This window comes from Psychromonas sp. MB-3u-54 (genome assembly GCF_002836415.1).
Lineage (GTDB): Bacteria > Pseudomonadota > Gammaproteobacteria > Enterobacterales > Psychromonadaceae > Psychromonas.
The window spans coordinates 1-57,671 of sequence record NZ_PJBP01000084.1; the positions used below are offsets into that span (position 1 = coordinate 1).

Annotated in this window: 51 protein-coding genes and 3 pseudogenes (1 of these 54 running past the window's edge); 19 read left to right on the forward strand and 35 right to left on the reverse strand. The window is 39.6% G+C overall.

Annotated elements, in window-relative coordinates:
• Positions 1-67 precede the first annotated feature (67 nt).
• The 3 genes from CXF72_RS00645 to CXF72_RS00655 form a co-directional block, all read right to left on the reverse strand.
• A complete protein-coding gene (locus CXF72_RS00645) occupies positions 68-976 on the reverse strand; it encodes a sulfotransferase domain-containing protein (protein ID WP_101036071.1) in 909 nt (302 codons plus the stop codon).
• A 329-nt stretch (positions 977-1,305) separates the two neighbouring features.
• On the reverse strand, positions 1,306-1,827 hold the full coding sequence (locus CXF72_RS00650; protein ID WP_101036072.1) for a hypothetical protein: 522 nt from the start codon (positions 1,825-1,827) through the stop codon (positions 1,306-1,308).
• Between the two features lie 17 nt (positions 1,828-1,844).
• On the reverse strand, positions 1,845-2,327 hold the full coding sequence (locus tag CXF72_RS00655) for a hypothetical protein (protein WP_101036073.1): 483 nt from the start codon (positions 2,325-2,327) through the stop codon (positions 1,845-1,847).
• Positions 2,328-3,081: 754 nt separating this feature from the next.
• On the opposite strand from CXF72_RS00655, the gene CXF72_RS00660 reads away from it, so the two are divergent.
• The gene (locus tag CXF72_RS00660) at positions 3,082-3,831 is read left to right on the forward strand and encodes a hypothetical protein (RefSeq protein ID WP_101036074.1); all 750 of its coding nucleotides are present in this window, start codon (positions 3,082-3,084) and stop codon (positions 3,829-3,831) included.
• Between the two features lie 166 nt (positions 3,832-3,997).
• Here CXF72_RS00660 and CXF72_RS00665 read toward each other — a convergent pair whose 3' ends face one another.
• The 4 genes from CXF72_RS00665 to CXF72_RS00680 all read right to left on the reverse strand — a co-directional run bounded on the left by CXF72_RS00665 (position 3,998) and on the right by CXF72_RS00680 (position 7,667).
• Complete coding sequence (locus CXF72_RS00665; protein WP_101036075.1) at positions 3,998-5,326, reverse strand: YihY/virulence factor BrkB family protein; 1,329 nt, start codon at positions 5,324-5,326, stop codon at positions 3,998-4,000.
• 484 nt (positions 5,327-5,810) lie between these two features.
• Positions 5,811-6,539, reverse strand: coding sequence for a hypothetical protein (locus tag CXF72_RS00670; RefSeq protein WP_101036076.1), 729 nt, complete (start codon positions 6,537-6,539; stop codon positions 5,811-5,813).
• 172 nt (positions 6,540-6,711) lie between these two features.
• Positions 6,712-7,059 carry a pYEATS domain-containing protein gene (locus tag CXF72_RS00675; RefSeq protein WP_101036077.1) on the reverse strand — a complete coding sequence of 116 codons (348 nt, stop codon included), beginning with the start codon at positions 7,057-7,059 and terminating at the stop codon, positions 6,712-6,714.
• Positions 7,059-7,667 carry a hypothetical protein gene (locus CXF72_RS00680; RefSeq protein ID WP_101036078.1) on the reverse strand — a complete coding sequence of 203 codons (609 nt, stop codon included), beginning with the start codon at positions 7,665-7,667 and terminating at the stop codon, positions 7,059-7,061. Before CXF72_RS00680 ends, CXF72_RS00675 begins: the two co-directional genes overlap by 1 nt.
• Positions 7,668-8,800: 1,133 nt before the next feature.
• Here CXF72_RS00680 and CXF72_RS00685 point away from each other — a divergent pair.
• Positions 8,801-9,742, forward strand: coding sequence for a metallophosphoesterase (locus CXF72_RS00685; protein WP_101036079.1), 942 nt, complete (start codon positions 8,801-8,803; stop codon positions 9,740-9,742).
• A 131-nt stretch (positions 9,743-9,873) separates the two neighbouring features.
• On the opposite strand, the gene CXF72_RS00690 is transcribed toward CXF72_RS00685, so the two are convergent.
• Together CXF72_RS00690 and CXF72_RS00695 are read right to left on the reverse strand one after the other, a co-directional pair.
• Positions 9,874-10,221 (reverse strand): VOC family protein, encoded by a 348-nt coding sequence (locus CXF72_RS00690; protein ID WP_101036080.1) that lies wholly within the window; start codon positions 10,219-10,221, stop codon positions 9,874-9,876.
• 334 nt (positions 10,222-10,555) lie between these two features.
• Positions 10,556-11,356, reverse strand: coding sequence for a potassium channel family protein (locus CXF72_RS00695; RefSeq protein ID WP_101036081.1), 801 nt, complete (start codon positions 11,354-11,356; stop codon positions 10,556-10,558).
• Positions 11,357-11,691: 335 nt separating this feature from the next.
• Between CXF72_RS00695 and CXF72_RS00700 the strand changes: the two genes are divergently transcribed.
• On the forward strand, positions 11,692-12,354 hold the full coding sequence (locus CXF72_RS00700; protein WP_101036082.1) for a DUF2913 family protein: 663 nt from the start codon (positions 11,692-11,694) through the stop codon (positions 12,352-12,354).
• Between the two features lie 22 nt (positions 12,355-12,376).
• On the opposite strand, the gene CXF72_RS00705 is transcribed toward CXF72_RS00700, so the two are convergent.
• The 3 genes from CXF72_RS00705 to CXF72_RS00715 all read right to left on the reverse strand — a co-directional run bounded on the left by CXF72_RS00705 (position 12,377) and on the right by CXF72_RS00715 (position 16,060).
• Positions 12,377-12,919 carry an NUDIX hydrolase gene (locus CXF72_RS00705; protein WP_101036083.1) on the reverse strand — a complete coding sequence of 181 codons (543 nt, stop codon included), beginning with the start codon at positions 12,917-12,919 and terminating at the stop codon, positions 12,377-12,379.
• Between the two features lie 238 nt (positions 12,920-13,157).
• The gene (locus CXF72_RS00710; protein WP_101036084.1) at positions 13,158-13,865 is read right to left on the reverse strand and encodes a tRNA (adenine(22)-N(1))-methyltransferase; all 708 of its coding nucleotides are present in this window, start codon (positions 13,863-13,865) and stop codon (positions 13,158-13,160) included.
• Positions 13,866-13,873: 8 nt separating this feature from the next.
• The gene (locus tag CXF72_RS00715) at positions 13,874-16,060 is read right to left on the reverse strand and encodes a Tex family protein (protein ID WP_101036085.1); all 2,187 of its coding nucleotides are present in this window, start codon (positions 16,058-16,060) and stop codon (positions 13,874-13,876) included.
• A gap of 95 nt (positions 16,061-16,155) precedes the next feature.
• On the opposite strand from CXF72_RS00715, the gene CXF72_RS00720 reads away from it, so the two are divergent.
• Positions 16,156-17,127 carry a Gfo/Idh/MocA family protein gene (locus CXF72_RS00720; RefSeq protein ID WP_101036086.1) on the forward strand — a complete coding sequence of 324 codons (972 nt, stop codon included), beginning with the start codon at positions 16,156-16,158 and terminating at the stop codon, positions 17,125-17,127.
• Between the two features lie 291 nt (positions 17,128-17,418).
• Here the strand turns inward: CXF72_RS00720 and CXF72_RS00725 are convergent, their stop codons facing one another.
• The 5 genes from CXF72_RS00725 to CXF72_RS00750 form a co-directional block, all read right to left on the reverse strand.
• Entirely contained in the window at positions 17,419-18,918 is a 1,500-nt protein-coding gene (locus CXF72_RS00725; RefSeq protein ID WP_101036087.1) for a carbon starvation CstA family protein, read from the reverse strand.
• Between the two features lie 312 nt (positions 18,919-19,230).
• A complete protein-coding gene (gene btsR / locus CXF72_RS00730) occupies positions 19,231-19,959 on the reverse strand; it encodes a two-component system response regulator BtsR (protein ID WP_101036088.1) in 729 nt (242 codons plus the stop codon).
• Positions 19,959-21,662, reverse strand: a complete 1,704-nt coding sequence (locus CXF72_RS00735; protein ID WP_101036089.1) for a sensor histidine kinase — start codon at positions 21,660-21,662, stop codon at positions 19,959-19,961. The genes btsR and CXF72_RS00735 overlap by 1 nt, the downstream gene beginning before the upstream one ends.
• Positions 21,663-21,880: 218 nt before the next feature.
• Positions 21,881-22,330 carry a methyltransferase family protein gene (locus CXF72_RS00740; protein ID WP_157823160.1) on the reverse strand — a complete coding sequence of 150 codons (450 nt, stop codon included), beginning with the start codon at positions 22,328-22,330 and terminating at the stop codon, positions 21,881-21,883.
• Between the two features lie 319 nt (positions 22,331-22,649).
• Entirely contained in the window at positions 22,650-23,225 is a 576-nt protein-coding gene (locus tag CXF72_RS00750; RefSeq protein WP_101036092.1) for a nucleoside deaminase, read from the reverse strand.
• A 241-nt stretch (positions 23,226-23,466) separates the two neighbouring features.
• Between CXF72_RS00750 and CXF72_RS00755 the strand changes: the two genes are divergently transcribed.
• Positions 23,467-24,768, forward strand: coding sequence for a DEAD/DEAH box helicase (locus CXF72_RS00755; protein WP_101036093.1), 1,302 nt, complete (start codon positions 23,467-23,469; stop codon positions 24,766-24,768).
• A 314-nt stretch (positions 24,769-25,082) separates the two neighbouring features.
• On the forward strand, positions 25,083-25,502 hold the full coding sequence (locus tag CXF72_RS00760) for an Hsp20/alpha crystallin family protein (protein WP_101036094.1): 420 nt from the start codon (positions 25,083-25,085) through the stop codon (positions 25,500-25,502).
• Positions 25,503-25,618: 116 nt separating this feature from the next.
• Here CXF72_RS00760 and CXF72_RS00765 read toward each other — a convergent pair whose 3' ends face one another.
• The 3 genes from CXF72_RS00765 to CXF72_RS00775 form a co-directional block, all read right to left on the reverse strand.
• A complete protein-coding gene (locus CXF72_RS00765; RefSeq protein WP_101036095.1) occupies positions 25,619-26,356 on the reverse strand; it encodes a dienelactone hydrolase family protein in 738 nt (245 codons plus the stop codon).
• Between the two features lie 291 nt (positions 26,357-26,647).
• A complete protein-coding gene (locus CXF72_RS00770; RefSeq protein ID WP_101036096.1) occupies positions 26,648-27,376 on the reverse strand; it encodes a sulfite exporter TauE/SafE family protein in 729 nt (242 codons plus the stop codon).
• A 478-nt stretch (positions 27,377-27,854) separates the two neighbouring features.
• Positions 27,855-29,996: an MFS transporter gene (locus tag CXF72_RS00775; RefSeq protein ID WP_101036097.1), complete on the reverse strand. Its 2,142-nt coding sequence runs from the start codon at positions 29,994-29,996 to the stop codon at positions 27,855-27,857.
• A 478-nt stretch (positions 29,997-30,474) separates the two neighbouring features.
• On the opposite strand from CXF72_RS00775, the gene CXF72_RS00780 reads away from it, so the two are divergent.
• The gene (locus tag CXF72_RS00780; protein ID WP_101036098.1) at positions 30,475-31,089 is read left to right on the forward strand and encodes a YccT family protein; all 615 of its coding nucleotides are present in this window, start codon (positions 30,475-30,477) and stop codon (positions 31,087-31,089) included.
• Positions 31,090-31,164: 75 nt separating this feature from the next.
• Here the strand turns inward: CXF72_RS00780 and CXF72_RS00785 are convergent, their stop codons facing one another.
• Positions 31,165-31,956, reverse strand: coding sequence for a M48 family metallopeptidase (locus CXF72_RS00785; RefSeq protein ID WP_101036099.1), 792 nt, complete (start codon positions 31,954-31,956; stop codon positions 31,165-31,167).
• 567 nt (positions 31,957-32,523) lie between these two features.
• On the opposite strand from CXF72_RS00785, the gene CXF72_RS00790 reads away from it, so the two are divergent.
• Positions 32,524-32,982 carry a DUF1499 domain-containing protein gene (locus CXF72_RS00790; RefSeq protein ID WP_101036100.1) on the forward strand — a complete coding sequence of 153 codons (459 nt, stop codon included), beginning with the start codon at positions 32,524-32,526 and terminating at the stop codon, positions 32,980-32,982.
• 9 nt (positions 32,983-32,991) lie between these two features.
• Here CXF72_RS00790 and CXF72_RS00795 read toward each other — a convergent pair whose 3' ends face one another.
• From CXF72_RS00795 to CXF72_RS00805, 3 genes are all read right to left on the reverse strand, one after another.
• Complete coding sequence (locus CXF72_RS00795; RefSeq protein WP_332870215.1) at positions 32,992-33,270, reverse strand: hypothetical protein; 279 nt, start codon at positions 33,268-33,270, stop codon at positions 32,992-32,994.
• Positions 33,270-34,556 carry a Bcr/CflA family multidrug efflux MFS transporter gene (locus CXF72_RS00800; protein WP_232784837.1) on the reverse strand — a complete coding sequence of 429 codons (1,287 nt, stop codon included), beginning with the start codon at positions 34,554-34,556 and terminating at the stop codon, positions 33,270-33,272. The genes CXF72_RS00795 and CXF72_RS00800 overlap by 1 nt, the downstream gene beginning before the upstream one ends.
• Positions 34,557-34,706: 150 nt before the next feature.
• Entirely contained in the window at positions 34,707-35,117 is a 411-nt protein-coding gene (locus CXF72_RS00805) for a tellurite resistance TerB family protein (RefSeq protein ID WP_101036101.1), read from the reverse strand.
• A gap of 145 nt (positions 35,118-35,262) precedes the next feature.
• Between CXF72_RS00805 and CXF72_RS00810 the strand changes: the two genes are divergently transcribed.
• On the forward strand, positions 35,263-35,739 hold the full coding sequence (locus tag CXF72_RS00810) for an LEA type 2 family protein (protein WP_101036102.1): 477 nt from the start codon (positions 35,263-35,265) through the stop codon (positions 35,737-35,739).
• Between the two features lie 22 nt (positions 35,740-35,761).
• Here the strand turns inward: CXF72_RS00810 and CXF72_RS00815 are convergent, their stop codons facing one another.
• The 3 genes from CXF72_RS00815 to epd all read right to left on the reverse strand — a co-directional run bounded on the left by CXF72_RS00815 (position 35,762) and on the right by epd (position 38,911).
• Complete coding sequence (locus CXF72_RS00815; RefSeq protein WP_101036103.1) at positions 35,762-36,145, reverse strand: septal ring lytic transglycosylase RlpA family protein; 384 nt, start codon at positions 36,143-36,145, stop codon at positions 35,762-35,764.
• A 101-nt stretch (positions 36,146-36,246) separates the two neighbouring features.
• Complete coding sequence (locus tag CXF72_RS00820) at positions 36,247-37,683, reverse strand: DUF2867 domain-containing protein (protein ID WP_101036104.1); 1,437 nt, start codon at positions 37,681-37,683, stop codon at positions 36,247-36,249.
• Positions 37,684-37,816: 133 nt separating this feature from the next.
• Positions 37,817-38,911, reverse strand: a complete 1,095-nt coding sequence (gene epd / locus CXF72_RS00825; RefSeq protein WP_101036105.1) for an erythrose-4-phosphate dehydrogenase — start codon at positions 38,909-38,911, stop codon at positions 37,817-37,819.
• A gap of 404 nt (positions 38,912-39,315) precedes the next feature.
• On the opposite strand from epd, the gene CXF72_RS00830 reads away from it, so the two are divergent.
• Genes CXF72_RS00830 through CXF72_RS00840 form a run of 3 tightly spaced genes read left to right on the forward strand, consistent with a single transcriptional unit; the run spans position 39,316 to position 42,398 of the window.
• Positions 39,316-40,170 (forward strand): putative selenate ABC transporter substrate-binding protein, encoded by an 855-nt coding sequence (locus tag CXF72_RS00830; RefSeq protein WP_101036106.1) that lies wholly within the window; start codon positions 39,316-39,318, stop codon positions 40,168-40,170.
• Positions 40,170-40,847, forward strand: coding sequence for an ATP-binding cassette domain-containing protein (locus CXF72_RS00835; protein ID WP_101036107.1), 678 nt, complete (start codon positions 40,170-40,172; stop codon positions 40,845-40,847). The genes CXF72_RS00830 and CXF72_RS00835 overlap by 1 nt, the downstream gene beginning before the upstream one ends.
• A gap of 60 nt (positions 40,848-40,907) precedes the next feature.
• Positions 40,908-42,398, forward strand: a complete 1,491-nt coding sequence (locus CXF72_RS00840; protein ID WP_101036108.1) for a PhnE/PtxC family ABC transporter permease — start codon at positions 40,908-40,910, stop codon at positions 42,396-42,398.
• 194 nt (positions 42,399-42,592) lie between these two features.
• Here CXF72_RS00840 and CXF72_RS00845 read toward each other — a convergent pair whose 3' ends face one another.
• From CXF72_RS00845 to CXF72_RS00860, 4 genes are all read right to left on the reverse strand, one after another.
• The gene (locus tag CXF72_RS00845) at positions 42,593-43,198 is read right to left on the reverse strand and encodes a MarC family protein (protein ID WP_101036109.1); all 606 of its coding nucleotides are present in this window, start codon (positions 43,196-43,198) and stop codon (positions 42,593-42,595) included.
• Between the two features lie 228 nt (positions 43,199-43,426).
• Positions 43,427-43,723, reverse strand: coding sequence for a hypothetical protein (locus tag CXF72_RS00850; protein ID WP_101036110.1), 297 nt, complete (start codon positions 43,721-43,723; stop codon positions 43,427-43,429).
• 863 nt (positions 43,724-44,586) lie between these two features.
• Complete coding sequence (locus CXF72_RS00855; protein WP_232784838.1) at positions 44,587-44,796, reverse strand: hypothetical protein; 210 nt, start codon at positions 44,794-44,796, stop codon at positions 44,587-44,589.
• 249 nt (positions 44,797-45,045) lie between these two features.
• Positions 45,046-45,495 carry an SMI1/KNR4 family protein gene (locus CXF72_RS00860; RefSeq protein WP_101036112.1) on the reverse strand — a complete coding sequence of 150 codons (450 nt, stop codon included), beginning with the start codon at positions 45,493-45,495 and terminating at the stop codon, positions 45,046-45,048.
• 53 nt (positions 45,496-45,548) lie between these two features.
• Here CXF72_RS00860 and CXF72_RS19195 point away from each other — a divergent pair, with 53 nt between their 5' ends.
• Positions 45,549-46,019 carry a hypothetical protein gene (locus tag CXF72_RS19195; RefSeq protein ID WP_157823161.1) on the forward strand — a complete coding sequence of 157 codons (471 nt, stop codon included), beginning with the start codon at positions 45,549-45,551 and terminating at the stop codon, positions 46,017-46,019.
• Here CXF72_RS19195 and CXF72_RS00865 read toward each other — a convergent pair.
• Positions 45,976-46,857, reverse strand: coding sequence for a hypothetical protein (locus tag CXF72_RS00865; protein ID WP_101036113.1), 882 nt, complete (start codon positions 46,855-46,857; stop codon positions 45,976-45,978). The genes CXF72_RS19195 and CXF72_RS00865 overlap by 44 nt on opposite strands.
• A 380-nt stretch (positions 46,858-47,237) precedes the next feature.
• Here CXF72_RS00865 and CXF72_RS00870 point away from each other — a divergent pair, with 380 nt between their 5' ends.
• Positions 47,238-47,681, forward strand: coding sequence for a pilin (locus tag CXF72_RS00870; RefSeq protein ID WP_269801133.1), 444 nt, complete (start codon positions 47,238-47,240; stop codon positions 47,679-47,681).
• Between the two features lie 131 nt (positions 47,682-47,812).
• Here the strand turns inward: CXF72_RS00870 and CXF72_RS00875 are convergent, their stop codons facing one another.
• Positions 47,813-48,118 carry a hypothetical protein gene (locus tag CXF72_RS00875; protein ID WP_101036114.1) on the reverse strand — a complete coding sequence of 102 codons (306 nt, stop codon included), beginning with the start codon at positions 48,116-48,118 and terminating at the stop codon, positions 47,813-47,815.
• A gap of 940 nt (positions 48,119-49,058) precedes the next feature.
• On the opposite strand from CXF72_RS00875, the pseudogene CXF72_RS00880 reads away from it, so the two are divergent.
• Both CXF72_RS00880 and CXF72_RS00885 read left to right on the forward strand, forming a co-directional pair.
• A pseudogene (locus tag CXF72_RS00880) lies at positions 49,059-49,259 on the forward strand (HPF/RaiA family ribosome-associated protein); the annotation flags it as partial.
• Between the two features lie 932 nt (positions 49,260-50,191).
• Entirely contained in the window at positions 50,192-52,303 is a 2,112-nt protein-coding gene (locus CXF72_RS00885) for a sensor domain-containing protein (RefSeq protein WP_157823162.1), read from the forward strand.
• A 289-nt stretch (positions 52,304-52,592) separates the two neighbouring features.
• Here the strand turns inward: CXF72_RS00885 and CXF72_RS00890 are convergent, their stop codons facing one another.
• The gene (locus CXF72_RS00890; RefSeq protein WP_101036116.1) at positions 52,593-54,179 is read right to left on the reverse strand and encodes a GGDEF domain-containing protein; all 1,587 of its coding nucleotides are present in this window, start codon (positions 54,177-54,179) and stop codon (positions 52,593-52,595) included.
• A 167-nt stretch (positions 54,180-54,346) separates the two neighbouring features.
• Here CXF72_RS00890 and CXF72_RS20155 point away from each other — a divergent pair.
• The 3 genes and pseudogenes from CXF72_RS20155 to CXF72_RS00905 all read left to right on the forward strand — a co-directional run.
• Positions 54,347-54,773 (forward strand): annotated as a pseudogene (locus CXF72_RS20155) (IS110 family transposase); the annotation flags it as partial.
• A gap of 266 nt (positions 54,774-55,039) precedes the next feature.
• Positions 55,040-55,975, forward strand: a complete 936-nt coding sequence (locus CXF72_RS00900) for a LysR family transcriptional regulator (protein ID WP_198552459.1) — start codon at positions 55,040-55,042, stop codon at positions 55,973-55,975.
• Between the two features lie 80 nt (positions 55,976-56,055).
• A complete protein-coding gene (locus CXF72_RS00905) occupies positions 56,056-56,664 on the forward strand; it encodes a LysE family translocator (protein ID WP_101036118.1) in 609 nt (202 codons plus the stop codon).
• A gap of 555 nt (positions 56,665-57,219) precedes the next feature.
• Here the strand turns inward: CXF72_RS00905 and CXF72_RS19695 are convergent.
• A pseudogene (locus tag CXF72_RS19695) lies at positions 57,220-57,671 on the reverse strand (hypothetical protein); its annotated part runs 295 nt beyond the window's last position; the annotation flags it as partial.

A 57,671-nucleotide genomic window follows, 5' to 3' on the forward strand; every position in this document is an offset into this window, starting at 1 on the left:
GAATCAAGTCGTGGTTTGCATTGCTAACACGACCTGTCTTTATTCGTTATCTATATATGCGATTGATTTAGCGCGGTGAAATTTCACCCGTAGCGAGCCAAGAAGCACATTCAGGATCCAGCTCTTGTGCTGCCCGATCTTCGTATTTATAAGACTCTTCTGCGCTGAGAGTATCCCGCCAGCGACCATTAGTTCCTTTATGAATGAAGGTTTGTGCACCGCCATTCCAAAAAGCACCACCAAGGGGGACGCTTTTTGCGGCATTTTCTTTCATATATTCGAAACTGCAATGGCGTAGTATGGACTCCCATTTGTCTTCATCAATCGGGGTTCCGAGGAATTCTGCTAAGCGGCGAATTTCTCCGGGCATATCGTTTTTAAGATTCTCGAAATGCAAAAAATAGACATTTGGTAAATTTCTGATTGCCCACCAAGATCGAACATTTTCCCAAAATGGCCACCAGGGGTGCCCGTTTTGATCAAGCCAATGATGATAATACTGGCTTATTGAACCCGATGGTTTGTCAATGGCGGATCCGACTCGACCGGGAGTGTCATTTAAAGCTTCATACCAGGCCTGATTAGCAGTGGAGTGATGATTGAACATACTCCATAGAACATCGCGCCCGTCGCGACCGATATAAACGTACTTAGCCTTTTCAGAAAAGGTCAAGGCATCAACGGGTAGGTGTGTTTTCAGAAATCGTCGATGAGTTTGTGCCTCGACCATCGGCAGTTTTACCTCTTTGGGCGGCACTCGCAGATCTAGCCATGGGGACATTTCAGCCACTTCCAGTCCTTCTTCACCATTGAACAAAAGCTGAGAGATAATCTGTTGTACCCAGGTTGTTCCTGATTTGGCGTAGGTTGAAATAACAATATCATCGTCTCTAAAATTAAGATCATTCCAGATTGTAGAATCAAAATGATGATTATGGAGTTCTCGCGTTTTAATGGGTTTGGCAGTGTTATTCATAAAAACTTCTCACTTTTATAGTTAAAGATCTATGACGAGGCTGTAGAACAGCCTGCCGGTGTAAAATACAGCTCACATTAATTTACATTATATGCATATTATTTTGTTTTTAATAACAGACGGCTTAAATTGAGTGATATATCGGTTTATTGAGGCTGGGGTATTTGAGATGAGCGCTTTGTCCTTGCCTTCTCTAATCTCTATCTTATAAATCAGGCTGTACATCTGCCACTGTGCACTTGCCCGCTAAGCGTGAATTTATTACTTCGTTTATTCAGCGCAACTTTACTGACTGTCTTCTTCTTTCTTTTAGTGACGTTATGTGTTTATTATTTTAAATTGCCAATTTTTGAAATATATTGGCCCTTGGATTGCCTGAAATATATATTGCACTGAGTCAGGTTAAATTCACCCTTTTTGAATTCCACATATGGGTTTAATTCCACATAAATATCAACAGCATTAGGTTGTGATGATCGAGTCAAATTTTGAATGTCATTGTAGATCTTATATTTTTCTGCGATAAATATATGACTATTAACAATCTCAGGATTTGTCCATGGCATTCTAAGGATCAGATCAGATTTACAATTCGAAGCGCTAATTGGGAATTCAGATTTTTTAAGCCTAATTTCAAACTGACCACCATTAATTATAAATTGTTCACTTGTAAATGAATCAATATAAGTGATTTTTTCTTTAGTCAGTGAATACTTTAAATGGTAATAGGCGTTATTGTTTGTTATTGAGGTAACCACACTTGGACTTATCGCGTTACACGCACTGATAAATGAAAGCCCCCACAACATAAAAAGAAAATGAATTATTTTATGACACTTAATATTTGGCATAGCAAATTATCTGACACTCAAGCTGTAGTACCAATAACATATTTATTCCATTTTTCAATATATTCATGGGGCACTCCCTTACCTAATGGCGTGTTATAATACTGCTTCCAATACCTTGCTTGTGCAGCAATATCACCTGCTTTAGGTAATGCTGCAGAAACTCTCATATAATGAACCCGCGCCATAGCTGTCGCATATTCATCATTGCTTTCCAACTCATCAATCTTATCCGCATTAGCATTCGACAGAAAAGAAAGAACATCGTTCGCTAACGCTTGACGATATTTCAAATAGTTATTCCAAATATCATTATGCGTAGATGGCTCCATCTGAAAATATCCTTTAGCAGGTCCTCCTTCAACTTGCCTTCTATACTTAAAATTTAAGCTTTCTTGAACAGCGGTTCCTAAAAGAAGCTCTTCCGCAGCTACGTTTTTCTCTCCCAATCTAGCCAAAACGGGCCGTATAACCGCCTCTCTAAAAATTTGTGCTTTATTCATAGTACTCCCCTGTTGATGATCATTGTTGTTCTAATAGGACTGACATATAACGCTTTTACAGGCATCACTATCCACAAAAAACCGAACTACCTATCTCACCTTAAATAATCAGAGCAATATCTGCTTAATCTCAAATCAACAGACGCCATGCAGATTGAAAGTACCCTTTCATTGAGCAAAGCTCAGACTTGAAGCCCCTTGCCATATTTTAGGAGAAAAATTAGAATAGCGTTAGCTAGCCTGCGGCGTGAGTGTCAAGGGTGGCGGTGAACCAACCAACAAATATCAACTAAAAAATGTCGCCATTTAGCGGTTATCTGCACTTAGCATCACCGCTTGATACACAACAGTTATCTGTCATTGAAGGGGCAGGAAGACCAACCAATATTGCAGGTCCATGGCTATTAGCTGAAAGCTGAGTTTGTAGTAAAGATCAATCCACGCTAACAACGGAACGCTTACGTGAAAATATAAAAGGCTTAATCAAGGCGATTAATAGAAAATAATGGCCGTTCATTCGAGCTGGCTACTTGGTATTTATTACCTGGTCAAATATACTGCGTTCAAGCGCATTATATGCATTAAAAAGCGCCGGCGTATGCGCTGCAATCTATGAACAGGTACGTAGAAGATATTCCTATAACAAACCGAATAGAACAGGATAGAAAACGAAAAAATTCACTTTAGCGACTTAATTAAGTCCTAATATCATAATGTTAACGTCCCTTTTTTCACCTAAAAATGTAATTATAATATGACCTCAAAACTGCAATATTCCTGTATTTATTTTCCTGTTTTTCTGGTGCTGTGGATTGGCTTATTTTTAGACAGCAAACCCGTGGCCGAGCTAATCGAATACAGCCAATGGCTAACTAACGGTGTTGTTTTTGTGTGCTTTTTTTGGGTTTATAAAAAAGTAAGCAGGAAAATAAAGACCTTAATGATTTACGGCACAGGTCTGGCTTTTTTAGGTGAAATGTTTTTTTCAGTCCTGCTGGGGATGTACGAATATCGATTAGAGAATGTCCCTATTTATGTCCCTTTAGGACATAGCTTGATCTACGCTGCCGTTTTCTACATTCACAAAGAGAAGATTGTTCAAACAAATAAGGCGCTTATTACATCCATTCTTTATTGTGCAATGATCATTTATTCAAGTCTTTGGCTGGTCTTAGACCAAGATATATTGGGCTTTTTATGCATGTTATTGGTCGTTTTGTTTCTGAAGAAAAAAACAGCTAACAAACTGTTTTTCCTTATCATGTTTTTCATGATTGTATATTTAGAGCTGATAGGCACCTATTACGCTTGCTGGGTATGGCCCAGTACCTGGTTTTCTAAAATACCTTTTATCACCAGCAGTAATCCGCCCAGTGGCATCAGTGTGTTCTACTTTGGTTTTGATCTTGGTTGCCTTTGGATTTATAAAACCCTAAATGCTCAAAAGTGGCAAAGAATGAAATCCCTTAGGAAAATACGAGCGACTAAGGGTGTGACTGCGTAATGAGTAAATGAAGTTGCCCGGCTTAACAGCCTTCGAACTGCGTCTTCATTTTCTCTTATTCGCAAAAACGTGAACTTATTCGCCCCTTTATTCACTGTAATCGAGTTCAATTGTGCCAGCCGTTTGCTGTCATGCCAACAATCTTAGGTGGCTTTTTTCCTCTCTATTAAATATCTTTTAAGGCAATATTAGATGGAGAATTTTCAATAGCAGTCTTAAATTTATCAACCGTTTCTTTTAGTTTATTTAATTCGTCGGAATTTATAATTGGAACAGCATCAATACCATGTTGATCTAATACGTCCAGAACATAAAAAATCGTCAGAGATTCCGGATCGCGTGCCGGTTGGTAAAACAGGGTATTGGGATCATTTAATTTAACCTCAACCAACAGACCTGCTTCAGTTAATTCAAACAGGATCTGACGTACCAGCCGGACGGGTAATTCCAAAAAATGTGATATTTGATCGGCATGCCAGGGTTTTTCTCCCTTACAAAAGTTTTTAACACTTAATTGCACGATGTATAAGGAAATTAATCGCTTAAATGAATGGCTGGTTTTGAGACAATCCGGTTCAAATTCATAGGTTTCCACATTTTGTTCCGCAAAGGAAACCTCTGCGCCTAGCAGGACAATCAACCAACTCATCTGCAGCCACACTAAAAATAGCGGTAAGGCCGCAAAGCTTCCGTAAATGGCACCATATTTTAAGACTCCCACCTGAAAGGTAATATAACCCCATTGAACAACCTGATAGGTGGTCCCTGCAATAATCCCCCCTAAAAGACCTGCCTTAAAGTTTACTTTGGCATTAGGAATAAAAATATAAATAAAAGTAAATACAGTCCAAATGACAGCATAAGGCAGAATTTTAAGACTAGTAATAATAAGCGGCACAATCGGCCCAAGAAAGGACAATTTTTCCACCAGAAGTGTCACTTGGCTAGTAATAATGACGGTAGCACTGCTGGATATAATTAATAAAATAGGGCAAATCAACATAATAGAGACATAATCGCTAAACTTTCTTGCAAAAGTTCGACTTTTTTTGATCCCCCATATTTCATTAAACGATTCTTCTATCTGACCTAATACTTTGATGACGGCCCAAAATAACACCACAGTACCGATCCCGGCAATAATACCTCCTTGGGTATTTTCAAGCATCGCCTGAGAAAACCCAATCAGTTTCTCAACAACCTCTTCCTGCCCCTGCAGGTTATCAAATAATAATGTTTCTAATTTTTTCTCAAAGCCAAACCCTTTGGCAATGCCAAAAGCCATTGCTGCAACCGGCACCATGGATAATAAGGAGTAAAAAGTTAAGGCCGAGGCCCGCAGCATGCATTTATCTTCTGCAAAACCACGAACAGCCAAAAGGATAATACGAAGTTGACGAAGGCCAAACAATTTCACTCCCGAGAGCTGGTTAGCCCGAATCCGCCAAATATCCGTTTCAATAAAATTAATGAACTTGGTTATCAATGATTTCATTAATAGATCCTTATTATAAAAGTTTAGAAAATATGACACTTTAAGGCCTTTGCTGAGTATAGGAGAATAAATGCCTTTTTGATTTAGCAAGCAATACACTCTGTGTACATTCAGCCAGTTGAATCAAAGTCTTATAAGAATCACTCATGCGAATATACAGTTTTTACTCTATTTTCGTTTAGGCTGCACATTTCGAAACGCCTGCAAAATAAAAACCAATAGAAAAGCTGGAAAGCCAATCTTTTTCTTAAAATTCTATGTTAATAAAAAATGCATCTTATCGCCAAATATAATCGGGTATTTGTGCTATTACGCCATAAAAAAATTTAGAGGGTTAAGTTAAATAATGAGGATTTTAAGGAATGACACAATCAGCAGCGCGGCTTAACTCACCTTTTAATAAAAATACTATTTTATAGCGGGTGTAAAGGGATGAACCCTCCAACCCATTACCGGACTTTGTCTCTTAATAAATACGATTTTTTTATTTGTTTTTATCTTTAATTCTGCCACCAATATTATCCAGTAAGGCATAGAAAATATCGACAGCATATCCTAAGACAAAGGCAAGTGAGCCTAGTTCTATGCCTATTCCATTACCTGTGCCAAGCACACTTTCTCCTGATCTTAATAAACCAGGAAAAAGTACAATTGTACCACCTGCCAGAACTCCAAGACCCAAGCGTATAAGTTGAGAAGGAATAAACGCAGGATCGAACTCACGCGTTGTTAATCTTTCTTGCGTGACTCTCAGTAGAAAAACACAAGTACCTAAACCCGCCGCACAGAAAGGGATGATAATTTTATTTATTTCAAGCAGATTTGTAAGGTTAACAATCAAAAGACAAACGAAAATTAAGGTGATTGTTGATAGAAAAAGTAAATATTTACCTACCGATGTGCAAAAGACGGCGTGAAAAAAACCTCGACCATGAATGCGTGTCGCAACCAAGGTTCGCGCTGTGACACTTTTGGTGATTTTTTCCAGAAGAGCATATTGATTGATAAAACTAATTTTTTCTTCAGGCTTTAATTTTGGATAATCTTCTGACCAGCATAAGAACTGGCCTATATTAATTTCTTCGGGAATAATTATTTCATAATCATGTTCGATAACATAGCGCGCCAGGTGCCAGGCATTGCTGGAAAGAATGCGTTGCTCTTCCTTAGTTTCAGCTTCGGCTCTCTCTGCCTTTTTTGTCGTTACCTCCACAACGCATCCTCCTAATAATATTTTGAATATTCCAATACAGTACCCAAAACAAGATGGGATCAGGTTTGAATTTGTATCTTAATTTTATGCCAGTTTAAATTCTTTTATTCTTAAGCTGACATACCAACGCCTACCATCAGCCGCGCGCGCCTTTGCTGCGTTTGTTGGCCATTTATACTTGCACATACTCATTTTTGTCAGAAGGCAGAGTATACTCAAGGTAGTAATCCATCTTTATAATCTCTCCTGAATGCAGGTGTATTGCGACTTTGATATTAAACATGCCCCATGTCCAAAAAGTGATAGAGAAGTTATTCGGCCTGTTCCGAGAGTTTCTGTTTTGTTTTTTAAAGGTTGGATGCAGCGCATATTCAACAAACTCGATTTCATCTAGCGCTCTCTCTGAGCCATCAACCCACACGCCAAGATGAAAATGCATTTTTCCTTTCTCATTGAATTGCTTATATTTTATTTTTCCATCGATATTTCTAATCACATTGCTCTTTATTGTGTACAGCATCAGAAATCCCCTCTATCGATAATGGGTTGAAAACCATCAATACCATCAACTTCCTCTGGAAGCAGGTCATCGTCATCGGCTTCATCGGGCACGGCGTGATCTATCATTACCATGTTCTCAAAATTAAACCGCTTTGATGCTTCTTGCGCTGCTGCTAGAAATTGATCTGGATCTATACAGGGTAATGAAGTATATGAAATTAATTTGTTATTTATTTTTGCAAGATAACTTTCCGGACTCTCTATTAGTTTGCTAGCGCTAACAGCCCATAAATACTGGTATAAATCTGACTGTAAATCTTCTAGCAACTTGGAATTTCTCCATGCTTCATTGGCGTTCGACTCCCACTGAAACGCTTTATCCATAACAGCAAGCACCCCAGTCATAAATCCCGCGATACCGGTTATATATTTAGTTGGGTCTTCGCCAAGAAATGAGAGTGATGAGGCACCGGTTAAGACACCACCTATAACGGTTCCCCATTTTAGATAATTCGCACGATTACCAATGGACTTATGATCAGAGCGATAGGCTAATCGCCAGCGCTCCATCTTTATCCATGCTTCTTTTGATCGTGCTTTCAGCGATACAAACTCATGAGTATTCATCGCATGATCACCTCCATATTATTTTGGCTAATACCTCAAACACTGCTGCGTAGGTTGGTGCAGTTTTTTTTGTAGCAAAAACCACGACAACACGCGGGCTGCAACTTATCGTTTAACCATCTATTTATGCACCTATTTATCTTTATTATAAATAGGTGGAACATGCTTATGTTGGTTACGAATATTGATTTGTTATATTTTTTAACAAGACGTTCGAGCCAGTAGAAGTACTCCATTTCATAACACATACTCACGCAGCATCGGCTATCTATAAAATCAGTGAGAAAGGAGTTTAAGCACATTCCATCATTAACTTTAGGCTGAGGAGCTTAAAAATGAAAGAATACATTATTGATGATGTTGCAGATTTAACAGGCATTGATTGGGCAGATACTAAACATGATATTGGTGCAAAAAAACAACCATGCGACCCCTTTTTCTAACCGCCAAGCATGGCCATTAAAGAAGCCAGATATGTGTCGATAGCACTTTATTTCACTGTATTACCGTTAGGGATAGTATTTTAATGATTTATTTAACTCAATTATTTGCGAGGTGCTATTCAGACAGCTCACCATCAACTAATAAGCAGAATTTTTCTCATAAATAGCAAACAAATATGGAAGAGTATGATGCTAAATTCTTACGATCTTTTTCTGCCAAAATTATCAAGACACCCATGTTAAAAACTAATCGACTATTCGCCTCCAACTATTCACTATTCACTATTCACTATTCACTATTTAAAATAACAGCAGACTACTGTTTGCAAAAATCAGCTGTTATATTTTTGTTATAAAGCTAGCTATCTATGTATGTATGATGTTCGACCTCTAATTTTAAGCTATTCTAATCGCTTTATGGGTAAATTCCTGTACAAAGACTTATGTCTATTGATCGTATTGCCCCCCCCTTTCAGCAACAAGGCCGGCGCGCTTAATGATGATTTCGCACCGATAAGATTGAAAAAGCAGCTTATGGTTTCCTTTAACTGAAACACACTTTACAGTGCAAAGCCCATGACGACAGATGCCGGAGGTCCTAACAATCTAAAGATAAAACACGTAATCTATACTTCAATGGTGGGCGGTTTATTGGTGTTCGCTTAACTCACAAAAAGGGACTTTATCCATATGAGCAGCAATATATTAGCAGCGCTGGAAAAGCGACTTGGCGCTGCGCCAAGCAAAAAGAGGGTTGCAAGTGAAGAGGCACACAGCGCGCAAGTCTTTGGGCAAGGTCGTAATTTTTTTCATATTGAGAATTTCTACTCCGCACATTCAATTATCAGAAATACCCTGCGCCTATGCCTGATGCATCAAAAAGGGCAACGTAATGCCGTAAATATTCAGCTTCGTCATAACAGTGTCAAACTCGTGGATCTGCATCCAGAGTTTCAAGGTTTCACCCTTCTTCATCTTAGCGACATGCATCTTGATATGGATGAGCGGGCAACGATGGCATTGATGGCGCGAGTGAGAGAGGTAAATTATGATATCTGTGTCATGACGGGGGATTACCGCGCAAGTACCTACGGGGAGATAGATAATGCGATGGCCGCCATGGCGCGATTGAGAGCACACTTAAAAAAACCTGTCTACGCTGTATTGGGGAACCATGACAGTATAACAATGGTACCTGCCTTAGAGGAGATGGGGATTCAAGTACTGGTCAATGAAAATACACTGATTAAACGCGGACAAGGCACTCTGTTTCTTGCCGGTATTGATGATGCGCATTACTTTTGTGCTGACGACATTCCTAAAGCGGCAAACGGCATGACCGACAGCATACCCGCTATCCTTTTATCTCATACCCCCGCCGTCTATAAGCAGGCAGCAGAAGCGGGATTTGGTTTAATCCTAGCCGGACATACTCATGGCGGTCAAATATGTTTGCCGGGGGGGATTCCTGTTATATTAGACTCTGATTGTCCGCGTTTTGTGGGCAAAGGGGCATGGCGATATAATAAATTGCAGGGTTATACTTCGGTCGGCTCGGGTACCTCTATGGTGAATGTACGCATAAACTGCCTGCCGGAAATTACGCTGCATACCCTTATCCGCAAAGATTAAGCAGCCGAATTGAGCATTTCAGCTTATTTTTTTACTCTTCTGCTAAACCCGAATTCAGTAACATTATTTGTCACCTAGATTATTTATCATCTTTTTTAGCCCGCACAGCATACATAAACCAAAGGGCTGGATTATGCGCACGCTTCCGACCACACGGCAAACTCGTTACCGCTTGGCTCAATAAAATGAAACCGGTAACCGCCTGGGAATTTAAAAATCGGGCGATTAATCACCCCGCCATTTTTCTCTATTTTCTGTAATGTCGCTTTAATATTCACACTGTAGAAAACTAACAATGCAGCGCCCGATGCGGTGTTAGATGAAAGTTCTGATTGGAAAAAACCGCCGTTTAAACTTGGATCAGAAAAGGCCGTATATTCGGGGCCATAATCGATAAATGACCAATTAAAAACCGCGCTAAAGAAGTCTTTGGTTTGTTGGAGGTTTTTAGCTGGAAGCTCAATATAATGCTTATTCATCAGTTTCCTTAATGGTCGCTAAGTGTTTCTAGTGCGCATCCGGCATTGCAATAGACTGCGCAGGCGTTTGATTAACCGAATGCCCTCGGACTTAAGTTTGCATTATATTTTCATGACCTAATGCCATCATCCCTTCAATAGAAAGGTCTGGATGATTATATTGTGTACGCGGACTTATGTCGGTTTTAGCACTCATCTTTTCTCTTCGCGGGCAGTGTCTCTGTGCCCTCTGTGGTCGTACATTTTACCGTAAAAATACATGTTCGTATTTAAGTCTGAAAGCACTATATTCATTATAGCAATCCACATAAATATCTGCTCAATAGCCTAATAACTAATTACTCCCTTCGGTGGTGATGCGTAATACTTGCCCGCAATGTTTGCAGTGGACAGCATCAATATCGTGACGATTTAGCCCGCAGGTAGGACATTCATAGGGTATTTTCCCGGGCCGGAAGATAGTTTGAATTAGGCGCAAGAACAGGGAAATGCCGAAAATCATGATCAGCACCGCCAGAAGATGTCCGCCGGTACCGATCAGCGTAATATCACCAAAACCGGTTGTTGTTAATGTCGCAATAGTAAAATACAAGGCATCAACATAGCTTCCTATCGCCGGATTGGCGCCTACCTGACTGACATAGACGATCGCGGTAATGACAAAAATAAATACCAGCAGGTTAATGATGCTGAAAATAATATCTTCATGTAAACGAACAAAAGTTGATTGCCCGCGCAGATTTTTAAACATGCGATAAGAACGCAGCAATCGCAGTGAGCGTAAGACGCGCAGAAAACTTAAATTTCCCACCAGCGAAGGAGCCAACAATGAGGCAATGACGATCAAATCCGCCAATCCAACCGGATGAAATATTTCGCGCAGTCGTTTTTTGCTGATAGACAGGCGGGCACAGAATTCGAGCAGATAGATAATACCAATGGCCTGCTCCAGCAGATACTGGCTATCCAGCGACTGAAAAAATGATCCTATTACGAAATAAAGGATAGTAATGCCGTCAAAGGCGAGTAACCCCCAACGAAAATTGCGCGCTTGAGTGCTCGCTCCATTATAGAGAAAATCGATTTGTATGCGGAGCCGTTGCCCAAAGCCGGCTGAAGATGGCGTATCAGTCATAAATCACCTTATTCTTAAATAAAAGCTAACGATGGAAAGCGCAATAAAATGTTTGGATTTATTGCCGATTACAGCATGATTATTAACATAAAAACACAAAAAACAGGTCTGAAGTGGCATTTGAACACAACTCGTGAGCTCAGCCACATTAATGGTTGAGCTTAATCGAGTGGAATAAGCGCATAAAGATAAGCCTGATGGTGAGAATCTTATTTGCTCAAAGCCCCCGCTAATCTTGCGACCTTTTGAATAAAAAATTGAATATTATATTTGTGATCCATTTGACTATATAATGCTTTCAATCTCATTCGAATAGATAACCAATAAGGAATCATATGATTCAATTCTCCACTGAAATTTACAAACTGATTACCACCGCTTTAACTGAATTATCTGATTCTCATGATTCTGGTAGAACACCGCATAACCCGCTGAGTGAAGCTCATTATTTAGGCGCTTGGGTTACAACCGCCATGAAAAAGAAACGTTTTGACGCTATTGTTGCTCCTACTTTGCAGACTTGGCAAAGACAAGCGCGCAGTCTTGGCAAAAACGCAGGACTAAAACGACAGTTTACGCATTTAGAAAAGTGTTACAGCAAAGTATTTGATGAGCAAAAAGAGGTTCGCCCTGTCAATAAAAGCCAATTGGAAAAACTTTTCGCCATGCTTGAAGAAGATCAATGGTTGGTGACAACTGATTTACCGGTTGGAGAAAGACTTAACCGACACAGCGGTGGCAAAGAGTCATTAATCGTTTGTACACAGCAACTGCTCGATTGTTTTGATCAGCAAGGGATGTTAATCAAGCCGATCTCTTTATATATCCGCGGTACTCTACAAAGTGTCATTGATTTGGCCTTTGCACAGGATCTACTTTTACATAAAATAACCGATTATAAATCTAAAGTGAAGTATCACGGCGAGTTTGTCGTTTATCCGAATAACGATGGCAAATCTTTACCTGAATTCCCTGAAAACAACAGCGAAAAATCTTAATCACGCCTTGATTTGCAGCGGGTTAATTCGCGTTAACCTGCTGTTTTTCTGCCAGCAACTCAGCGGCAATTAATTGTAATAAAAAAGTTTCACGCTCGACAGATAATCCTTTTTTAGCACTGTTTAATAAAGTTTGTTGGTTATGTTTTATCGCATCATAAATATTTAACCAAACCGGCTTCATGCCGTTTCTTATTTCATAATCTTCATAATTTGTTACGCCTAATTTTGTATCAATATCACAAACATAACAATATGATTTCATGTGCATGATTTCAAAACCGTCTTTATGCCAGGGGCGGAATTCCTCGTATAAACCAAACGCTTGTATTCCACGTATATTTTTCGCCCCGGTTTCCTCCTGCAGTTCGCGTATTAGTCCTTCGATCAGACCTTCATTTTTATCAACACCCCCACCAGGCAGGGTATAATCATGATAGCGGGCGGTATAAAGCATTAAAATCATATCGCCTTTTAATACAATTGCCCGGGCGGCATTACGCAAAAATGTACTTTTATTTAATGAAGCGATATTCGGATGAACGGTGGTTTTTAACAAGCGCATAATAAGACTCTGGGATAATTTGGCCTATGATAGTATCAATAGAGGCTCAGTGTTAGAAGCAACTTTTGATCTTATAGCAAACGCATTAAGTTTGTGATCACTTTATTAATACCTTTGCTATAAGGTAGAAGAGATAAAAACACGCTGTTCAATGGATTAAATCGACATGATAAGTTAATTAATGCAATGGATATTATCTTATCGGTCGGGTGCGGAGGATTACTATCAATACGCCTAATCAATACGCCGAATCAATAGGGGCGAGTAACCTTTGGTACTGATTGATAATCCCTTGCACATCCTGCAGCGGATTTTTGGCAATACGCTGGTAGTGTTTAATGCTCTTCTGTAAGTAATGAATATGCTCTTTCTGTGAGAAGTCCCACATTTTTGAACCCACTATCGAAATGGGTTCAGCCGTATTCAAGGCCACGTGCAATATTTCATAACCACGTTTATTTTCAATGATCAGACTTTCAGCGATCAAACCTAACTGTCTGCTGATTAAAAATTCACGGACTTTATAATTATGATGAACGGGACACAAAATAAAGGCTAACGGGTAATGTCCAAACTGGCTTAAAATAGCCTTCATTAACTTAATGGTCAGCTCTCCCCCAACACCTGCAATAATAATCAAGTGGTTATCACTCTCCGGGTTTTTAGACACGCTCGCTAAGGGTAAATTGCTCACATCGCTGCAGTGCACCTTCCAGCTGCTTCTATTTTGCGCCTGCCCATAATGGTTTTTTAAGTCGGCTTCTAATTGCGTTAATAACGCCGGCACAATATCCACAAAGTGAACAGTATCGGCGGCCTGCCGCTTTAGCAGGCTTAACCCGAGAAAGCCGTGATCACAACAGCAATCCCAAATATGCTGGTAAGATTGACCAATCATAGCGTCTATTTGTTGCAAACGGCGACTCATTTTAATCTGATAATTCATCTGTTTTATCAGGCTTTGACGGCAAGGCGCATGCTCAATGCAATACGTTTTCTTTGCACGTCAATCTCGACAACCCGGACATTAACCAACTGCCCGACTTTAACGATGGCAAAGGGATCACTGACAAAATTATCGGCAAGTTGAGAGATATGCACGAGCCCATCCTGATGAACGCCGATATCAACAAACGCGCCAAAATTGGTGACATTAGAGATAACACCCTGCAACAACATACCGTCCTGTAAATCCGAAATTTTATTGATGTTTTTTGCAAAATCAACTCGTTGAAAATCCGGTCTGGGATCGCGTTGCGGTTTGGCAAGTTCTTGAATAATCTCCCTGATACTGATAACACCAAAGGTCTGATCGGCATAGTTTTGCGCATCGAGCGAATTTAACAGACCAGAATTATTTAATAACTGCTGCACTTTAACCCCCTGCTGCGCGGCAATGCGTTTTACCAGATTATAAGCTTCAGGGTGAACAGCCGAATTATCAAGGGGATTAAGGGCATTATTGATCCGTAAAAATCCGGCACTTTGCTGATAAGCTTTATCACCTAAGCGCGGGACTTTTTGCAGCGCCAGGCGCGACTTAAAGGCACCGTTCAGGTCACGATAACTGACGATATTTTTAGCCACCGTATGATTCAATCCGGCCACTCGTGCGAGCAAAGAGACAGAGGCACTGTTTAAATCAACCCCCACGGAATTAACACAATCCTCAACAACACTGCCCAAACGCTGGCTTAGACTGCTTTGATTAACATCGTGCTGATACAGACCGACGCCGATCGCTTTAGCGTCTATTTTAACCAGCTCGGCTAACGGATCCTGCAATCGCCGTGCAATGGAAACCGCGCCTCTAATGGAAACATCGAGATCGGGAAACTCCTCGGATGCCAGTTCCGAGGCAGAATAAACCGATGCGCCGGCTTCACTGACGATAACAGTGGCAACCTCCAGGTTCTGCTGCGCTAAGGTAGTGTGAATAAAATCATCGGATTCCCGCGATGCCGTACCATTACCCACAGCGATAAGTTCTACCTTAAAATCGTTAATTAATTTAAGCACTTCCTGTGCCGCCTGTTGGGTTTTATTAACCGGTTGATGCGGGTAGATGGTCTGATGAGCCAGTAATTTCCCGGTGCTGTCAATCACGGCTAATTTGCAGCCGGTGCGCAAGCCGGGATCTAACCCTAAGGTCACTTTAGGGCCTGCGGGCGCGGCCATTAACAGCGCTTTTAAATTAGAGGCGAAGTTGTCCATGGCATTTTCATGGGCATCATCTTTCAAACGGGTGATTAACTGCGTTTCCAACTGCCCGGCTAATTTACCCTTCCAGGCTTTTTGAATCACTTTTTTGCGCCAATTATTAGCTGGCAACTGCAACCAGGAAAAACCTAAATGATGGGCAATCAAACTTTCACAATAGGATGATTTGGTTTTTTTATCCTGCTTCGGGTCGGCATTTAAATCGAGCTTAAGCAGCCCCTCTTTTTTACCGCGCAGGATGGCTAAAAATCGGTGTGCAGGAATTTTATGCAGAGGTTCCTGATAATCAAAATAGTCTTTATATTTAACCGCTTGTTGCTCTTTACCTTTTGCGACTTTGCATTCAAAAGCAGCATTGGCAGAGAGATAGTGACGCAATTTTCCAAGCAACTGCGGATCGTTAACAATGCGTTCCATACAAATAGAGAGGGCTCCCTCTAAAACGCTGTCAATATCAGAAAACCCTTTATTCGGGTTAATATACTGCCGGCCTAAGGACTGCGGTTCACCGTCCGCCTGAATCCACAATTTATCAGCAAGGGGTTCAAGCCCCGCTTCAATTGCTAACTCCCCTTTACTGATGCGTTTACTTTTATAGGGCAGATAAAGATCTTCAAGTGTACTTTTATTCTCACATTGTTCGATTTTAACCTTTAACTCCGGGGTTAATTTTCCCAGTGCGACAATGGCTTTGAGAATGCTCTGACGGCGAACATTCAATTCACGCAAATAAATTAAGCGCGTTTCCAGCAGGCGCAGCTGAATATCATCGAGCCCTTGAGTGGCCTCTTTACGGTAACGGGCGATAAAAGGCACGGTATTACCATCGTCATAGAGAGTAATAAATGCATTAACCTGCACAAGCGGAAGATTAACTTCATTTGCAAGCTTTTGATTAACTGACGGTATAGTTGTTTTCATAATTATCTTTTTAGTTGTGTTATTTATATCATCATTATGGCCTGCTCATCTTTTGCGTTATATTGAGCTTAATGACCCTCTATTAGGATGATAACATGATTAATTTTGCCGTTATCGGTAGCAACTGGATAACTGAAAAGTTTGTTAACGGGACATTAGTGAATAATGACCTGACCTTAACAGCCGTTTATTCCCGCACCTTAACAACAGCACAAAACTTTGCCGATAAATTTAACGTACAACATTGTTTTGATGACCTGCAGGCATTAAGTCAATGTGACGATATTGATGCAGTTTATATTGCCAGTCCAAATTCTTTACATTTTGAACATGCTTTGCTAATGCTAGAAAAGGGCAAACACGTCATTTGTGAGAAACCCTTAGCCTCTAATATCCAGCAGGTTGAAGCGCTTTACCAAGCGGCGACAGCAAACAATGTTATTTTGTTTGAAGCCTTTAAGACAGCTCATTTACCTAATTTTGCACAAATAAAAAATAATCTCCATAAACTAGGCACATTACGTAAAGCGCATATTAATTACTGCCAATATTCATCACGTTACCAAAAATATCTCGATGGTGAAAATCCAAATACCTTTAACCCGCATTTTTCTAACGGTTCAATCATGGATATTGGCTATTACTGCGTGGCTTTTACGGTTGCCCTGTTTGGTAAACCGCAGCATATTCAAGCCGATGCAGTTTTACTTGCGTCTGGCGTGGATGGTTGCGGCTCTGTCCTGCTAAACTATGGCGACTTTTCGGTCACTATTGACCATTCAAAAATAAGTCATTCAGACCTACAGAGCGAAATACAGGGTGAACAGGGTAATATGCTGATTAAGCACTTCTCAGAATGTGAACAGGTGACGCTAAAAACAGACAGTATCGCGGATTTAACTCAGGAGCAGCATGAAAACAGCATGAGCTACGAAGCCAGTTTTTTTGCCCGCCAAATTAAGCAGGGAAAAATGGATTTACAAAGCATTGAACGCTCCAAAATAACCTCGAGCGTTATTAGTGAAATCCGCCGTTTAACGGGTGTTAAGTTTCCGGCTGACAATTAATAGTTTTATCAAAACTCACAGACAGAACGACTACATTCCAACCTATTGTGACGCAACAGCGTAAACAAAGACTTCCTGCCTTAAGGTGATTTTTTCAACCCAAGACAGACAAACCAAGTAGCAATTAAATTGATACTTGGTTTTTTAGGGTTTTATCTATAATTTATTTTTTTACAAAGTTAGTTATTTATATAAGCAGACTTAATGAAAGGTTTTACTGAGATGTAAAAAGTGGTCATTCATTGTCGAACAACCACTGTGCTTTACGTTTTTTATCTATTTTATAAGTGCTTAATTTATTTCACTGGCTACATTAGTAGTGGCTTGTCCCTGCTCGCCTTCAACAACCTCATCTTCTACTATTTTACCTTTTGAGCGTTTGATGACATAAACAGTGATCATCAGCGTCAATAGGATTCCAATGACGGTTGAAATATCCATTGCCAGTCCAAAACCAAGGGTTGAATTATTGAGAATAAAAGTGATCACAACCGTGGTCATAAACATCGCAGGTACTGTGGTTATCCAATGGAATTTATTATGACGTGACAGGTATGCTGTAGCGGTCCATAACATCATCACGGCGGTGGTTGCATTAGCAAAACCAAAGTAGCGCCAAATAATACCGAAATCTACTTGAGTAAGAATGGCGCCTAATACAAACAGTGGCATCGCCATTAACAAACGATTACGGATTGATTTTTGCTCCATGTTAAAATATTCAGCCATGATTAAACGACTAGAGCGGAATGCTGTATCGCCCGAAGTAATAGGTAAAATAACCACCCCCATAAAGGCAACAATACCACCGAACAAACCTAATAGGCCAATTGATGAATCATAAACAACACCGCCCGGGCCACCGTTCATAATAGCTTCTGATAAACCCTCTACAGAATCAAAGAATGATAATGCCAGTGCACACCAGATTAAGGCAATAACGCCTTCACCAATCATCGCACCGTAAAAGACAAAACGACCATTGCTTTCATTTTCAACACAACGTGCCATTAGGGGTGATTGTGTCGCATGGAATCCGGAGATAGCACCGCATGCGATAGTAATAAATAATGCCGGCCATAATGGTAAATCATGGGGGTTCATATTAACGAACATTTGGCTCAATTCATAACCACCTAATACACTATGGTCACTTGAGAAAGCCAATGCAGCCATCAGCCCCACGGACATAAATATTAATAACGCACCAAAGAAGGGATAAAGACGACCAATCACTTTATCAACGGGGACCATAGTCGCAATAACATAATAAGCGAAGATAATCGCAACCATAACAATAGTCGGCATTGCCAAGTCAGTTTGGGAATTAACCAGGTTAGTTATCATGCTCGCGGGGGCAGATACAAAGACAACCCCCACTAATAAAAGTAAAACAAGGGCGAAAATATTCATAAAATGTTTGGCGGTTGGACCAAGGTATTTGCCCGCGAGTTTAGGGACAGATGCTCCCCCATTACGTATTGATAACATACCCGAGAAATAATCGTGTACTCCACCGGCAAAGATACAACCGACGACAATCCAAAGCATCGCAGCCGGGCCGTATAACGCACCCATTATTGGCCCGAAAATGGGTCCCACTCCGGCAATGTTTAATAACTGTATTAAATAAACTTTTTTGGTTTTAATTGGCACAAAATCAACACCGTCTTGTTTACTAAAAGCAGGTGTTGTGCGTTTTTTATTTATGCCAAAAATCTTTTCAACAATGGCCCCGTAGATATAATATCCTCCGAGCAGTGCTGCAACACAAAATAGGAACCAAATCATAAAATTCTCTCTGTTGTTTAAGTTAATTAAGAAAGGAAAACAGGAGTCAAATAGAGAGGTGATATTTAACTATTTTGATCAATTATCATTAAAGGAAAACCTTTATTCCTGCAATAATATTAATCGAAATCAAATATCATTTTGTGTCTTTCACTATTCAAAGCCAGCCGTTATGCCGGCACAATACGCTGATTAAGAATAGATTCATCAGCTAATAGTCTCAGTGGTCGTATACTGATTTAAGTGGTCGATAAACAAATTTAACGGTTCTGCCCGAATAGAAATATAAGTATAAAAATAGGTGAAAAGGTATTATGAAAGCGCAAAGCGGTCCTTTAATTCTTTTAAATAACGGCGACTAACGGGCGCCACTGACCCATTACTGGTTATAATTTCCGCAAGAGAATTATCTAATAATTTTATCTCACGAATAGCCGTTGGATTGATTAAATATTGCCGATGACAGCGGATCAAGACGGTCTTCTCTTCTAATACTTTTAAACTCAGGGAACAGCTCAGGTGCTTGTCCCGTGCAGGAGTATCATGACCAATAACATTTACCCCGCTCTGATCTGAATAAGCCATCTCAATATTTTGCGGTTTAATTAATATAATCCGGTTATAGCCCACGCAGGGAACTAATTCTAAATGCGGCTTGGTGACTGCGTTATAATCGCGAGGTAACGCTGATACTTGCAGACGTTTTAAAGTTTTCGCTAAACGCTGCGCCGCAACCGGTTTTAATAGATAGTCAATGGCATTGTCGTCGAATGCCTGCAGTGCATATTCATCAAAGGCGGTCACAAAAACAACCTGCGGCATTGTATTTGGATCCAGCATGCTGAGCATCTCTAAACCGGTTATCTGCGGCATCTGGATATCTAAAAAAATAACATCGGGTTTTAATGCGTGGATTTTTTTAAGCCCCTCTATCGCATTCGGGCAACTGCCGATAACGTCCACTTCACCGGTTTCATTTAACAATTCAATCAGCTCTTCTCGGGCATATAATTCATCATCTATCACAATAGCTTTAAACATTAAGACTTCCTATTAATCGGATCATTGACCAGCGGAAAAATGATTTCAGCAGTAGTCCATTCCCCCTTTTCACAGCTCATTTGTAAACCAAAACATTCACCGAAGGTATTTTGCAGGCGTTTATTGACAATCTGCAGCCCTAAACCGGACTGTTCCTCTTTCTTTAAATAAGTTCCTGCATTATCAATCACTTGAAGTTTTACATGGGGGTTGTTATGGCGTTGAATTAACGCACCGGTAATGCTTATCTTTCCATTTTCGAGAAGCGTCGACGTCCCATGTTTAATTGCATTTTCAACCAGAGGCTGCAGGGTAAAGGTCGGCACATAAACATTTAATATCGACTGATCGACTGAAAAATCAATTTCTAACCGATCGGAAAAACGCGTGAGTTCTACTTCAAGGTAGGAAGTAATATGTGCTAATTCTTCTTTAATGGTCACTCTTTCTATATTGTTTTTTAGATTACGACGGAAAAATTGCGATAGATGTTGAATAAGATCACGTGCTTGATTGGGATCTTTTCTAATCACAGCACTGATGGTATTTAATGCATTAAATAAAAAATGCGGATTAACCTGAGCCTGCAGTAAACGTAATTCTGCCTGCAATAATAAAGTTTGCTGTTCGATATAACGCCCGGTTAATATTTGATTTGATAACAATTTACCTAAACCTTCTCCTAAACTTCTATTAAGTGAAGAAAACAACTTCTGCTTTGCTTCATAAAGTTTAATCGTCCCTAAGACTTGCCCTTCTCCACCGACTAACGGGATAACCAAAACCGCCCCTAATTTACACTTGTCATGTAACGAGCATTGATATTTTATTTCATATCCATCGGCATAGATAAGCTCCTTGTGATTAATTGCCCGCCGCGTAGAGTCAGATGAAATCATTGTTCCCGGCAGATGATGATCAGCACCAATACCGATAAAGGCGAGTATTTTATCGCGATCGGTAATAGAAACAGCCCCTACGCCGGTTTCTTCATAAATTATCTGGGCGATTTTTTTGGTGCTCTGCTGGTTAAAACCTTCACTTAAAATACCCACGGAACGATGCGCAATTTTTAAGGCTTTACTGGAAAAAGCCGCTGAATATTTTTCATAAATGGCTTTTCTATCCTGAATAATACTGATAAATAAGGCCGCACCAAAAGCATTTGCAATCACCATCGGCAAGGCTATTGCCTGCACTAAATGTAATGCCTGATCAAAAGGTTTTGCCACCAGCAAAATAATACTCATTTGCATTATTTCAGCGACCACCAAAACAGTAAATGCACAACGCGGTTTAAATATCTTATCAACCAAACCACGGCGAAAATAATAACGATGAACTAATCCGCCTAATAACCCTTCCGCGGTGGTTGATATGGCACAAGCCAGATCCGTAAATCCCCCCATACTATAACGATGAAGCCCGCCCGTTAAGCCCACCGCAAAACCCACAAGCGGCCCGCCTAACAATCCCCCTAACACAGCACCGATTGCACGTGTATTTGCGATAGCATTATCAATGCTCAGACCAAAATAAGTGCCTAAAATACAAAATAAACTAAACACCACATAACAGGCGATACGCTGTGACAACTGACCTGAAACCGTGATTAAAGGCATAAAAAGAAGGGTTTTACTTAACAGATAGGCAATCACCAGATACACACTTAATTGCTGTAAAAGTGAAAATACAAGTTCCATATAAAGCTCATTAAAAAAGGGGCGACAGAAAGGCAGATAACGTTTTTATCTTAAATAAAAATAACAGATTTATAAAATCTGCAGCGCAGCGTAGCAGTAAAAACGAATAATTACTTCATTCGAAGATAAACCGGCGGCCACAAAAGAATATTCAACAAAAATCCCCTAGAGCAGGTCAGTTTTATTCATGGAGGAAAATAATAACTGACCCGGTAAAATCAAAACCAGCGGCGGACCCTTTTTTTGTAGTTTTTATATTCCTCACCAAAATAGGTTTCTAAAAATATCTCTTCAGGTTGAATAATACCCCGGCAAACTAAAATTGACATCGGGATCAATAAAACAAAAAACCACAGACTATTAAGCAGCAAAGTAATGCCAAGGTATATTAATATCATGGAGATATACATCGGATTACGTGAATATTGGTATGGCCCGGCGACGATTAACTTCGCAGTGTGTGTATAATGATTAGGTGACACTTTTTCTGTTTTCATTGTTTTTAAAGCCCATCCTGCAATGAATATTCCTGCAATCAATACGATGGCGCTAAGCACTAAGATCAATATACCTGAAGCAAAAACATGAACGGGTGCAACATACTGTAAAATGAAACCGGCAATAACAGTAAATAGAAAGATAACCTGAGCTGGGGCAATAATTTTCATTTTTTTCCTTTTAAGTTTCATCAAAAATAATAATTAAGATGATCCTATGCGAATTAGATTCATACCCTTATTTTGATATTCTATTTGATCTTACGCTTATCCGTCAAAGTTTCATTTTTGCGGAGAAACACAGAACGTCCTGCATGTACCCCTGTAAGGCAGTAAGGCAATAAGGCTGCAAGGCAATAAGGCAGTAAAGCTGTAAAGCTGTAAAGCTGTAAGGCTGTAAGGCTGTAAGGCTGTAAGGCTGTAAGTACAAATGCCAGATCAAGATAACTGACGACACTATTTGCGAGGTCAGAGCGAACTATTGAATTTATTAACTTTTCCCTGGGTTATAAAGACAACCCTTGTTTATAATATATAGCTGTAACACTGAGCAGGCAGATTGGCGCTTAATATTGGTACTCACCTTTATTCCTCTGGCGTTTAATGATTTAATCCAATTGTTTGGTTTCGAGCCTTCATCAAAGCCAATAGCGCTGACGTCTTGACCTGTCGCGGCTGTTGCAACATGGCACACGCCTGACCATGAAATAGCGCCTAAGCACATTGCACAGGGCTCCGCGCTGCTGACTAATTCATGCCGAGTAACGGTGAGATCATAGATGCTAAGCTTCCTTTGCGCCACGGTTAAGGCAACTATTTCCGCGTGCAGGATAGATAGCCCCTGTGTTGTCACTAAGTTAACCCCAAGGGAAACCAATTTGCCTGTTTCGACCTCAAAGACAGCTGCGGCAAAAGGTCCCCCGCTCCCTTGCTCAACATTCTTTCTCGCGGCAGAAATAACAAAAGCCATGCGCATCTTTAAGGAGGCACTTGAAACATAAAGTTGAGAAAAACCTTCTATCCAGCCAGGCAACTTAAAACTAATTTCGAATGGTTGCAGGAACATAGATTTCTCCTAAGACAGTGTTAAGCCAGCACCTATTATTCAGGATAGCCAACAGCTCATTAAGTCGCTAATAATAGTTGTGCTGAAGCGCCTGACAGGTTAATTTTGATCAAAGAGATAACTCCTCAAAGCTTCATATAAAGTGCCAAGAAAATATTTCATATTATTCAGTCCATTTTTTTTGTAACTGTTATACTCGCGCCCAATTAAACTTTCAAAAAAATATAAAAATGGTGATCTCATGAGTGTTGATGCAATAGGTTTATCTGCCGAGTTATTAAAAGCTGTCAAAGCTTGCGGATATAAAAATTTAACCCCGATTCAGCAGCAGGCAATTCCGATTATCCGTAGCGGGTCGGATCTGCTTGCAAGCGCACAAACAGGGACAGGTAAAACAGCGGCTTTTACCCTGCCTATTCTGGATATATTAGCAAAAAATGCGAATGAAAAGCCGACAACAAATACAACAATTAAAGCCTTAATACTGACACCTACGCGTGAATTAGCAGCCCAAGTTGCAGAGAATGTAAAAGAATACAGTCAGTTTTTACCGCTAACATCCGGTGTTGTTTCGGGTGGCCGCAGTATGGACTCACAAACCAAAATGCTTAAAGTCGGCGTTGATGTATTAGTTGCAACACCGGGTCGTCTGCTTGAACACTTAACCTTACGAAATGTCGATCTTTCTCATATTAAGTATCTTACCCTTGATGAAGCTGATCGTATGTTAGACCTGGGTTTTTTAACTGACATACAAAAATTGATGGAAGCGATTAAACAAAAACACCAGACTTTAATGTTTTCCGCCACTTTTTCAAATAAAGTTAAAACCTTAGCGAAACAGATATTAACCACCCCGAAAACACTAGAAATCTCACCGCAGAACTCGACTGCCGGTAAAGTGAAACAACAGGTTTATTGGGTATCTGAAACCCGTAAAAATGAACTATTATCTGAGCTGATTGGGGTTAAAAACTGGAAACAAGTGTTGGTCTTTGCGGGCACCAAAGAGAGTGCTAATCTGTTAGCAAAAGAGTTACAGCTGGACGGAATAAAAACGGCAGTGTGCCATGGAGATAAAACCCAGGGCGCACGTAATCAAGCGATCCAAAAATTTACCGAAGGCAGTGTCCGTGTTTTAGTGGCGACAGATGTCGCAGCGCGTGGCCTTGATATTCCTGATTTACCCTACGTGGTCAATTTCCATCTGCCATTTTTAGCTGAAGATTATATTCATCGTATTGGCCGTACAGCGCGTGCAGGTAAAAGTGGCACAGCGGTATCATTAGTCAGCCCCAAAGATGAGCAGTTTTTAGATAATATCGAAACGCTCATTGGCCGTAAGTTTGAACGCATTGTGTATCCTGGTTATGAGATTGATAGCTCGCTGCCCGGCTATTATGAGCAATCCAGTGACAAGCCGCTGAAAAAAAGTCGTTACAAAGCAACGCAAGAGCGCAATAAAATGCTTGAGCTTCAAAGAGCCAAAAACACACCGGCGGCTCTCCGCAGAGAAAAGAACAAAAATAAAAAACAAAGATAAGAGAACAATATAATAAGATAAAACAGAGGCACTAAGCATCTCTGTTTTATCTTTTAACAACAAACTATTAACGCCCCAGCTCCCTCTTTAATACTCCTTTAATTTAATTGCTATTTCAAAATAACATTAGACCTGCAATGACGCTATCTTGTTGTTTTACATTACAATAAAAATATCTTCAATATTCAATATTCAATCAAATAAAGATGATTTTTTATTTAGCCTGTCAGGTTATTTTTTCGGCATCTATTCTATACTTTAATCGAGAAAATAATTTTCTCGGGGTGTTAGAGATATTTTTTTAGGAGGAAATTATGAACATAGTACCAAGAAGCCAATGGTTAAGTCCTGAACATGTTTTCGACGATTTCTTTTCCTTAAACAAACTAAAAGGTAAAGAGGGTTATTTTGAACCGCGCGTAGATATTATTGAAAAAGATGATCAATACGTTTTCGTCGCAGAGCTGCCCGGCGTAGATAAAGAGGATATCAATGTCCAGCTGGAGGATGGTTTATTGACTATTGAAGCTAAAATACATGAAGAAAAAGAATCTGAAGTAGATAATGTTATCAGAAAAGAAATAAGAAGTGGTTTCTTTAGCCGCAGCATTAATGTAGGAAAAAATATTAAAGAAGAAGAAATAAAAGCCGAATTGGTAAATGGTTTACTGAAACTTACAGCGCCTAAATCAAAACCAACCGGTCACGAGGTTCACAAAATTGAAATCTCATAAAACTTATTGATGCCAACAAAAAAGAGGTTAGGTTTTGTCGACCGCCCCTCTTTTTTTATTGGCTTTTTTTACCCTCCTCTTTGCTTTCTCAAGCTCATCATGTTCGGGTTAATGAATCATTTCAGTGTCTCATCAAGAAACTCAATAAACCTTTTCCACGATTTTTTATCGGCATTCTCACGGTAAGACTCAGCACCAAAAACTGTAAAAGCATGAGGTGCACCACTGTATGTTGTCATTTCATGATCGATGCCACTTGCTTCTAATTGCTCCGTCAGTGAGGCAAATTGTTCCATCGGAATCGCCGTATCTGCACTGCCATGTAATATTAATAATTTACCTTTAGTATTTTTGTAATCTTGCCCCTCCGGTGTTTGTAATCCACCGTGAAAAGTGACAAAACCTTTAACATCCATCCCTGAACGCGCTAACTCTAATACCGCAGCCCCGCCAAAACAATAACCCATCACGACGGTATTATCAGCATGCGCACCTTTTATAATAGCGGTATCATAGGCGCCTTTCATCAAGGCACGCATTTTCGCTCTGTCTTTATATAATTCACCCGTATGTTGTCTTTTATCTTTAACCTCCGTGGGTCTGATTCCCTCACCAAAGAGATCGGCGGCAAAAACGGCATAGCCTAAGTCCGCCAACATTTCGGCACGTTTGACTTCGTAATCAGTCAAACCATCCCAATCATGGATCAGCAATATAAGGGGGGCATTTGGGGATGGATTAACAAAATAACCCTGATAGGATTTACCGGCAACTTGATAGCTGATGTATTCTCCGCTGGCATTGGCCAGTGGCATAAGAAAGAATCCAAGGGTGAGATAAATTAATAAACGCATATTTTACTCCTTATATAGGTAAGATGGACTTGTAGAGTATAGAGTCATTACCTGCATTAAGCGCTTCGAAGGTTATAAAAACACCGCGAGTCCTATCAAGATTTTCTTATTAAAATAAAAAAATTTAATTAACCTTTACAGGCCTCGAAAAGTAGATGCGCAGAGAGTCTCATACAACGCTCGCCGGTGTAGCAGATCTATAAATGATACCCCCTGAGAATAGGCTAGATATACTCAGCCGTTGAGCAGCGTTTAATCTTGCGCCTAATATTATTGCAGACAATAAAAAACTCAGGATCCCCAAATTGATATAACCCCGGAGAAGAGCGCCCCGGAGCCCGAAATCGTACATAAGACAAGTGACATTCGGCGTACAATTTGTTGTGAAAAACGATCAATAAAATGATGTGCGGCGCGATAGCCTAAATAACCGGCAGGCAGTAAGGGCAGAGATATAAAAAGATGATGCAGGGTCATAAAACCAATAGGGATTTGCACAATTAATGACATAACCCCACCCGCCACAAAAAAGGCGGCCATATTAGCCCGTATTAAATGAGCTTGTTGGTGTTGTAATAATAAAGCCATCGGCGGCCCGCCGATGCTAGAGCTTGTGCCAAAAAGACCCGACAAAAAACCTGCAATCATTAATCTACGGGGAGTCGGCTCTAATTTAATCGGCAGTAAGCTAATCACAACAGCCATTAACACTGTCAATCCCAATAATAATGAAAGCTGTGCAACGTTGATATAAAAAAGCAACACCGCACCTGCAATAGTACCTGGAATACGCCCAATAATGCTATGTTTAAGCCCGGTGAATGAAATATTAGCACGGTATCTCAGGCTGTTAATAATACCTAAGAAAAGCCCCACTATGATAATAGGGCCGGGAATAAATTCAGGAGACAGATGAATTAAGATAGGGGCCGCGACCACCGCCAGGCCGAATCCTGTCGCGCTTTGAATAAAAGAGCCACAAAAAATCAATAACATCGCAATTAATAAATTAATATCCATATTCACTCGCTAAGATTGTATCAGCCGCCTTTTTTTAAAGTATAACCGCAGCAGTCATTTTTAGGTGTCGTCTACGTTTTGTAGCTCAACCGCTTTTTGAAGCGCGTCGTTAATCTGGCTTTCTACGGGTTTCTCGGACATTGTCTGAGAGTCGGGTTCAGCATTTTGACTGATTTCAACAGCACTCGATTTAACAAATTAATATCCATATTCACCCGCTAAGATTATATCAGCCGCCTTTTTTTAAAGTATAACCGCAGCAGTCATTTTTAGGTGTCGTCTACATTTTGTAGCTCAACCGCTTTTTGAAGCGCGTCGTTAATCTGGCTTTCTACCGGTTTCTCGGACATTGTCTGAGAGTCGGGTTCAGCATTTTGACTGATTTCAACAGCACTCGATTTAACAAATTAATATCCATATTCACCCGCTAAGATTGTATCAGCTGCATTTTTTAAAAGTATAACCGCAGCGGTTATTTTTAGATGTCGTCTACGTTTTGTAGCTCCACCGCTTTTTGAAGCGCTTCATTAAGCTGGCTTTCTACCGGTTTATCTGACATTGTCTGGGTGAGATAACTGTCGGAGTACGGTTCAACATCTTGCAAAATTTCAACAACACTTGAGGCAACATTCGGCACAATCTCGATAAAGGTATTAGCGACCTCGACAGCATGTTCCGGTATGTTTTTAGCGACTTCTTTCATGTATAAATTAATCGCAGTTTGGATTTTTTGAATAGATTCTTTGTTTTTAAATGGATGTTCTTCACCCAACAATAAATTATGCAGGTAAGCTTCAGCCACATCGAAGGAGGCGTCGGGTAAAGCTTCAGAGATAGTAATGGCGATGTCAGCCGACTGTTCAGGAGACACATCCTGCATTCGGTTATAGAGCTCTGTTGCCGTTTGCTGCGGATCTGTTGCAACCCTGTCGACCGGTCTCATCTCATCCAACGAGCTGGACAGTATGTTAATATATTCTTCGGTCATCGCCAGTATCGCCAGAGGATATTTTCTGACCATTTTTTGAGCTGCATATTGCAGAATATTAATGCCGTTATCCGGCATCATAGCGGCAATGGCAACGATAATTTTACACATATCATCGTCATCCTGCATAATGATCCAATCAACAAGTTGTTCCGCTCTTTCCGGCGCAGCATCTATTAATATTTGAGCTGTGCGGATACTTCTATAGGGTGCTATACGGACGATCGCAGAATATAATTTACCAATATTAACTGCTTTTATTTGGCTTAATCCAGCAACCAAGCGGCTGGCATTCTTAATGTCCCGTTGTGCTAACGCTTTAACCATATTGAGCGCAATAGCGGGGTTTTCATAGGCCAGATTAACGGCAATTTGTACGCCTGCATTTGTTGATAATTCGGATTGAGTATAGACAGTACGCGGATCCAATACCGAAACCGCCCCGCTTGGTGTCTGCATAACAAAGCTTTCTTGATCATCAATTGCTAAAGCTTCAGATTTTTTCATACGAATACTGATGAAAATCAACAACAAAAATGCAGCAACAACGGTAAATCCAAATAATGCATTATTGCCTAATGATTCCATTGCTATCGCAGCACTGTAGGGGCCTAAAATACTGCCCAGTGCATATATTGCCAATAATGACCCCATTGCGGCTAATATTTGTTCTTTGATTACTTTATCAAAGGCTTCAGAAATACTCATGGGATAAAGACAGGCAGCAAGTCCCGTTGTTATTGCGAGCGCCATTAAGGTCAGTTTGAACCATTCTAAATAAATTAAAAAGGGTATCAATATACTAAATACAATGAATGTTGCCACCATACCAAACATCACTTTTCTTCGGTCAAAATGATCAGATAAATAAGCGATTGGAAATTGTAAAATGATCGCCCCCGCAATGGCGGCTCCCATAAAAATCGATAAATCAAACCCCTGAATACCGTTATTACTGGCAAATATGGGTAACATATTTAATAGGCCGGAGTATAAAACACCACAGAAAAAACAGGATACAACACCTAAGGGAGAGAGTTTGACAATAGTGAAAAATGACATGCCCTGGCTATCTTCAATAAAAGGCCCTTTGTGTCTGCCGATAACAATAGGGGTAATTGAAAAGCTGAATAAAATACCAGCCAGAATAAATAAAGTGGTACTTTCAACGGGTGCTAAGTTTAATAAAAATTGACCGGAAAATAATGCGCTCATTATTATAATCTGGTTAACTGCGAGTATTCTTCCGCGGTTTTTTTCCGTGGCGCTATGGCCTAACCAGCTATCGAGTGTTGCATTAGTACAGGCAATACAAAAACCGGTTATGATGCGCATTGCACCAAGCACTAAGGGATCACTATAGAGCCCTGATAATAAAATGGCGACGGCGGTCATACTACCACAAATTGCAAAAGTTTGGATATGACCAACACGTTGTAATAATCGGCGGCAGTAGATTGCACCAAATAAAAAACCGACAGAATACATTGATAAAACAATACCAATATTACCTATATCAACACCATCGTGCTGCATACGAACAGGTAATAGAATATTACTTAATCCATTTCCAAGCATGATTAAAAAACCACTTAGTAGCAACAAAGGGAAAGGTTTTAAAGTCTTTAACACGGAAATATCTCTTACAGTAGGTAGCTTAGCGAGGATTAGCAGTTGCTGTTTCCATTAAACTAGGGATAAAAAGGAAAGCTAAATGTTTTATAGATACAACATTAACGCAAGATTAGCATGACGTTTAATATAGGGCAAAGTTAAACGGTAAGAGACTGTAATAAAAACGCTGAGACGACTTGTTTATAATCAACAGTGTATTCTATAAAGTGCATTATCACACACCCTCGAGTCTGCCGGGGGCAAAAGAGATCCTCCTGCCCTCATAGTGTTACAAGATAAACTTTCCGGTCAGCCTCGTGAGGCAATATTTCACTCATAAATAACTCTCAATTTAGTGCTCGATTTAGCCCTTAAATTGTAAACTCCCCTATAAATAATTATACGTTAATGCTAGATTTAATTTTAAATTGTAAATTCACCTTTATGTCCACTTGAAGGGTATTTATTAAGCAGGTATTTAAAAAAAGGAATTTCAATGAGATTGTTAGTCGTATTAATTACATTTTGTGTGATGTCATCTGGTTATGCCGCAACATTAACGGGAGAAAGAAATGTAGAAATTTTAGCTGTTGACGGTCAAAAATACAGCAATAAAATTTTAGAAAGTTCAGATTTAACATTAGCCAAGGGTCTGCATCAAATAGTGGTCAGGTATTCCAGTAGTTTTCCTAAAGACGGGATGCTAACCAGTAAACCCTATATTTTTAATATACAAGCGGATAATAATACAACGGTAGGCCCCGTCGATACCTTTAACAGTTATGATCAAGCTGAAAAAGCACTGGAAAAAGGTATCAGCTGGCGTGTAACAAATCAAAACAGCAGCGTGATGATAAAGGATGCGAATATCCTTTTCGGTGAAGGTTTTTTCCCCTATCATGATATCGAAAAATTAATTGCAAAATACAATAAAGATAACGCCATTATCTCCCCCTCAACGGCAGATAATTTAGCGATTACAGCGCAGGGTGAATCTTCTGATTATTCAAACAGCGCACCCACGGAGCAACTAATCAAAATGTATCGTTCAGCAAGTAAAGCGGATAAAAAAGCGTTCAGAATTTGGCTTATCGAAGAAGATATGAAATAAAATTATGCTGCGTAGACTGTTAGTATAAAGTAGAGTGTGGTTTTCTTATCTCGACACCACACTCCCATTACACAGTTACAATTTACAATTTGGACGTTTTACATTACTTGCAGGTAAAGCGGCTATCTGGGCCTTTAAGTTTTTAATACGCGTTGCGTTTGACGGGTGTGTGGATAATAACTCCGGCGGCTTATTTCCACCGGAGGCCTTGGCCATATTGACCCACAAATCAACACTTTGTCGTGGGTCAAATCCCGCTTCAGCCATAAGCGTTAATCCGATAGTGTCAGACTCAGACTCCTGCGCACGCCCATAGGGCATTAATATCCCATACTGCACACCTAAACCAAGCCCCGCCATTGCTATATTTTTATATTCAGATCCCCCCAGAGCAACATTCGAAAGTTGTAACCCCGTATTGGCTAACTGACTTCTAGAAAGCCTTTCGTTGCTATGATTCGCCATCACATGACCAATTTCATGGCCGATCACCGTTGCTAATTGATCTTGATTAACAGCCACCTTGAGCAAACCACTATAAACCCCTATTTTACCGCCCGGCAGTGCAAATGCATTAATCTGTTCACTATCAAAAACAACAACTTCCCATTGTGTAATATTAAATTGAGGTGCTAAACGAGCGGTAATTACGCCAGTTACACACTGTACATAGGCATTTGTTTTTTTATCCGTACTGATCTTTTCCTGTTTCTTTAGCTCTTCGAACGACTGCGCGCCCAGTTGTGACATCTCAGTGCCCGAAAAGAGTAAAATCTGCTGCCTACCTGTTGGGGAGTTTACGCACCCGTACAATGCCAATGACGCGGCAACCACAGTCGATAATAAAAATGGCTTTATCATTTTCATATTAACAATTCCTTTGGTTATAATTATTTTTAATTGGATATCTAGTTGATGCCATTGTAAAAAACCAGTACGGCAATATCACCCTGTAAAGGATGTTATTTCTGCTCTCTGTTCCGCAAGCAAAGGATTAAATTTTTGAAGTGGTTCGCCGATCAATTGTAACCTATTACGCTGCAAAATACGGAGATGAATTCTGCAATAAACTAAATATCATTAAGGCAGGAGAAGGTAAACCTTAGCCTAAAGTAAGGTTATCAATACAGCATCAGGCGATGTAAAATTTAAAAAATGGTTTATTACGCTACGCTAATCTTTACAACAATCTTTACCTCTATATAGTAACAAAGGAATTAATGAAGTGTTGCACAGGGAAAATGAATACTAACAGCATTCGCTAGTTGTTCTCACTTCCCAAAATGCGATGAAACCATTTTCAACAGCCTTAGCTGGCCACAAAGTGTTGAAGAACAGGATCTTCTGAATAAAATTCACAACGCAGTTAGAATTTATTTTAACCAGCTAGATTGATCACCTTTTTAGTTATTTTGGTATAAGGACAATAAAAACATGAAAACAGCCGCCCTTGCCTTGTTGAGCGTTTCACTTCTTTTAAGCCTCGGCGCCTGCAGTGAAATAAACTCGCCGCAAAGCAGCCGCACTACTGGAATCATCGAGTCTTGTCCTGATTCGCCAAATTGTGTTTCAAGCGATGCAGCTGACAAAAATCATTTTATTATGCCCTTTCAACTGGCAACGACAGCTGAAAAGGCATGGCCTATTGTGATCGAGGTTATTATGGAGCTCCCGCGCAGCAATATTATTCAACAAACAGACAGTTTCTTAGCGGTTGAATGTCGAAGTGCCGTATTAGCATTTGTTGATGATCTGAAATTACAACTGCGGGCAAACGAAGGTATCATCGCTGTCTACTCAGCTTCACGTATTGGATATTCCGATTTTGGCGTTAACCATGATCGCATTGAGGTATTACGGGCCGCGCTTATTAAACGCGGCGTGGTAAAGTAACCTGTGGCTTCAGGAAAGCAGACCATTACGCACAAGTCCTCTGCGCACATTTTTACATAATTTTGCAAAACCAGAAATATCTTTAAAAGTGGGTGTTTCTCCACATGCAAGTGCCGACTCCCAGTGCATAATTTCCGTTTCAACTAATTCAATTGATTTTTTAGGGCAGCCGACACAAGTATCCCCGCAAATATTAATATTTGAATCCTCAAAAGGAAAATATTCTTTTACTAATGTGATGATATTAAGCATTGCTGTTTTACAGTCTGGCTTTTTCCTCATTTTCATTATGCTTCCTTGGCAAAGCAGGTATAAAACAGGATTGATAATAATCCGCAGAACGCCATCATCAATACCATCGGCCAGGCACTGTCACCGGGTAATAAAGAGACAGCAGCAGCGACCAAAGCACCGGTGCCAAATTTAAGAGAGCCCGCCAACGAGGATACCGTACCCGCCATTTCGGGGTATTCGCTTAATAATAATGCGATACTATTACTGCCTACCATTGAAATAGTACTAAAATATAACATGACGGGTAAAACGACTCCCCATAAACCTAAATCTAATAACTGCGCTAACACTAAGAGCAGGCTTGCGAATAATTGAATAGCTAACCCCACACGAAGCAGATAATGCGATCCTAATTTTTTTACGTATTTTCCATTTAATGTGGTCATCACCATCATTAACAATATATTTAAGCCAAATAAGTAACCTACATTAGTAATAGCAACATCATATAACTCTATATAGATAAAAGAGCCCGCGGTTAAAAATGCAAACATACCGGCAAATGAAAAAGCCCCGGTAAAAATCAAGCCAAAGGCTTGAGGTCTGGTAAAGAGGGTATAAAAATGACGGATCGTAGTACGCAGTCGAAAAGGTTGTTTATTTTCAGGTTTTAAGGTTTCAGGAATAACTAAGCTAAAGGCGATAATCATAATAAAGGCAATAAGGGCCAGTAACCAAAAAATTGAGCGCCAACCAAACCAGACGGCCAGATAACCACCAGCAAGGGGTGCTAACAAGGGAGCAATGGTCATTACTAATATAATAAATGACATAGTGCGAGCAAAATCTTCTTTGGCAAACATATCTCTGACGATAGCCTGCACGACAACGGCCCCGGCGGCACCTGCAAAACCTTGTGCGGTACGTACCCACATCAGCGCGTCAATACTGTCGGTCATTGCACTAATAACAGCGGTAACCACAAAGAAAAAGGTACCCAGCAGCAGTATAGGTTTACGACCGAAACTATCTGACAAAGGACCATGAAATAGCTGCCCAATTGCAAATCCGGCAGTAAAAGAGGTTAATGTAATTTGAATGGCACCCGCACTTACCCCGAATTCCTTTGCAATAGTCGGCATTGCAGGCAAGTACATGTCGATAGCAAAGGGCGTAAGAGAGGTGATTCCCCCCAGAATAACGATCAGTAAAAAACTTAATTTTGTTGTGGAAGAGGAATCCATAATGTTCTCTGGAATAAAAGACAATGAAAGAATTAGAATAACATGAACCAGCTCTCCTTTATCAAATTTTTTGCGCTTGACACAGTGAATTATCATTTTATGCCCGACGGCGCTTATTATCTCCTTTGTCACTTCGCAGGTAACAAAAAAATCAAATCGTTGAGGTGAATTTTTAGATGTAATGAGGATTAATAATAGTTGTAGTCTGCAGCTGAATATCTATATTCCAGTGACTGCCCGTTTAGTTTAAATAAAGAGCCCCTGTTCAACGTAGATTAATTTAGCCACCTTACGAATAATCGCCTCTTCAATAGGATCCAGATAATCGGCATAAGCCACCTTCCACATTTCACTGATTAAATTAATACGCGATTGCCCGTCTAACACGCTTAATTTAGACGTAAAGTTAAACAATGAATTTGCGGATTTCATTTTTTCTTTCCCGATCATAATTAACTCTTTTGCTTTACCTTTATCAATCGACAGCAGCTTACATAATGAATTTTCTATTGCAGCGACCTCTTCCGGCTGCATTGCCTGATCAGCATGAGAGACTTCGCACAGTAGACAAGCAATGGCAATAGTATCATCATAGGCAGATGTTTCTGGCTCTTGATCTAGAATTGAATTTAAAAAAGCATGAATTTTGGTCAACATTTTGTAACTCACTTTTATTTAGAAACAGCCACTAAAGTGTGTCATTTAAAACAAGCTATTGTTAATAGCTTGTTTTAAATAATAGCAGTAAAATACAATATATATTATCTTGCTATTATTATTTATTATTAATGGAATGGCTAATATGTCTATCTGGAAGTTTATTGCAATATTATGGGTTGTTGGATTAAGTGGATGTACCAACATACAACAGTTACAAGATTTAGAAGTGAGTTTAATTAATATAGAGCCTACAACAGCTGCGGGGTTATCCCCTCGTTTTAATGTGCGCTTATTAGTCTTAAATCCGAATGCTCAAGATTTGGATATTGAAGGCGTTATTTTGCGTCTGGACATTAATGATAAAAAGATCTTATCCGGTGTGTCCCGTCAAATCCCGACACTAAAGGGCTACAGTGAAACCCCCGTCGAGATACAAACGGCTGTTAATCTATTTGATCTGTTTAAATTATTAACCTCTTTAAGTCAATATTCAGGTAATGAGATTAAATACCAACTGCAAACAAAAATAGATCCTAAGGGATTTGTTGCCTTTAATCTAAACAAAGAGGGATTCTTAAATGAAGATCTTTTACAAGGATTAAGCAGCCTGCCTAAATAAAATAAGTGAACAACAGGACGAACTATTTAACGACTTCAATGCGCACTTTAATCACACCGGAGTCGATAGAACCAATAAGACTGAATGCGGAGCGCGACAAGTCAATAATACGCCCTTTTACAAAAGGGCCTCTGTCATTGATAATGACCACCACACTTTTATTATTTTTTAAATTGGTGACTCTCACTTTTGAGCCAAAAGATAACTTTTTATGCGCCGCTGTTTTCGCATTTTGATCAAAAACAGCACCGCTTGCGGTCAGTCTACCTTGAAATTTATTGGCATAAAAAGAAGCTTTTCCAACTTCTTTATACCCGGCGTTGCTCTCTGATAATACCGCCGTACAAGCGAAAATATTGATGGCGAAAACAGCAACAGTTAATCGTTTAATGCCCAGTGTTATCATATTTCCTGCCTCTTTAAAAACATTCCCCGCCTCAATAAGTTAATGGATTATCCTTTGAGTATAGTGATAAATATGTATTATAAATCATGAGTCTCAATAGGTTACATTTTGGCTTTACATTTTTTCACTATCGCTTTGGTCATCCCGCTAAAGATAAATAAGTGTGCGGGCATCAGTGCAAACCAATATAATAAGCCTGAAAAACCTGCAGGATGCCACCAGGCACGTATATCTAACTCCCGATAAGCCCCTTTATCGACAATGTTAAATTCAAGTCGCCCCAATCCCGGTGCTTTCATGCCCATTAATAAAGACAAAAATTCATTCTTTTTAAGGCCAATGACTTTCCAGGAGTCAATTCTATCACCTAATGCTATTTTGTCAGGATGGCTACGATAACGCGTTAGAGAATTGCCACCGGCAAGGTGATCTATTCCTTCTCGGATTCGCCATAAATAATTTGCATAAAAATAACCTTCTTGGGTACCGATTAATTGAATCTGCCGCCAAAGGCATTCAGCACTGACATCGGTTTTAAGAGTATGACCCGCTTGCTTCGGATAATAAGCGTAACCTGGCTGCCAATAAGAAAGTGCATCGGGATCAAATCCCCATGTATCACTGTTAATTATCTCTTGTTCATTTGCTAAGGTTTGCGCCACGGCTTGTTCATAAGAAAGTAATGGTTGCGGAATAAGAGACTGGATATCGGATCCGTCGGCCGTTAAGTCGTAGCACATTCCCTCCACCAATGCTTTGGCAATATTGGTTGGCACTGAAGTGATTATTTTAAATCCGAGGGCAGCAACCTTAGGGGTTAAAATTGACAGGGGGATAATATGTACTTTCTTACCCATCAAATTAGCAATTATTTGTATCTGTTTTTGATAGGTAATTAACTCAGGACCTGCAACATCAAAAATTTTATGCGCAGTGGCAGGGATTTTTAGTAACGCCTGCAGATAATAGAGCAGATTTTTTAAGGCAATAGGTGAGTTGTGAGAATTTATGCACTTAGGCATGATCATAACAGGCAGGTGATAAACCACATCACGCATCACTTCAAAAACGGCAGAGCCCGCGCCTACAATGATGCCCGCTCTTAATTCAGTGACGATAACATTACTTTCTCTTAAAATCTCACCTGTTTTTTTACGTGCGACGAAATGTTTAGAATCGCTGCCAGCAGGTTGCAGAGAGCCTAAATAGATAAGTTGTTTAACCTGACTGGTTTTTAACTGTTCACTGAAATTTTTAGCATTATCAAGTTCAACATCAACAAAATTTGGGCCGTAATTCATGCTATGCACAAGATAAAAAACAACATCAATATCCTGCAGAATAAGTGATAGATCAGTATTAAGGGTTAAATCTAATGTCACTATTTTAATATTAGCGCGTCGGCTCCAACTCCGTTTTGCAAGTACGACGGGATCCCGGGCTGTCGCCGTGACGTGATAACCTTCCTGCGCAAGCGCCGGGACGAGTTGACTGCCCACATAACCCGAGGCCCCCACCACCAAAATATTTTTTGTCATTAATAAGCATCCTTCTTATATTGCAGATGATCACACATTAAAGATAAGGCGGTGCGCCTGAAGCTTGCACAGGGATCACATAATGAGAGCGGTTATTCCCTTTCAAGTCTTACCAGGTTTTGATTTAGAATAACTAGATGATTTTCCTTCTTTCCTGAAGATTATCATTTATCCTGTTGCTAATGTTTGTCTCTGTGGATTGTAGTCTTTTTTGTGCCGCCAAATTAGCAAGATAAAAACTGGTATCTAATAAACGATTAGCAAATCCCCATTCATTATCACACCAGACTAATAATTTAACTAAATTTCCATCACTGACCCGAGTTTGGGTGCCGTCAATAATACAAGAGCGAGGATCGTGATTAAAGTCAATTGAAACCAGCGGCGCTTCGGTGTAGCCCAAAATATCCTGTAAATTAGTTTCAGAGGCCTTAAGCAGGCAATCGTTAATTTCCTGAATAGTGACATCTTTACCGACGGTAATACTGAGATCCATCGCGGTCACGTTAATGGTGGGTACGCGCACTGCAATCGCCTCAAATTTATTGGCAAACTTAGGCAGAATACGCTCTATCCCAGCAGCTAATTTAGTATCAACGGGAATAATAGACTGGCTTGCGGCGCGAGTACGGCGCAGATCTGAATGATATGCATCGATCACCGGTTGATCATTCATAGCAGAATGGATAGTCGTAATAGTCCCGCATTTAATGGCAAAGTGTTTATCCAGTGTATCGATCACCGGCACCATGCAATTAGTGGTACAGGATGCGCCAGAGATGAAGGTTTCGTCGCCGGTGAGTTGTTGATGATTTATCCCGTAAACAACCGTTGCATCTACATCTGAATTTGCCGGATGAGAAAAAATAACTTTTTTAGCCCCGGCTGCGATATGCGCATCGGCATCGGCTCTGGATCCGTAAATACCAGTACAATCTAACACTATATCTATATCGTGTTCATGCCATGGCAAATCAGCCAGTTCAGAAAACCGCACTAAATGAATATCATCATTTTTAATGGTTAAGCAATTATTCTGCAGGTTAACGGGAAAAGGAAAACGTCCATGGGTTGAGTCATACTGGGTTAAATGTGCAATCGCTGACGGTTCAGCAAGTTCATTAATAACCACAACTTTAATCTCATCTTGACGGTTATTTTCATATAATGCACGCACTACACTGCGTCCTATCCGCCCGTAACCATTAATAGCAATTCTAATTGACATAATAACTGTAAAACACCCAATAAAAAAACAAACACCATTGTAGGATAAATTTGCGCATAAGCGAATATATTAAAGGGTTTAATTGCAGGAAACAGCCTGCGAAAAAGACAATCGACCCATTGCTATAAGCAATTTATTTTAAATTACATTTATATTATCAAATTAGACTCAGCTGACACATAAGCGGCACGGTAATATTAAAACAGCACCCGCAAGATGATATCACTTGATAAGGCAAACTATTATGCAGTCAACATTATAATAGACAGCATAATCAGTAAGCTGTGAATGGATACCCTTATTGGCATTCAAAGCCGTTTCCACAAAGTGACCCTAATGAAGCGTTGCATCGATTATCAGGTAAAGTTAAAATAGCCGGATTAGCTACCCTCCCTAGGATTAAGATGAAACGAACACATTTATTATCGGCTGGTCTTTTAAGTTTATTTTCAACGTTTGCATTAAGTGCTACTTTTACTTTTACAGCTATTCCCGATGCCGATGAAAGCAATCTTCGCACTCGTTTTGAAAAAGTAGCCGATTATTTATCTGAGCAATTGGACGTTGAAGTCAAGTATATTCCGGTAAAGTCGTATTCTGCTGCGATAACGGCATTTCGTAATAATCAGGTACAACTTGCCTGGTTTGGTGGTTTATCCGGTGTGCAAGCGCGTGGTTTGGTACCGGGTTCTGAGGCCATTGCGCAAGGGTTTGAGGATCAATATTTTAAGAGTTATTTGATTGCAAATCATTCTGTCGACATAAAATCATTCGATGATTTTCCGGTACTCAATAATTATACTTTTACGTTTGGCTCTAAGGGTTCAACGTCAGGCCGTTTGATGCCGCAGTTTTTTATTGAGAAAAATTTAGGTAAACCCGTCGAGCAGATTTTTAAACGAATCGGTTTCTCTGGCGACCATAGCCGTACCATCAGTCAAGTTGAAGCGGGTGTTTATCAAGTAGGCGCAGTGAATTATAAAGTGTGGGACACCGCCGTTGAAAAAGGTCAGGTTGATACCAGCAAGGTGAAAGTAATTTGGGAAAGCCCGACTTATCCAGATTATCAATGGACAGTACATTCAGGCGTAGACAATGATTTTGGGGCAGGCTTCAAAGAGAAACTGACTCAGGTATTAATCGGGATGACCGATAAGGATTTATTAGCCAGTTTTCCGCGTAGCTCTTTTATACCCGCCAAAAACAGCGATTATCAACCAATTGAGCGTGTTGCTAAAACAATTGGAATGATTGATTAATGTTATCGTTGGTTGATATTGATTTAGGTTATAAGCAACAGATTGTTTTACCTAAAATAAATTTGTCATTTAACGAAAATGAACATGTGGCTATTTTAGGCCCTTCCGGTGTGGGTAAAACCACGCTGTTACATCACCTGTATCAACAACTGTCGGAACAAACGTGTTTGTGTTCTCAAGCCAAAGGCCTGGTCGATAACTTGTCTATTTATCACAACGTCTTTATTGGCGGGCTGGCGCGTTATTCTCGTTGCTACAATATGGCTAATTTGTTATGGCCGTTTAACAAGCCGCAACAACACATTAGCGCAATTTGCCAAGAGCTGGAGTTAACCGCACCATTGCACCAAAAAGTCAGCGAGTTGTCTGGCGGTCAACGCCAACGTGTTGCGCTTGCCAGAGCGTTATTTCAGCAACAGCCGGTATTTATGGGCGATGAACCATTCTCTGCATTAGATCCATTAATGGGCTTACGACTATTAAATTTGGTTAAACAAGCGCATCAGAGTGTTATTTGTGTGTTGCATGATGCCGAATTAGCGTTAGCGCACTTTGAGCGTATTATTGTGATTAGCGATGGTAAAGTCGTCTTAGACGATAAAGCCAATCGGTTAACGCTGGCGCATTTATCGCAACATTATGCATTAGCAGATACTGTCAAAAATGCAGTGGCATAACGATGAACAGGCTGAGACTGCAAACTCACTTTTCCCCCATCGCTAACAACCCTTTCTATTATGCCTAGAACCATGACCTTTGCTGGATTCTCTTTTGTAGGACACTGGCAAAAAATAACCCTGCTGCTTTTACTGATGGTATCGGTATGTTGGTTTTTTGCTGATACCGAAGTCATTGCGCTCGAGCCTTGGATTGAGCTTGGACGTATGGGACAGGGCTTTATTCATCCCAATTTTTTCGCAACAGAGTATTTATTTGAGGCTTTGTGGCAAACCATCAGTTTTGCTCTACTTGGGATAACGCTCGGATTGCTCTTGGGTTTCCCATTAGCATTGTGCTATCAACATCCTTTGATTGCGGCAATCTGTGCGTTTATTCGTGCTATCCATGAGATATTTTGGGCGCTAATATTTTTGCAAATATTCGGCTTATCAGCCATTACGGGAATTTTAGCCATTGCCCTTCCTTACGCAGCCACCTTTGCCCGAATATTTTCAGATATTTTACAGCAAGCACCAAGGCACACATTATTTTCTCTGCCAAAGGGCACAGATAAACTTTCGGCATTTATTTATGGCCGCTGGATGCATATGTATCCGCAGATTGTCGATTATATTCGTTACCGTTTCGAGTGTGCGCTGCGCAGTAGTGCTGTGTTGGGTTTTATTGGTATGCCGACCTTAGGTTTTTATTTAGAATCAGCTTTTCGCCAGGGGCATTATGAGCAAGGCGGTGCATTATTAATCTTATTCGTATTGTTAATTGGTAGTATACGCTTTTGGGCTAAACCTATTTTTTTGTGGTTGTATTTACCGCTCGCTATCTATTTTTTGCCCCCTATTCCGGCCATTGACGGGCAAATTATTTGGCGTTTTCTCAGTGTAGATATTTTACCGCCTATGCTGCAGGGGCAACCCTTCTTAAGCTGGTTTGATATTGATATTTTGTCGAAGGTATTTGACTGGGCTTATAAATTAATCACCCAGCAGGTTTTTCCCGGGATGATTGCCACCCTAGTATTGGCTTTTTGTGCCTTAGGATTAACCTATTTGCTGACCCTCATTTTATTACCTTTTAATACTCGGCTGATGATGCCAAAAGTAATTATATTAATAATGCGGGCGGTGAATTTAATCTTACGTTCACTGCCGGAATATTTATTGGCCTTTGTATTAATGATGCTGTTAGGGCCTTCTATGTTACCCGCCATTATCGCTTTAGCGTTACACAATAGTGGCCTGATGGTATTTTTAATGGCGCGTCAAGCTGACAGCGTGACAGTGCCGCTGACTTATCAGCCCAGGATTGATCAGTACAGTTATCTGGTTATTCCTAATCTGTACCCACATTTTATGGGGTTGTTGTTTTATCGTTTTGAAGTCATTATCCGTGAAACGGCTATTTTGGGTATGATTGGGGTAATGACCTTAGGATTTTATGTTGACAGTAATTTTTCTGAGATTCGCTTTAGCGGCGCCTTATTACTCCTGGTTTTCACCGCAGGGCTCAATGTCATAGTGGATTACCTAGCACGGCGATTATTGCATTAACCTCAACATTATCATCATCTACAAGCTTGCTAAAATTGTCTCACCCTTTAATTGCTTAGCTCGATTTTTGTCTTAGCCAAAGCAACTGAGAGCATAACATTATAGATTCTAAAGCGTTTTTTCTGCGCACTAAGTACCCTGCAAAATAACACGGCAGACACTAACGCAGAAGATATTCGCCGTCGCTGATTATATTAATTTGGCCACAGTAATACAACTCCTCGAGCAATCATCTCAATGGCATAAGTACCGGTAAACAATGCTACCACTCGACCAAAAACCTCTACATAGCGGTTCAACAAGCGCTCATTGCGTTTTTTCAGCGGATCATGTATCAATTTAAAAACAATTATCGACACTAAAGAAAAAGATATTGCAGCAATAACAGCAATAGCCGCATTCGGCGCAGGTAAAGATGAGCCAATAAGTACGCTGGCACTGATTGTTCCCGGCGCAATCATAAACGGCATCGCTATCGAACCGGCTATATGACCGGGGTCTCCGTGTGTCTCTATTAAAATAACTTGACCAGAAAATATTGATTGAATGCCAATCCATAAAAAAATAAGGCCCCCAAATATCAAAAAAGCACCAAAACGCACGTTAAAGATATTTTCAAAAATACCTTCTCCCGCAATCGCGAAGATGACAAATACAATTCCACTTATCACGTGGGCTCGTATCATCACCTTCATAAACTCTCTGAATGACAATTCCCTAATCAAACTGATCAGGTAAATACTGATCAGAAAGGGATTTAGTAATACGAAAAGTATTGAAGAAGCTTTTAACAATTCCATGATTTATTCCAATTGAATCTATTGATATCCCAACAAACGCCTTGCTCACTGGTCTTATATTAGTGTTGTTTTTGCTGCCTTTTATCTTTAGTAAAACGCGACAACTAAATCGCAGCCCGCGAGCAATAATTTTTTAAAAATGAATGAGTACGGAGAGGAGAAAGGTTATAATGCTACTTAGAAGTGTTTTTATGCTGGTTGTAGCCAATAATGGCAGGTTGCTTTTAATTATGTCACTAGATGTCTGTTTTCGAGATAATGTTCAACTAATTCCAAAATAGCGACATCGGCTAATTGCAAGACGTTAAACACTAACCAGAGATGAGGATCATGCTCATACCAGCGTAGTCGAAAAGAGTCAAAGCGATAATCTAAAGCTTTTTCAAAAGTAAGAAGGCTTGGTTTATTTTTTTTCACCAAACTAATGATCTCGTTTAAAATAGGCTCTCTAACTTTCTGATCCATTGCTTTAAACGCATCCAACTTTTTTCCCAAACGGGGCCGTTTATCATACCATCTGTTCATTTCACCCTGCTTAATCTACCTGGACCATTTGTTTTTAAAGTATAAAAAAACAATCATATAAAAACAATATACCCGCATGCCATAGAAAACAAGTATCACATTAAAATAGTAATCAAGGCACATAATGACACCATAAAGCCCTCTGTATTACTCACTTTCAATGAAATACCGCGCGGCCTCCTTCATCTCCAAGCACCTCAAAAGCCCCCCCTTAAAAATCAAATAAATAACATGAAAATAGAAAGTTATTGGCTTATTTATTTAAGGTAAGTATTAACAGAAGTCTGGACCGCTAATTTTTTATTGCTTTACACTTGTCGTCATTTACGCGTGCACAGGATTTAAATCAACATATGCCATGCAGGTTAACAGTACTTTTCCATTGAGCTTATCAATCATCCATTGATTGCGATGCGAAAAAAACTTTCCCGCCATATGCGCACAAAAAGGCTAGGCGACCACAGTCGGCGACCAGAAGGGGAAATACAGTGTTAATAGGGCGTATCGACAAGTAAAATTAATGAACAACGTGAGTGCGTCATACTGACTGCTAAGTGTGTATAAAAAATGGGTTTAAAGCAGGTATGATTGATGTGCCGTTAAAAGGTTTGGCAGTCCTCAACGAGTGTCTTCGGACTTAAATAAGCCTATACACTTTTATAATGCAGTGCTTTTGTAACAAATTTAAAAGTACTACCACAGAGGCGCTGGCCACTACACCGAGTAAAGACGCCTATATAAGTCCCCGTACACAATATAATTATCCCCCCTTTCTATTGAAGGGGATGATGAAATTAGGTCCTCAACACATAATTCAAACTTAAGTCCGAAGACACTAGCCTGACCTCAATGAGCTTTTCTTTTTAAAAATTAGCACTAGCCCAATCACTCAGCTCCACAATTGGTTTTGGAAAACCAATAGAATAAACAAAGCGATTTTCACTGTCTTCAAAAACGCTATTGCTGACACCCAGTAAAACAAATCCTTCTGCTAATAATGCACTTGCATCCTGAGCACACTCAGTTTCAACAATTTTGGTTATTTGAAGAAGAATCTCTTGAGATTTTGTCATTTCCACGTTATCCATGATCACCCTTGTGTATATAACGAGGCTGTAGAATGTCTCCCTTTAGAAGGAAAAACATTTTCCAGCACTTTTATTTCCTTTTGAAACAATAGGTCAAAAAGCGGGGGCTTTCATGAATTTATAAAAAAAAATTATTCTGCAGCCACAATACCTTAATAACCGGCGAAAAAATGATGACTAAGATCAGCAAACGATAGCCCGCTGCATTCCCTTTTGAATAGCTTATCGGCTGTCTTAAAGTGCGTTAAATTCCTCCAGCCATCCTATGAAAGACTGAGATACCTTTTTAACGGTACACAAATCATGGTCAAAAAACCATACGGGTAAATCTGTATTCTGACGCGCACAATCCGTCAGCTTGAAACAAAACATGTTTCCCTTACAATCAGATGCAAACAAAATATGCCCCTTCGGCATACCACTCATTTCATATAACTTGGATAGTGAAAATATATCTTCCAGATTTAAAAAATCTTGTACTTCAGAAAGTTCGGAATTTAAATCACAAATTTTAGTGAGTACATTTGGCGTGTGAAGCAAACCATAGGTAGATATCAAATACTTATATGAGTCAGGCAAAAAAGCATTTAATTTTAATTCAAGCTCTTTAATATCATGGCCCTTTATCGGCAGCATAGCGTTTTTACTGCCCCAGGTTTTTACAAATAGATCAATACTGTTCATTTATCAATTTTCCAAGATGGCTAACGCTTATTGACAGCGTTAGTGATTATTATGTGTTGATTGAAGCCAGAAATCACTGTTCATTAGCAGACGAAAAAATCCGCTCACAAGCCACAGGAATTTTACAAATAAATCAATACTGTTCATTTATCAATTTTCCAAGATGGCTAACGCTTATTGACAGCGTTAGTGATTATTATGTGTTGATTGAAGCCAGAAATCACTGTTCATTAGCAGACGAAAAAATCCGCTCACAAGCCACAGGAATTTTACAAATAAATCAATACTGTTCATTTATCAATTTTCCAAGATGGCTAACGCTTATTGACAGCGTTAGTGATTATTATGTGTTGATTGAAGCCAGAAATCACTGTTCATTAGCAGACGAAAAAATCCGCTCACAAGCCGCAGGAATTTTACAAATAAATCAATACTGTTCATTTATCAATTTTCCAAGACGGCTAACGCTTATTGACAGCGTTAGTGATTATTATGTGTTGATTGAAGCCAGAAATTGCTCTTGATGAGCAGACGAAAAAGTTTAATCGTGAGCCAAAGGAAAATCAGCGGAAACACCAGCGTTTGGAAGATAAACACAACAATAAGATTAATAATATGTTCACTCGCACCCGCTATCTTTTGATCATACTCTCTATATTTCGCGGATAGGTTCATGCTATTAGTTGTTCGTTCATAAAAACGACTAATAGAGCTTAAAATCCCCCCTTGCGATTCATCGGACACCGATGAGCTGTCTCGCGCCTGCAATTCCTGAACATCATTTTCCACATTTTCAAGCACTTCCTGTGAGTTAATATAAGTGGGATTTAGGATTGAACTGTATACGACCTCATTTGCAAGTGTAACTATGGGGATCAAAAATCTTATAAAGATCACCAAAATAGCGGACTTAATCAGGCGATTTCTCCAACCGCTATTCACCAAAATAGAGGTCCATAGACTTATTAGCAGAATACTGCCGGATAAAATCATTAAGTAATTAGCCAGCACAGTAGTGCCTATTTTCAATAGCACAATTTGAGCGCCTAGGGATGTACTTGCCGCCAGTACAATCCAGGAAAATCGTTCTATTAAGTCGTTTGCAGGATCCAATATTTCACCCGGTGTCAATATAACCCCCAGTCCTCCCGGCTCGATCGCAACTTCGGTTCCCTGGACGACTGAGATGACAGCATTAATACCACGGACAACAGCAAAAGTCGTTAATGCATTGCTAAACGAGGTTTCGAGTTTATTTTCTGCAATACTGTCTACGGTGTTTGTGGATCCCAACCCGAGTAGAATAATAATGAGGGCACTCATTATCCAGTTTTTGGATGAATTTTTTGTTACGACATTCATATAGGGTGGACCTTTACCAAGCATCAAGTGAATTTATTTTGCATTATCTACTAACTTCGTAACACATAACACCCTTTTAAGAGACTAAAGATTGTGGTCTAAAAATAGAAACCGGAGTGCTACGCAACAAACTGTCAGGTCTATATTTTTAAACTTTTGTTTCCAGCTCGTAGCTCGCATTTTCAGTAAAACACACACGAAAATCAAAAAATAATCATTTGAATCAATGTTTTATTGTTTTGTTGTGCCAATCATTAATTGCGATTATGATTGCCAAGAGCCCATTCTATATATCATTTTTTTTCATTAACCTAATAAAGGATTTATGTAAAAAAGACAAAAATTTAAATAAATCATGCTTAATTATTAAGGAATATCCCATGAAAAAAGATCAGTACATGAAAAAAGCACAACAAGGTTTTACATTAATTGAGCTGTTAATCGTCATCGCGATTATCGGTATTCTGGCAGCTATTGCGGTGCCGTCTTATAACACTTATTCCAAAAAAGCAAAATTTACAGAGGTAATATTAGCGACTGCATCGACTAAAAGTGCTTTAGAAGTTTGTGCTCAATTTTCATCAACCGCTGTTGGTTGTACCGCAGCTACGGCTGCTGGAACCGCTGCTGCTGCTGCGAATGCCAAGATCACGACTATAGCAGTTACTCTTACGGCATTAGCTCCTGTCATTGTAGCGACTGCGACTACCGCTGTAACGGGGATGGGTTTTGCAGGGACGTACACGTTGACTGGAGTACTAAATGCGACTTATGGTTCAATTACTTGGACTCCAACTTGTGCTCCAGTAACACTATGTAATTAATGACAACCAATAATATCAGTGGCCAGGCTTTCAAGGGTGAAGAAGCTTAATGCAGTGCCATTTAGACTAGAGCTTGTCCAACAAAAGAATAAGTCGATTGCTCACACGACCTGTCCTTAATTAGTTAGGCTCTATTCATTTTCGCCGACAGGTTCACTTGATGTCCCCAGAAACCCACGCCCTTGGGCAAAATAGACGTTAATAGGTTTCTCGTTACGGAGAACGTCGATGACATTTTCGAACATGGCGGAAGGAAGGTGCATCTTAATAATTCCGCCAGCGTTTGTATCGGCTTCAAAGGACATACCAGGATCGTTGAATCGAACCCAAGCAATGGTTTTCCTTGCTGCATCATTCAACTGAATCTGAGCGCGGTTTGTTTGGTAACCATCCGGGCCACCATAAAATAGAACACTGTAACTTGCTACTGAAGCCATCTGCCTTCACCTTAATCATATGATCTGGGTGACAATGATATCTTTAGTTTAAGCGCTTCACCCATTACGCAGAAACCTAACAGCCTATTAACCGGCCTTCTGACTAATAAACCTTTAATTTTTCATTGCCAAAGATTAGACCATAACCGCGTAAAAAACCGCTAGATGACACCTATAATTTCCTATTGATTGGCTTGACTTTGAATATTGGAAAGATCAAGCGGGTGCATTTATCGAGAGACTCACAATGCAAACCATAAAAATAAACTTATTAGTTTCAATGACAAAATTGCGGAGATCCATTGATTGCAATGGCTAGAATTTAATGCAAAGGCTTATAAATATCAGCCCTGATAAGCTGCATTTAAGTGATTTATACCAAACGCATTAATAAAGTGATCCGATTTATTATTTAATAATTGATCATAAATTTAATGGCAGTCTTATTTGAACGTCAACTAGCACGCACTATGACAATAAACGTATAGCTCGTAGGGTGCATTCTCAGATACTAAGCTGTCGCTTATTCGCTGCACCGATTGTCGCTGCCTGCGGTGCATAGAATGCAACCTACCGATAACATCATACGAAATGCATTATCCGATTTACTATTCAAAATCATCCCGGCAGCTTTTTGAGCGTAAATTTTTCCTTTGAAATAACGGATCATAAATTTAATGCGTTTGGTATTATTAAGGCAGCAAGCAAAATCTTATTGAAAAGCAGGTTGAATGGTTCGATGGGCTGAATTTAACGCGTGTTAAAGTACCTCAACGAGCAGAGATGCATAACATGTCATTAAAATACTTTTAAATCAGTTGGTTAATGTAAATATCAATGCAATACATTTTTCTTGGCAATCCAACATTGACCTGTTTGTTCAGCATAGGCGGCTAATTCTTCTAACGACCCAGCGCACCATGATAGTTATTACCAAAATTACTCGCTAGATATCATCATTTCCAAAGAGCATGGTGAGTTTGATGTTGAAATTCGCAGCAATTATGACGGAACCAGCATTGCCGCTAAAGGTAACAATTCTGTCATGTACCCCGCTATTACGAGTGCCGCTAAAAAATTAGATACAGTATTAAAGCACCGCAAAGGTCAATTAAAAGCAGATTTACATGAAAATCACTAGCTGACTGAAACGGATTACGAAACAGAACAAGAAATGAACTTAACTTAACCATACTCGTTCAGTTAACGACCCAGAAACGCAAACCACGCTACGTTTTTTGTTTGGTACGATAAAGAATGATAAAAGCGAAAGCGATGCAGGTTAGATGAGCTAACGATGCCCCCTTTTTTATACCCGTAATCATGGGTGGCTATGTTAATTATGATGTTAATTATGATGTTAATTATGATGTTAATTCATGAGATGAGCTAACCATGCCACCCCTTTTTTATACCCGTAATCATGGGTGGCCATGTTAGTTCATGTCAATTCATGTTACTTTGCCAATGGTAATGGGTGGTTATGTCATTTTTTGAGGCTCGGCCTAGGAGGGTCATGAAAGAAGCCGTTTATTTCACTGCATTACCATTAGGGTTACGAAACAGTGTATTTTAACGATTTATTTAACTCAATTATTTGACAGATGTGGAGCGTCCATATATGTCCAGTAATCCACTGGTTATTTAAAATGTTTCGTTTCACCGTAGAAAATCTGGTTGATTCTGCTTTGGCTTTATAAGTCAAGGCTTTATCTTCCGTTTTTATTACGTTATATTAAAGCAAACTTAGATTCAAATAATAAGTGCATAACTTGAGTAGGTAGAAAAAGCGGTCAGCTGACGATGGGCTAATCCCTTTTTTCTCCGGCAAGAGATGAAAAAATGATGATAAGTCTCATGAGCTCATCGATTCTAAAATCAAGGAAAAATCGGGTTAAGAGCAGATTTCAGATTGGATCCATGAAAACACTTTCTTTAATATTAGCCATGAAACTATCGATCAAATAGAAAGCACAATAGACATTTATTGTGAACAGCTCAAACTTAACTGTCGTTGGCAGTTCAAGTTCGAAAAATTATTTTATATTTATTCACAATATCTTTGAGGTTTATATGGATAATGCGCGCCAATTAGAGCTGAATGCAGAAAGAGAAAAAAACAAGTTATTGTTAAATATTGTGAACAGTATTCCAGAGCCCATTATAGCCAAAGATTGGGAAGGGAACTTTATTTTCGCAAATAAACGTGTCGCTGAACTTTATGGCACTACTCCAGAGGAGATGATTGGAAAAGAAGACTCCTTTTTTACGGGCAATAAAGAACAAGGTCAGTTTTTTAAAGAAAACGTCCAGTCTATTATGCAACGCTTTGAGACTGAAATGGTCTACGAAGATTCTACTGATGCAAGGACAGACGAGATTCGCCATTTCCACTCCTTACAAATCCCCTTTAAAAACAACAATGATGAACTCAACATTGTCATTTTTGCAAAAGATATTACTGAAATCACCGCGCTAAAAAATAGAGCAGAAGCCAATGCCAAGCGTTTGGAACATGTCTTGGAGGTCTCCGGTGAGGGAATGTGGGATTGGAATATACAAACCAATCAGGTGTTTCAGAATCAAAAATGGGCAGAAATCACCGGCGTTAAACATTCAAAAAAATCGTTTTCAGAGTTTCAGGATTGTCTTGTTGAAGAAGATAAAAAATATGTTCTTGCCTCTCTTCAAGCGCTAATCGAAAAAAAAATTCCTTATGATATTGAGTATAGATTTAGGCGCCCTGACGGTAAAGTGATATGGATTTGGGATAGAGGACAGGTTCTTGAGTATGATGATCAGAGCAAGCCGAAGTTATTGGTTGGGATCATGCAGGATATTACAGAGAAAAAATTCAACCAGTCTGAAATCGAGTTAATGGCCTTTTATGATACCTTAACCATGCTTCCCAACCGTGCATTATTGAATGACAGGTTAAACCTTGCGCTTGAGCATAGTAAACGTTTTGAAAAATATGGTGCAGTGCTGTTTCTCGATTTAGATAACTTTAAAACCTTAAATGACTCTTATGGACATCAAGCGGGTGATGATTTATTGGCGATCGTAGCACAACGTATTCAATCGGTTATGCCTAAGGATGATACTGTTGCTCGATTTGGCGGCGATGAATTTGTGATTGTACTTAATGAACTGGATTCTGAGCCGGTCAAAGCGGCCATTAAGGCACAACGTCTTGCTCAGAGCATTCGTCATTCAATCAATCAAAAAATTAATATAAAAATAAGCAATACGGCTTCCGAGATTGATTACTTCATTACCGCAAGTGTCGGTATTACTATTTTTTATGGCCAGGCCAAAGTGCCCTCTGAACTACTTCAGCTTGCGGATTTGGCATTATATCAGGCTAAGAAAAATGGCCGTGATGATTGTGCTATGTTTGACCCTGTGATGCAGAAAAAATTAGATTACAGCACTCGCTTAGATAAAGAGTTGCGGCAGTCTTTGAAACAAAAAGATTTCATGCTCTATTACCAACCCCAATACGATGCCAAGCAAAACCTAGTGTCTGCCGAGGCTTTAATTCGTTGGAGTCATCCAGAATTAGGGCTGGTCAATCCGGGTGATTTTATCAAAGTGGCCGAAGAGTCCAACTTGATATTACCAATTGGTGATTGGGTGTTAAGCGAAGCATGTCAGCAATTAAAAAAATGGCAGTCTGAGCCACAATACCAACACTTGTCCTTATCCGTTAATGTCAGTGCTAAACAGATTTGGCAGAAAAATTTTGTGTCGGGGGTAAAAAGGATTGTGTCTGATTCTGGTATTAATGTGTCTAAATTAAAATTAGAAATTACAGAATCTATTTTATTAAGAGACATAAATGGAACGGCAGAAAAACTTAATGATCTGGTAGCGTTTGGATTAACCTTTTCTTTAGATGATTTTGGAACGGGCTATTCATCGTTGGGCTATTTAAAAAACTTACCCATTGATGAACTTAAAATTGACCAATCCTTTATTCGTGACCTCTTTAATAATAAAACGGATTTAATTATGATCAAATCGATCATCGATTTGGGTAAAAACTTTGGTATTAATGTTGTTGCTGAAGGGGTCGAGACAGAGGCTCATTTTGAAATTCTTAAGAAGTTTGGTTGCGATATTTATCAAGGGTATTATTTCAGTCGTCCTGTTCCTGCTTCAGAGTTTGCCACTTTGATTTAAAATTTAAGTACTTTTCTCCTTTATTGAATTTTATAAGTTTAGGGCCTGTTGACATCTGTTTGAAATTTGCACAGAAAATGGCAATGCCATGTGATTTACTTCACCAAAAACAAATTATAAGATTGCCATGCTTGGAACAATACTCACCAAGGTATTCTTACGCAACAACCATACCGCAACAACCATGCCACCCATTTCTCTAAACAATAACATAGCCTCTTTCAACATTCATTGCGGTAGTCTTTTATAGTTATTCAAAGTTATAAATTAAAATTTTTTCAATTTATAACTACTGACGTTTGGCATTTTTGGAGGCATACATATTAATATCTGCTGTATTTAACATCTCTTCAACTGTACCAGAAGATTTTAGCTGACTGATACCCGTACTAATTCCTACCATGAATGTTAACTCATTAATCTCCATCGGTTTTACGACTTCAGACTCAATTCGATGACTAACAGCTTCCAGATCAGATAGGGGAAAGTCACCGTAAACCAATACAATAAACTCATCGCCACCCATTCTAAAAATGTAATCATCTGTCCGCAGAAGGTTTGAAATACGATTAACCACTAGCTGTAAGACCTTATCACCGCACAAGTGGCCATAATTATCATTAATCGGTTTAAAATCATCTAAATCCATAGAGATAAAGGAAAAATTCACTTTTTTCCTGACCAATTTATCGGTTAAATCTTGCAGTCCGATTCGATCGTACGCTCCGGTTAACCCATCAAAATAGGCGTGTTTAAATAGAAAATTCTGATAGTTATGTCGAAAAGTATAAATACGGTAAAAGACAACGCCACTGAGTAAAATCAAGCTGAGTATAACAAGCAGCATTAAGAAATAACCTATCCTCATAGGGCCTAAATCTTTTAGAACTTCATCCTGAGGCAAAAATGACACCATTTTCCAGAGAGGCGTTATCGGCACTTCACCACCTAATACTGAAGGATCTCCCTTGTATTTTTCATTTTGTTGAGTATCCATAAATTTGATAGTGTTATAGCTATAAATACCTTCATCTAAAACAATTCTGCCTGAGTCTTGGGTTTGCATTGCAGCCCACACATCGGGATAAAGAGTTTCAAACTTCAAATCCTGTTTATCTGCAAACATAAACCCCCATTGTTGCTCTTTTTGAGGGGACTTAAGCCAGTAACCGTCACTATTTAGCAGCGTTAAGCTCACTCGTTTACTGGTATAACTTTCTAAAACATTCATTATTCTTTGGGCTTTATAATTGATAATCACCATTGAGTGCAGTGTGTCTTTCAAATAAACGGGTATGATAAAACGCATCATCGGCTGAAAGGGCGCTTCAATTTGACCATGCTCCATTTTCAAATCCAGCGGACTGACATAGACTTGGCCAGCTTTAAGCTCACGACCTATTTGATAATAATAGCGATTGGACTTATTTTGTAAATTATCCGGTTTAATAACCTCAGAACCCGAGTCTAACTGATTAATCCGTACCCTTTCCTGCCCGTTCGCATCCAAAACTCTTAACGTTTCATAGCTATTGTGAACCTGACTCATTGCCAACATCATTTGCTCAGTGTGTGCATAGGCTGTACTTGGCAAATCGTTGAAAAAATGTTTTTGCATAGTCGCAAGGAACAAGGCGTCTGTTAGGATGTCTTGAATTATAAGTTTCAAGTCTCCGACAATCGATGCTGATTTAGAAGAGGGCTTCAACTCTATGGACTCAATAAAACTTTGCCTTTCTTGCTGATAGTAGTGCCAAGAGATGGCCGAAGTACTAAGGATAGAAAATAAGAAAATAATGAACAGAATTAATTTCACGCGACTTAGATGCTTTTCCGGTCGATCTGTGTGACGTGATATTGGGATAGGATTGTTCATAAACACGATATAGAAACAGCCTTCTACGTTAAGATATATTTTAAGAATATCCTTTATGTTTATCCAAGTCCAATAGATAAATAGAGTAAAAGTTTTGAGGCGATGTATGGACTCCACAACGCTAGCAATTAGCCTAGCGTTACGGTAACCATTAAGGAGATCATATAATGTTGAAATCTAATATCATCGGAATCGATTTAGCTAAAATATTATTCAAATTTTCCATATCAGTAAACATGGTGAGTTAATCAGTAATAAGGCAGTTAGCCGCCAAAAACTAAAACAGATCCTAGCACTCAGAAACCTGCGGTTGTTGCAATTGAAGGCTGTGGCAGTAGCCATTATTGGGGGCGATATGCGGAGGAAGTTGGCCATGATGTACGGATCATTATCCCTAAAAAAGTAAAAGGTTTTTTACAAGGTCATAAAACGGATGCGAACGATGCTTTCGCCATTGCCAACGCATCGCTACAGATAGGGTTAAAAACAAGCAAGCCTAAAAGTGAAGAACAGCAAACCCTACAAACATTAGAAACCAGCCGGCTGTTTTTATCTCGTCGCATTACATCTTTGAGCAACCATCTACGAGCATTTTGATATGAATATGGCATTGTCAGTTCTGTTGGCGTTAATACGACCGCATCTTAGTGTTTATGAAAAATCATATTGTAAAATACGTGGAGTCCATATACGCCCCATTTATAGTCAGATATTAGTGACTCGAAAACTAATATTTAAAGCCTACCAATCAAAATGATCCGTTCCTATAAAATTATTTAAAACACCTATACTAGTTTTTGCAAATCATAAATACTTTAAGTTAAGATAATAGGCTAATTATCTATAATGGTTGCTTCCTATTGAATAATTACAAATTACTACCAGCCCTGAATTCAATACTACAAACGCGAAACCTTACTGAAAGCGCTAGAGATTTAAACGTGACTCAGTCGGCAATGAGCAAAACATTGAATCAAATTCGTCTGGCATTTCATGACAAAATTGTTATCCGTGAGGGCAAACAGTTTGTACTTACGGAACGGGGTGAAGAACTAAAGCGAGAACTGCCCGCACTGATATTGCAATTGGACAATCTATATTTGCCGAATTCGATGGAGCCAAGTAGTTGCCAACGAAAATTTACGTTTGCATCCAGTGATTATGTCGCCCAGGCCATTCTGCCATCGATTACTCGCAACATGGAACGGGAAGCTCCCAATGCCAGCATCGAATACCAGCTGTGGCAGAAAGATCAGTTAGCAGAATTGGCGGATACCCCACTTGATCTGGTCTCTACCATGACCAAGTTAATACCAGAAAATTTACACGGCAAGATGATGGCTGAAGATCAGCTTGTAACTGTATTTCGCTCTTCTCATTCTCTGTCAAGCAGCGATATGTCGGTCAGCAGTTATTGTAATGCCCGGCATATTTTAATTAGCGGAGGGGGTGACAAAGATAGCCCTGTTGATACCGCCCTATCCTCTATCGGTAAACAAAGAAACATATTTGCTAAGGTCCCTTTTTTCCAATCGGCCATCGAATTGCTACTGCAAACCGACACCATATTAACAACACCGCTGCATATTGCAGCGGATTTTGCTCAACGTTATGATTTACAGATCAGAGCGTTGCCAATTACAATTGAACCGCAGCAATATTACCTGCTTTGGCATGCCAAGCATCATCATAATTCCGAACATAAGTGGTTTCGAGAGTTATGTTATCCATGGCTTAAAAAGCATCTTGAGCTAACGATCAGACAAGGCATGAAATTACTTCATGCTAACAAGTAGAAATATCAATTTCTGTTCATGCATGAAGCCCGTTAAGATAAGCACTCTTTCTTAATACAGACTCTTTAAAGGAGAATAAAATGGAATTCACTGCATGGATTTCCCTGGCCTCAATTTGTTTAATGGGGGCAATGACCCCGGGTCCAAGCCTCTTTGTAGTCTTAAAACACACGGTTGCCGGTGGAAGAATTAACGGTGTGTTGACAAGTATTGCTCACGGGATTGGAGTTGCAATGTATGCCACATTGACAGTCATTGGATTGGCAATAATCATTGAATCAACACCCTGGCTTTTTAACTTGATTAAGTACGCAGGTGTTATTTTGCTAATTTGGTTAGCTTACAAAGCATTAACCTCTAAATCATCGCTTGCTAAAATAATCACGCAGAAAACAAAGGTAACAATGCGGGAAAGTTTTTGGGAAGGCTTGATAATAGCTTTTTTTAACCCAAAACTGGCGGTGTTTTTTTTGGCACTGTTTAGTCAGTTTGTCGAAACGCAGGCCAGTTGGCAACAAAATCTTATTATGGTAGTTACAGTTGGTGGCATAGATACCCTGTGGTATTGCCTTATTGCTATAGTCTTATCGCAGTCTGCCATATTGACTAAATTAAAAAACAACGTCCATATTGTTGAAAAAGCCACTGGAGTTGCGTTATTGGTCGTTGCTGCTCGTATTGCTTTCTAAAGAGAAAGAGGGAAGAAACAGTGGTTAGGGAACGAATTTAAGCCGCAAAGCGTTTTGTAGCACGATACGCCTTAGAAAGCAGACACGCAAACGCCCCCAACATAAGTTATGGGAATTCTTCAGGGAAGATATTTAAGAACAACGATCCTAGCTCGCGGGAAGAAAGCGAGCAACAACCATGAGCAACAACCATGCCACCCATTTCTCTAAACAATAACATAGCCTCTTTCAACATTCATTGCGGTAGTCTTTTATCGTTATTCAAACGTATAAATTAAAACTTTTTCATTTTATACGGCTTTAGATGGTGAAATATGAGGAATATGACCGTTTTAAACCAGCAAAAGAAGCTTAATATTAATAAATCGAGAGATGACTTATACCAATCCGCATAAGTAAATGGTCTAAAATTGCGCAGGAAAAAGTAATGATAGCAAGACGTTTGATTGAGCAATAGCTGGCTATTGGGATTGAAAACAACGACGCTAGCGTTAATTTTAACAAGTAAGATAGGTCAGATATTTATGCGGATTGGTATTGCAGGTAGTTGAAGAATTAAACTTTAAGCACACAACCAGCGAGGCAGTTTGCTGCACCGTGGCGTTGCTTTCGGTCTAAATGTTCACAATATTCAGTGAATGCCGGTAAGGCACCCACCGCCCCTTTAAATAAATGACCAAATTCGCGAGTGATTTTAAGCCAGTTTTCTGCAGGAATATTGAGTCTATTGAGGATATCTTGACTGTTTGAACTAATGGCACCGCACTTATCTTCTCGTATAATTCGACCGGTATCTTTAACAAGCACAATGTAATCCTTCACACTGAACATCAGCCCGTCAGGTATATTCAGTCGTTCATTACCTACAAACGGCAGTCATTCTGCTGGTTGCTCACCTTTTATGGCTGAGTGAATTCTTCGCTGGATGCTGGTGTGATCGGAGGTTTCAGGGCTTGTCGCTATTTTGGCACGAATAGGGTTTAAATCAACATACGCCATACAAGCTA

Bases quoted from the DNA above. Each gene is read 5' to 3' on its own strand.
- CXF72_RS00850 (WP_101036110.1), bottom strand. From the start codon at position 43,723: ATGAACAGATGGTATGATAAACGGCCCCGTTTGGGAAAAAAGTTGGAT.
- CXF72_RS00660 (WP_101036074.1), top strand. From the start codon at position 3,082: ATGACCTCAAAACTGCAATATTCCTGTATTTATTTTCCTGTTTTTCTG.
- CXF72_RS00860 (WP_101036112.1), bottom strand. From the start codon at position 45,495: ATGAACAGTATTGATCTATTTGTAAAAACCTGGGGCAGTAAAAACGCT.
- CXF72_RS00765 (WP_101036095.1), bottom strand. From the start codon at position 26,356: ATGCGTTTATTAATTTATCTCACCCTTGGATTCTTTCTTATGCCACTG.
- CXF72_RS00855 (WP_232784838.1), bottom strand. From the start codon at position 44,796: ATGACAAAATCTCAAGAGATTCTTCTTCAAATAACCAAAATTGTTGAA.
- CXF72_RS00720 (WP_101036086.1), top strand. From the start codon at position 16,156: ATGATTAATTTTGCCGTTATCGGTAGCAACTGGATAACTGAAAAGTTT.
- CXF72_RS00795 (WP_332870215.1), bottom strand. From the start codon at position 33,270: ATGAAAATGAGGAAAAAGCCAGACTGTAAAACAGCAATGCTTAATATC.
- CXF72_RS00755 (WP_101036093.1), top strand. From the start codon at position 23,467: ATGAGTGTTGATGCAATAGGTTTATCTGCCGAGTTATTAAAAGCTGTC.
- CXF72_RS00760 (WP_101036094.1), top strand. From the start codon at position 25,083: ATGAACATAGTACCAAGAAGCCAATGGTTAAGTCCTGAACATGTTTTC.
- CXF72_RS00685 (WP_101036079.1), top strand. From the start codon at position 8,801: ATGAGCAGCAATATATTAGCAGCGCTGGAAAAGCGACTTGGCGCTGCG.
- CXF72_RS00820 (WP_101036104.1), bottom strand. From the start codon at position 37,683: ATGACAAAAAATATTTTGGTGGTGGGGGCCTCGGGTTATGTGGGCAGT.
- CXF72_RS00865 (WP_101036113.1), bottom strand. From the start codon at position 46,857: ATGAATGTCGTAACAAAAAATTCATCCAAAAACTGGATAATGAGTGCC.
- CXF72_RS00800 (WP_232784837.1), bottom strand. From the start codon at position 34,556: ATGATAATTCACTGTGTCAAGCGCAAAAAATTTGATAAAGGAGAGCTG.
- CXF72_RS00750 (WP_101036092.1), bottom strand. From the start codon at position 23,225: ATGTTCCTGCAACCATTCGAAATTAGTTTTAAGTTGCCTGGCTGGATA.
- CXF72_RS00780 (WP_101036098.1), top strand. From the start codon at position 30,475: ATGAGATTGTTAGTCGTATTAATTACATTTTGTGTGATGTCATCTGGT.
- CXF72_RS00740 (WP_157823160.1), bottom strand. From the start codon at position 22,330: ATGAAAATTATTGCCCCAGCTCAGGTTATCTTTCTATTTACTGTTATT.
- CXF72_RS00845 (WP_101036109.1), bottom strand. From the start codon at position 43,198: ATGGAATTGTTAAAAGCTTCTTCAATACTTTTCGTATTACTAAATCCC.
- CXF72_RS00870 (WP_269801133.1), top strand. From the start codon at position 47,238: ATGAAAAAAGATCAGTACATGAAAAAAGCACAACAAGGTTTTACATTA.
- CXF72_RS00815 (WP_101036103.1), bottom strand. From the start codon at position 36,145: ATGATAACACTGGGCATTAAACGATTAACTGTTGCTGTTTTCGCCATC.
- CXF72_RS00665 (WP_101036075.1), bottom strand. From the start codon at position 5,326: ATGAAATCATTGATAACCAAGTTCATTAATTTTATTGAAACGGATATT.
- CXF72_RS00770 (WP_101036096.1), bottom strand. From the start codon at position 27,376: ATGGATATTAATTTATTAATTGCGATGTTATTGATTTTTTGTGGCTCT.
- CXF72_RS00715 (WP_101036085.1), bottom strand. From the start codon at position 16,060: ATGAAAACAACTATACCGTCAGTTAATCAAAAGCTTGCAAATGAAGTT.
- CXF72_RS00655 (WP_101036073.1), bottom strand. From the start codon at position 2,327: ATGAATAAAGCACAAATTTTTAGAGAGGCGGTTATACGGCCCGTTTTG.
- CXF72_RS00645 (WP_101036071.1), bottom strand. From the start codon at position 976: ATGAATAACACTGCCAAACCCATTAAAACGCGAGAACTCCATAATCAT.
- CXF72_RS00835 (WP_101036107.1), top strand. From the start codon at position 40,170: ATGTTATCGTTGGTTGATATTGATTTAGGTTATAAGCAACAGATTGTT.
- CXF72_RS00650 (WP_101036072.1), bottom strand. From the start codon at position 1,827: ATGCCAAATATTAAGTGTCATAAAATAATTCATTTTCTTTTTATGTTG.
- CXF72_RS00790 (WP_101036100.1), top strand. From the start codon at position 32,524: ATGAAAACAGCCGCCCTTGCCTTGTTGAGCGTTTCACTTCTTTTAAGC.
- CXF72_RS00875 (WP_101036114.1), bottom strand. From the start codon at position 48,118: ATGGCTTCAGTAGCAAGTTACAGTGTTCTATTTTATGGTGGCCCGGAT.
- CXF72_RS00690 (WP_101036080.1), bottom strand. From the start codon at position 10,221: ATGAATAAGCATTATATTGAGCTTCCAGCTAAAAACCTCCAACAAACC.
- CXF72_RS00725 (WP_101036087.1), bottom strand. From the start codon at position 18,918: ATGATTTGGTTCCTATTTTGTGTTGCAGCACTGCTCGGAGGATATTAT.
- CXF72_RS00785 (WP_101036099.1), bottom strand. From the start codon at position 31,956: ATGAAAATGATAAAGCCATTTTTATTATCGACTGTGGTTGCCGCGTCA.
- CXF72_RS00680 (WP_101036078.1), bottom strand. From the start codon at position 7,667: ATGAATACTCATGAGTTTGTATCGCTGAAAGCACGATCAAAAGAAGCA.
- CXF72_RS00830 (WP_101036106.1), top strand. From the start codon at position 39,316: ATGAAACGAACACATTTATTATCGGCTGGTCTTTTAAGTTTATTTTCA.
- CXF72_RS00695 (WP_101036081.1), bottom strand. From the start codon at position 11,356: ATGACTGATACGCCATCTTCAGCCGGCTTTGGGCAACGGCTCCGCATA.
- CXF72_RS00705 (WP_101036083.1), bottom strand. From the start codon at position 12,919: ATGCGCTTGTTAAAAACCACCGTTCATCCGAATATCGCTTCATTAAAT.
- epd (WP_101036105.1), bottom strand. From the start codon at position 38,911: ATGTCAATTAGAATTGCTATTAATGGTTACGGGCGGATAGGACGCAGT.
- CXF72_RS00840 (WP_101036108.1), top strand. From the start codon at position 40,908: ATGCCTAGAACCATGACCTTTGCTGGATTCTCTTTTGTAGGACACTGG.
- CXF72_RS00675 (WP_101036077.1), bottom strand. From the start codon at position 7,059: ATGCTGTACACAATAAAGAGCAATGTGATTAGAAATATCGATGGAAAA.
- CXF72_RS00905 (WP_101036118.1), top strand. From the start codon at position 56,056: ATGGAATTCACTGCATGGATTTCCCTGGCCTCAATTTGTTTAATGGGG.
- CXF72_RS00700 (WP_101036082.1), top strand. From the start codon at position 11,692: ATGATTCAATTCTCCACTGAAATTTACAAACTGATTACCACCGCTTTA.
- CXF72_RS00805 (WP_101036101.1), bottom strand. From the start codon at position 35,117: ATGTTGACCAAAATTCATGCTTTTTTAAATTCAATTCTAGATCAAGAG.
- CXF72_RS00890 (WP_101036116.1), bottom strand. From the start codon at position 54,179: ATGAACAATCCTATCCCAATATCACGTCACACAGATCGACCGGAAAAG.
- CXF72_RS00885 (WP_157823162.1), top strand. From the start codon at position 50,192: ATGGATAATGCGCGCCAATTAGAGCTGAATGCAGAAAGAGAAAAAAAC.
- CXF72_RS00735 (WP_101036089.1), bottom strand. From the start codon at position 21,662: ATGGAACTTGTATTTTCACTTTTACAGCAATTAAGTGTGTATCTGGTG.
- btsR (WP_101036088.1), bottom strand. From the start codon at position 19,959: ATGTTTAAAGCTATTGTGATAGATGATGAATTATATGCCCGAGAAGAG.
- CXF72_RS00710 (WP_101036084.1), bottom strand. From the start codon at position 13,865: ATGAATTATCAGATTAAAATGAGTCGCCGTTTGCAACAAATAGACGCT.
- CXF72_RS00810 (WP_101036102.1), top strand. From the start codon at position 35,263: ATGTCTATCTGGAAGTTTATTGCAATATTATGGGTTGTTGGATTAAGT.